The organism is Mesorhizobium sp. AR02 (assembly GCF_024746835.1).
In the GTDB taxonomy this organism is placed as follows: Bacteria; Pseudomonadota; Alphaproteobacteria; order Rhizobiales; family Rhizobiaceae; genus Mesorhizobium.
Genome location: NZ_CP080531.1, coordinates 3,913,015 through 3,967,664 on the forward strand (window position 1 = coordinate 3,913,015; position 54,650 = coordinate 3,967,664).

Genomic DNA, 54,650 nt, shown 5'->3' on the forward strand with positions numbered 1-54,650 from the left:
GCGGCAAGAGGATGCGGCGGAAGGCCTCGAACGGGCTTGCGCCGCAAAGGGCTGCGGCGCGCAGCGTCATCGGGTCGATGGCGCGCAGCGTGCCGACCAGCGGCAGGATCATGAAGGGCAGCATGATGTAGACCATGCCGATGGTGACGCCGGCCAGATTGTTGATGAGCGGCAGCGGCTCATGGATGATGCCCAGGCCCATCAGCGCCCGGTTGATGACGCCGGTGCGCTGCAGCAGCACCATCCACGCATAGGTGCGGGTGAGAAGGTTCGTCCACATCGACAGGATGATGATGCCGAAGACGATCGAGCCCAGGGCTGGCGGCATGATCGCCAGCATCCAGGCAACGGGGAAAGCCACCAGGATGGTGACGGCGGTGACGACCGATGCGACCAGGAAGGTGTTGAGGAACACCCGTACATAGGTGCCGCTGCCGAACAGCGCCGCGTAGTTCTGCAAGCCGGGTTCGGGATCGGTGACGCTACGCAGCAGCAGGGCGACCACCGGCACGATGAAGAACAGGCCAACCAGGAGCAGGGCCGGCAAGGCGCTGCCGCTGCCGGCCGGCAGGCCGGCAGTCGAGCTGCGTCTAAGAGAATTTCCCTGCATCGAGCGGTCCTGTCTCGAAACGGGGCGCGCAAGTCGCGCCCCGTCGATCTGCAACGGTGTTACTTGGTCTGCCAGGCATACCAGCGCGTGGCGATCTCGTCGCGATGCTCGGCCCAGTAGTTCATGTCGAGGTTGATCTGGCCATCGACATGGGCATCAGGCAGGGCCTTGACGGCATCGGCGGGCATCTCGGCCTTAGCCTTGGTGTTGATGGGCGCATAGCCGCTTGCCTCGGCGAATTTCGCCTGGCCGGTCGGGCTGGTGGCGGCAGCGAGGAACTTCATCGCGCTCCCCTTGTTCTTCGCGCCCTTCGGCACGACGAGCACGTCGGCGGCGGTGAGGTTCTGGTTCCAGGCGACGCCGACATCGGTGCCATCCTGCTGGAGGGCGAAGACACGGCCGTTCCACAACTGGCCGAAGGCGGCCTCGCCGGAGGCGATCAACTGCTGCGACTCGGCACCGCCGCCCCACCAGACGATATCGGACTTGATGGTGTCGAGTTTCTTGAAGGCACGGTCGAGATCGAGCGGATAGAGCTTGTCCGCCGGCACGCCGTCAGCCAAAAGCGCGATTTCGATGACGCCCGGCGCCGACCATTTGTAGAAGGTCCGCTTGCCGGGAAATTTCTTGGTGTCGAACATGTCGGCCCAGCCGGCCGGTTCGCCCGGGACGGCGCCCTTGTTCCAGGCCAGCACGAAGGAATAGTAGAAGCTGCCGACGGCATGCTCATTGCTGAAGCGCGGGTCGAGATCGGCCTTGGGCACGACCGCATAGTCGATCGGTTCCAACAGACCGTCCTTGGCAGCCTTGATGGCGAAATCCATCTCCACGTCGACGACATCCCAGGTGACGTTGCCGGCGTCGACCATGGCCTTGAGCTTGCCGTAGTCGGTCGGCCCATCCTGCAGCACCTTGATGCCGGAGCTGGCTTCGAAGGGGGCTGCCCAGGATTTGGTCTGCGCTTCCTGCGTGGTGCCGCCCCAGCTGGTGAACGCCATCTCGTCGGCCTTGGCGGCGGTCGCCGCGAGCAGTCCGGCCAGCAGGCCGGTCAAAATCAGTTTCATGTCATTCTCCTCTGTTGGTCTGTTCTTGTTTTTCTCAGTGCACCTGCGTCCCGCGGTTCTCAGCGCATGACGAAGGGATCGGGGATCGGCTCGTCCGAGGTCTTGATCCAGACGGATTTCGAGCGCGTGTAATCTCTGATGGCGTCGAGCCCGCCTTCGCGGCCGAGGCCTGACAGGCCGTAGCCGCCGAAGGGAACGAGCGGCGATACGGCGCGATAGGTGTTGACCCAGACGACGCCGGCATGGATGTCGCGCGCCATGCGGTGCGCCTTGCCGAGATTGCTGGTGAAGACGCCGGAAGCCAGGCCGAAGGGCGTGTCGTTGGCGAGTGCCAGCGCCTGCGCCTCGGTGTCGAAGGCGAGCACGCTGAGCACCGGTCCGAACAATTCCTCGCGCACGCAAGGCAGGTCGCTGCCGCCGGCGTCGATGATGGTCGGCGCGTAATAGAAGCCGCTGCCGGCTGGTCGTGTTCCGCCGGTGACCAGCATGCCGCCCGCGGCAAGGCTCTCCGCGACGATCTTCTCGATCCAGTCGCGCTGACGCAGCGTGGCGAGCGGACCCATTTCGGTCGCCGGATCCTGCGGATCGCCGATGCGGATCGCTTCGGCCTTGCGTTTCAGGCGAGCGAGGAATTCGTCCTTGACCGAACGCTCGACCAGCAGCCGCGAGCCGGCGACGCAGCTCTGGCCGGTCGCGGCGAAAATGCCGGCGACCACCGCGTTGGCGGCGCTGTCGAGATCGGCGTCGGCAAAGACGACGATCGGGCTTTTGCCGCCGAGTTCGAGCGTGGTGTAGGCAAGGTTCTCCGCGGTGTTCCTGACGATGGCGCGCGCCGTCGACGGACCGCCGGTGAAGGCGACGCGCGAGATCAGTCTGTGGCTGGTCAGGCGCTGGCCGCAATCATGGCCGAAGCCAGTGAGGATGTTGACGACGCCTGAGGGAAAACCGGCCTCCCGGACGAGTTCGGCAAAAGCGAGCAACGGCGCCGGGCCGTCCTCGGAGGCCTTGAGCACGATGGTGCAGCCGGCGGCGAGCGCCGGGCCGAGCTTGACGGCCGACAGGAAGAGCTGCGAGTTCCACGGCACCACCGCGGCTACGACGCCGATCGGTTCGCGGCGGATGGTGACATCGAGATCCGGCTTGTCGATCGGCACGTGTGCGCCTTCGTGCTTGTCGGCGAGCCCGCCATAGTAGCGGTAGTAGTCGCCGACATAGGCGATCTGGGCGCGGGTCTCGCGGATGATCTTGCCGGTGTCGCGTGTCTCGAGTTCGGCCAGGCGCCCGGCATTGGCGGTGACGAGGTCGCCGAGCTTGACCAGCAGCTTTCCACGCGCTGTCGCGGTCATCCTTCGCCATGGGTCTGAGCGCAATGCGCGGTGCGCCGCCTCGACGGCACGGTCGACATCGGCTTCACTCGCCGCCGGCATCCTGCCCCAGGCCGCCCCCGTCGATGGGTCGACGCTGTCGAAAGTGGCGGACGGCTCGTCGAAGCGGCCGTCGATGAAGTTCCTGAAGAGGGCGTCGGTCATGGGCTCGCGATCAGAGGAAGGCCGGCATCACCCGGTCGATGAACAGTTGCAGCGATTTCGTCTTGCGCTCGTGCGAAAGGCCGCTGTCGATCCAGACCGAATACTGGTCGTAGCCGAGCGCTTCATAGGCTTTCAGCCGGGCGATGACATCATCGGCCTCGCCGATCACCAGATTCTGCCTGATCTTGTCCGGCGCGTATTGCGGCATGGCCGCGATCTCGTCCGCCGTCAGCGGCTCCAATATGCCCTGATGCACGGGCTTCTTGTTCTGGAACCAGGCGCCGAACTGACAATAGAAATTTGACAGGTCCTGCGTGAGGCGATCGGCGTCGGCCGCGTCCTCGGCGACGAATGTGTGCATCAAAAGCATGATTTCCGGCCGCGCGATGTCCGGGTGCGCGGCGCAGGCGGCGTTGAAGCGCTGCATCAGGCTCGTCACCTCGTCGTCGCCGGACGCCAGCGGCGTCACCTGGACCTTGCAGCCGTTGGCGACGGCGAAATCGTGCGAGTTCGGGTCGCGCGCCGCCACCCAGATCGGCGGGTAGGGTTTCTGCAACGGCTTGGGCGAGGAGGTGGTGGCGGGGAATTGCCAGAACTCGCCGGAGAGTTCGAAGTCGCCGTCCCAGAGGCCGCGGATCGCCGGTATGATCTCGCGCATGCGTTGGCCGGCACCCCAGGCGTCGAGGCCGGGGAAAACGCGTTGATATTCGTAGCTATAGGCGCCGCGCGCGATGCCGATGTCGAGCCGGCCGCCACTGATGACGTCGGCCATCGCCGCTTCGCCGGCAAGCTTGATCGGGTGCCAGAAGGGCGCAATCACGGTTCCGGTGCCGAGGCGGATACGGCTGGTTTTGGCGGCGAGATAGGCGATGTTGATGAAGGGATTGGGCGAGATGGTGAATTCCATGCCGTGATGCTCGCCGATCCAGGCGGTCTCGAAGCCTGCCTGTTCGGCCATCAGGACCAGCTCTTCGAGCTCGGTCACAAGCTCGGAATGCGGCTTGGCCAGATCCGACCGTTCCATATGCACGAAGAGCGAGAATTTCATCCGTGGTCACCTGTATTGACGGCGGAAGCACCGGCCCTGGCGAGCGGCCGGACCTCGCCTTCGACATCGTTGCCGACGTAGACGCCGAAGGCATCCACCGAGCATTCCCTGATATAGCGCGCGAGCATCGAGCGGATCGCCGGATCGGCGATCTTCAATCCTTCGATCGCGTCGATCTCGATCAGCCGGATGCCGCGATCGCTGGAAGCGGGCACGTCGAACGTGCCGCGATAGTAGACATGTGTGCGTGAAACAGTTCCGGCGTCGTCCCAGACGGCGAACAGGAAGCCGAGCTGAGCCTCGATGGCCTTCGCCGCAAGCAGCCCTCGGAGGCTTTTGCCATCGCCAGCCGAGCCCAATCCGCGGCCGCGCGGCAGTTCGAAACCGTCCGCCGTTTCCAGGAACAGGATCCGGCCGCCATTTTCGAGGATGGCGCCGACATCGGTGCCGGGCTGGGTGGCGGCCAGCGCGTCCTGGCTGAGGCCGGGTGTGATATAGGCGCCGCGGCAATAGCCGAGCGGCTGCGCGGAGTTGTGCTCGAAATCGCGGACGCGGCCGATGAGGATCGAATGATCGCCGGCCTCGACCAGCCGCTCCATGTCGCAGTCGAAGGACGCGACGGAACCGTCCAGCACGGGGCTGCCGGTCCGTCCCGGTCGCCATGCCACCGAGGCGAACTTGTCGGCCGCTTTCGAAGCGAAGATGCCGGACGCTGTCTTCTGACCTTCATTGAGGACGTTGATGGCGAAGCTCTTCGAGGTCGCGAAGACGGGATGGCCTGATGCCTTGTGGGCGATACAGACGAGCACCAGCGGCGGATCGAGCGACACCGAGGTGAAGGAGTTGGCGGTGAAGCCGCGCGGCTCGCCTTCGGGTCCGATCGTGGTGACGATGGTGACGCCGGTGAGGAAGGAGCCAAGCGCACGGCGGAATTCGCCGCTGTCGAACCCGGTATTCGCCTCCGCAGTGCTGTTTCGCTCGATAGCTTCGTCCTCTGCGAGGAAGTCAACGATATGGCGCGTTGTCAGATCGGGCGCCGCGACCGCCATCATGTGTTTCTCGCCCGGCAGCACCGTGCAGCGGCCATACGGCGCCAGGCGTGCCATCGCGGCCGACATTGCCGGCGAAGAGTTCCTGTCGTCGGAGCCGGTCATGAACAGGGCCGGCACGGCGAGCGTCGGCAGGCGGTCGGCATGATCGCCGTCGGCACGAGCGAACAGGCGATAGGTGCGGGCATAGCCTTCCGGGTCGACCCTGCTCAGTGCGGATGCCGTCTTCTGCGCTGCCGCCTCCAGCTCGGCCGGCACCGGATCTCCGAACCAGCGGGCAATGGTCTGTGCCGTGCCGGCCGTATCGCTGCGGCCGTTGAGCGCCACCGCGCGCTGGCGAACGGCTTCGGCCAGTTCAGGTGGACGCCGGAACACGGCATTCAGGGAAACGATGCGGTGGACGCGCTCCGGTGCGCGCAGCGCGAGTTCCTGGGCAACGAGCGCACCCATCGAATGGCCGACGACGGACACCTTGTCGAGGCCGAGATGATCGAGCAGGCGAACGGCCTGGTCGGCGTAGTCGGCCAGTTCCGGGTGCTGCGGCGGCAGCGGCGAAAGGCCATGGCCGAGCATGTCGATGGCGATCACGTCAAAGCGGTCAGCCATGCGCTCGATCTGCGGCTGCCAGATCGCGGCGTTCATGCCGACGCCGTGGATGAACAGCACCGGCGTGCCCGCGCCGGCGCGGATGAAGCCGGTGGCGTCGGGCGCGGTGCCCTGTCGAGCCCATGCGGAAGCGTCAGCCATGCACGTCCCCAAGCTCCTTGAGGTCCTGATAGCGGTCGCCGATGCGGTGATGCGGGCGACCGCCGATCGACGCGCCAAGGGCGACCACCAGCTCGTCCGGCGCCGGCGCATCGCCGATCTGGAAATGCACGGTCAGGTAATGCGAGCGCCGCCCTTCGTCATACTTGTCCATCAGCGGGATCATGATCGGCGTGTTCGGCCCGCCGCGCAGATTGGTGAAGGCAAGATAGGTCTTGGCGCCGACGGCGCGGCGATAATGGTTGCCGAAATGCAGCGTGTGGATCAGCGCCGAGGCATGCTCGATCTCGCCCGACGTACCGCAAATGGCGGCCTTGCCGTAGCCCTCGATCGCCTCGCCGGAACCGGCGACGGCAATGATCTCGCGGGTCAGGATCTCTCCCAGCACCGGCGCGCAGGCGCGGATTTCGGGCGAAAGGTCGTCGGTGAAGCCGCATCCTGCCCAGGGATTGGTCAGCACCGCGGCGACGCCGATCAGGCGCAGCGGTCGGGGTGCGGCCTTGCCGCCTTCGATCAGCGTGTTCTCGGTATAGGTCACGATCTTGCGAATGGCAGGCTGCATGAAATCCTCGGGTCGGCGACGTCGCGGGACCATCCGATCCCTGTATCATCTTATGGTATACCATGCTATGGAGCGCCAAGTACCTTGTCAACCGGGCATGGAATCTGTTTTCGTGGCGGCGCAGGAGGCAAGACATGCCAGACGACACGCTTCGCATCGACCGCAGCGCCAAGACCTTGAGGACGCTGGCGCTGGAGCGCATGCGCGACGCGATCATGGATTTCCACTTCCAGCCTGGCGAAAGGCTGGTCGAGCGGCCGCTTTGCGACCAGCTTGGCGTCAGCCGTTCCGTCGTGCGCGAGGTTCTGCGGCAACTGGAGGCCGAGGGGCTCGTGCAGATGATCCCTGGGCATGGGCCGGCGGTGGCGAGGCCTGACCTCGGCCGCACCGACGAGATCTATGAGTTGAGGGCCCTGCTTGAAGGCATTGCGGCACGCGCCTGCGCCCTGTCGGCCACCGGCGAGCAGCTGGCGACGCTGGAGCGCGCCCTGGCCGACCTGTTCGAGGCGTGGGCGTCGGGGACGCCGCCGGCAGTGATGCGGGCGACGACGAAATTCTACGAGGCGCTGTTCGAGGCCGCCGACAAGCGTGTCGCCTGGGAAATTGTCAGCGGGCTGAATGTCCGCATCAATCAGCTTCGTTCCATGACCATCGTCTCGACCAATAGGCGCGAAGCGGCGATCGCCGAGATGAACGAGATCATGGATGCGATCCGGGCACGCAAGCCGGAAGAGGCGGAAGCCGCGGCGCGGCGCCATGTCGAATCCGCCTGGCAGATCGCCCGCACGGCGCTGCGGCCACCGGTGTGACCGATGGCCGGTCTTCCTAACTTCCGCCGGCCATCGTCGCTCGAAGCCAGGCCGTGATGGCATCGAAGTCGATCGGCTTTGTCGTGTCGACGTCGAAGAGCGGCCCGCGCCGCAGCGGCTCGGCGCGCTTGGCGAGTTCGATCAATTCGGGGATATAGGCCGCACCGGGATGGCCGGCGGGGCGCTGGTCGAGCCGGGCGCCATAGCGCTCGGCAAGCACTTCGCCGGGCGCGTGACACCAGATTTCCACAGTCTGTCCGACACCGGCTTTTCTCAGATGATCCTCCAGAACCTCCCGCGGCTGGAAGCCAAACCAGGCGTCGACGATCACGGTGGTGCCGGCGGGGGCCTCGCCGACCACCGACCAGATCGCCTGATAGGCGGCGCGGCCGAGCGTGCGGTTGAACAGGCGGTCGCCGCCGCCGAGCACTTCGAGAAACGGATTCTTGATCGTGTCGAGCGCGAGCAGCGGCCATCCCATGCGGTCGGCGATGCCGCGTGAGACGGTACTCTTGCCGCTGGCGGGGATGCCGTTGACGAGCACGGCGCGCCCCGCGCGATCCGACAGGGCCAAGGGCGAAACCGGAACCGCCTGCAGCTCCGCCAGTGCCTGGAGGCCAGCGCCGATCACGCCGGCGTCGTCGCCGAGCTGGGCGGGTTCGACGTGGCATTGGTACCAGGGCGCCAACGCCGGCGCGCGGGCGAGGGCTGCATGTGCCGCCCGACCAAGGCCGCCGCCAAGCAGCACCAGATCGGGAGCAAGCACGGCGACGGCGGTGTCGATGGCGGCACGTAACGGTCTCGCCCAGGCGTCCAGTATGGCACGTGCATGGACATCGCCGGCCGCATCGCGGGCAAAGAGCTGATCCACAGAGATGTCGGCGCCGAGACCGGCGCGTGCAATGTGACGGCCAAGTGCCGTGCCCGAACTGGTGGTTTCGACGCAGCCGCGGCGGCCGCAGGCGCAGACCTCGCCATTGACGTCGACGGTGATGTGGCCGAGCTGGCCCGCCGTTGCCGAGCCACGCGTGATCCGCCGATCTTGAGCGACGGCGCCGCCAATGCCGGTGCCGATGGTGAACATGACGATGTTGCCATGGCTACGCCCGGCGCCGAGCGCCATCTCGGCGGCCAGTGCCATGTTGCAGTCATTGTCGATGACAACGGGCTTGCCTGTCATGTCTTCCAGGCGCTGTGCAAGGGCAACCGAGGCGAGGTTGACATAGCCGCCCGACAGCACCGCGCCACGCCGCGCATCGACGCGGCCGGGGACGCCGACGCCGATGGCCTTCACGTCAGGCGTGTCGAGAAGGCGCACCATGTCGGCGATGCGGCCGAGCACGAGCTCCGGGTCGGGCGCGCTTTTTTCGGAAACGCGCTTGAGGATTTCACCGGTGCCGGAAATGCGGGCGGCCCGCAGATTGGTGCCGCCAATGTCGATTCCTATGCTGAGAGGCATGGCGTCCTGCGCGTGATCCAAATTCGACTATCAGGCAGCGGCCTTCTGCCGGTAGTGCCCGATCACGGCCTGAATCTCACGCAATCGCGGCACTGCGATGGTCTTAAGCCTTTCGCGCTGGATGTCACGGTCGAGCGAGATGCAGTCCTTCCACAGCGAGCGGCCGGCGATGACGCCCGAGGCGCCATTCTGCATGGCGATCTCGACCTGGCCAAGGAAGGTCGCGTGGTTGACGCCGGCCGAAAGCACCGCCCACGGCACGTCGCCGGCCATTTTGGTGATGTTGGCGCAGGCTTGCGGCGTACCGGGGTAGGGAAGCTTCAGCACCTTGGCGCCGCACTCCAGCGAAATCCTGGTGCCTTCTTCGACAAGCCATGGCGTCTTGGCCGCATAGTCCTCGGGGCTTTCCCCTTCGAGCTGATAGGTCAGGAACTCGACGACGAGCAGCAGGTCCTCCTGCCCGAAATCGGCGATGCACTGGCGCAGGATGGCGATGTTGTGGTCGTTGGCCTGCGGCTTGTCGGCCCGGAGATACACCATGATCTTGCCGCCGGTACCGCCCAAGGCGCGGACGCGGCGCGCGTCGATGTCGGGAACCAGGCGTGACAGGCGGTAGCCCTCGGGCGAGACGTCGAAACCGGAAGCGTCGAGACCGATGAGCAGTGCCGTATCGCGGTTCAAGACGCCTTCGTCGACAATGCGCGGCACCGCGCAGAGCGGGTCGAGCAGCACGCAGGACGCGGCACTGGCGAGGTAGCGGGTGATGTCAGCCTTGGTGTCGCCGAGCATGTCATTGGTGATCTTGGCCTGCTCGGCCGGATCCGACGCCAGCAAGGTCCGCATGCCGCCGCGCTGGTCGCAGGCGATGGCCACCATGGCTCCATCCTTGCCGCATATCTGCTGATAGCCGCGCAACTCCGCGGTGGTCATCTTGGTCATGGTCTCAATCCGATGTTGGCGCTCTCTTGCCGAGGGCGCGGATCCCGTGAAAACAACAATGTTCAGTTCTGCCCGCCTTGTTGGCAGGGAGATTTTTGCCTCGGTGCCGCGTCATCCGTCCTCGTGAACAGTGCCTCGCCGGCCCTACGGCCTGGGATCGGCCGCAAAGTTGCGAGTTGGCTGGATTTGCGCGATAACTCCCGTCGGCGTATACGTGTGTAACACGTTGCTGAAAGGAATTGCAAGCTGCCTGTTTCCCCCATCCAGGATGCGACCGCATCGCGGACGATGCTGCACACGGTTGCCAAGTTGCATTATGTGGAGGAGATGTCGCAGGTCGACATCGCCCGGCGGCTCGGTGTCTCCACCGCGACGATTTCGCGCCTGCTGCAGCGGGCGCGGGCGGAAGGGATCGTGCGGATCGAGGTTCTCGACCTGGCGACGCCGGAGGATATCACCAGGCAACTGATCGATGGCTTGAAACTGCGGGATGCCGCGGTGGTGGAGACGCCGGCGGCAGGCACGCTGGCGGCGCTCGCGGCACCGCTTGGCGGGCTGCTCAGGCAGGCGCAACTGGTGGCCGGCTCTGTGGTTGCCATCGGCTGGGGCCGCGCCGTGCGCGAAGTGATCCGCGCCGGCCTGCCACGCATGCCCGGTGTGCTGACCGTGGCTGCCACCGGCGGCATGCAGCAGCAGGCGGCGCATTTTCAGGTCAACGAATTCGTGCGGCTTGCCGCTGAGGAGTTCGGCGGCACACCGCATTTCATTCATGCGCCCTATCTGCCCTCCACCGAATTGCGCGAGGTCTTCCTGCGCGACACCGCCATCCGCGATGCTGTCGCCTTGTGGGAGCGGACCGATATCGCGATCGTCGGTATCGGCCTGCCGCATGCCATCAATGCCCCCGAGGCAAGTGCCGCCACGCCGAGCGAGCAGGCACTGGTTCATGCGGCCGGCGACGTGCTTCGCCATTACTTCGATGCCGAGGGCACGCTGATCGCCTGGGAAGGCGAGAGCCGGATGATTGCCATGTCGCCGGCACAGCTGCGCGCCGTGCCGCTGGTCATCGGCCTTGCCGCGTCGCCGGAGAAGGCGACGGCAATCATCGCCGCCGTTCGCGCCGGGCTGATCAACACGCTGGTGACGGATACGAAGACGGCGCAGGCCATCCTCGCGGCGCTCGCGTAGCGATAGAACGGGCAGGACGCTGCCGCGATTGGCGGCTCTGGGGAGGTCCAAGGCGCGGCCACGAAAACCAGTTGTGCCGCCGAATGCCCCGGGCGATAGTTGGCCGGGGCTCCGCGGAGCAGTCGGATGTTGTACGGTGTGAAAGACCCGGCGCTGTCAGCTCGGAAAAACCGAGTTGCAATTTATTTCTGCAAAGTGTTACAAGTTCGAAAGCCCGCCGGCAAGGCGTGGCGCGGGGCACAGTTTGCCGGACCTCGCGGAGGCGGAGGAACGGGGCTGTGGCCAGATGCGCCGGTCGGCTGACCGGCTGACATATCGACTGGAGGGCGCTTGGGAGGAGCTGCCCGCGAAAGGCAAACAGGCGTTCCCGGCCGTCGGCATCTGAAGAGATGACGGCCATTCCAATGTCACTTGCAACGGCAGATCTGCCAATAATGAGGAGGATGTCATGAAGAAGATTGTTGCCGCGCTCGCGGCGCTCGCCGTCAGTGCGACGGTGCTGATCGCGCCCGCACAGGCGCAGGACAAGAAATACACCATTGCGCTCATTCCGGGCCTGACCACCGACGGCTTCTACATCACCATGCGCAAGGGCGCCCAGGCGGCAGCCGACGCGCTTGGCGTGAACCTGGTTTTCCAGGGCGCGCCGGACTTCAACCCAGTCACCCAGGTGCCGGTGCTCGACGCCGTCATTGCCAAGAAGCCGGACGCGATCCTGATCGCGCCGACCGACAAGGTTCAGCTGGTCGAACCGCTGCGCAAGGCCAATGATGCCGGCATCCCGGTCATCACCGTCGACACGTTCATCGGCAGCGGCGTCTACCAGACCGGCGCCGGCGATGCCGATTTCCCGCTGGCCTACATTGCCTCGGACAATGTGCTCGGCGGCGAGATCGCCGCGCGCGCGCTGGCCACCGCCATTGGCGACAAGGGCAAGGTCTATGTGTCGAACGTCAAGCCCGGCATCTCGACCACCGACCAGCGTGAAGAGGGCTTCAAGAAGGAGATGGCCAAGCATACGGGCATCACCGTGCTGGAGACCCAGTTCAATGACGACGACGCCAACAAGGCGGCCTCGCAGCTGCAGGCGGTGTTTGCGCGCAATCCCGACCTGGTCGGCGTGTTCGGCGCCAATCTGTTCTCGGCGCTGGGTGCGGCCAATGGCGTCAAGCAGGCTGGCCAGACCGGCACCGTCAAGGTCGTCGCCTTCGATGCCCCGACCAGCATCGTCGACAACATCAACACCGGCCTGGTCGACGTGGCGATCGCCCAGCATCCCGCCGAGATCGGTTATTACGGCGTCGTCTCGGCCTATGCCCACCTGACCGGCCATTCGATCCCGGTCACGATCGGCACCGGCTTCACGATCATGGACAAGTCCAACATCGCGGACCCGAACATCTCGAAGTATCTCTACTCCGAGTAAGTCCAGACCAGCTTGGCGCCTCCCCGGTCCGCCGGGAGGCGCCTGTGCCGGGTTCTCGCCGGAGGCGGGACCTGTTTGAAGGCAGCCGTGGAGTATCCATGACCTCGACATCACCAGCCCAGCCAGCCGAGAAGCATGTCGCCCCTCAGGCCGATCACGGCGATCCGGCCAGGAGCCTGATCGCACGCATCGCCGAAGGGCGTGCCTGGCTGTTCCTTGCCGGCCTGATCATCTGTTTCGAGGTCTGGTCACGGCTCGCCTTCGGCGCCACCTTCGTGCTCAACCCGTTCAACCTGCAGTCCATCGCCATCTTCGCCGTGGCGCCGCTGCTGCTGGCGACCGGCCAGACCTTCGTCATCATCTCCGGCGGCATCGACCTGTCGCTTGGCTTCATCATGGGCCTTGCCGCCGTCATCGCCGCGCATGCCACCAACCTGGCGGGCGCCGCCATTCCCCTGCCGCTGGCCATGCTGGCGGGCATCCTCGCCTCGGTGATCGTTGCCGGCGTACCCGGCGTCATCAATGGCCTGCTGATCTCGCGCCTCAAGGTGCCGCCCTTCATCGGCACGCTCGGCATGTTCGGCGTCGCGCGCGGCGCCGCCTTCCTGCTTGCCGGCGGCACGACGGTTCCGGTGCAGAATTCCTGGTTCGCGCTGCTCGGCAACGGCAAGTTCTATGGCGTGCCCTATCTGGTGATCATCACCGCGATCTTCGTCATCGTGATGCACTATCTGCTCAGCCAGACCCGGTTCGGCCAGCACAATTATGCCATCGGCGCCAATGTGCAGGCGGCGCGCCGGGCCGGCATCGACATCAGGGGCCACATCCTGCGGCTCTACGTGCTGTCGGCGATGTGCGCCGGCCTTGGCGGCGCGCTCTATGCCGCGCGCTTCACCGCGGGTGCTGCACAGGCCGGCGAGCCCCTGCTGCTCGACAGCGTCGCGGCGGTGGTGATCGGCGGCGCCAGCCTGTTCGGCGGCTCCGGCACCATCTTCGGCACAGTCGCCGGCGCGCTGGTGATCGCGGTCATCCAGTACGGGCTGGTCTTCGTCAATGTCGAACCGTTCTGGCAGTTCATCGCCGTCGGCGTCGTCATCATCATTTCCGTCCTTATCGACCAGGCGCAGCGCCGGTTCAGTGGAGCCCGTCAGGATGAATAGCAGCAACCAGACCACGCCCCTGCTGGAAGTCCGCAACCTGTCCAAGCATTTTGGCGCTGTGCGCGCGCTCAACGACTTCTCCATGGCCGTGCGGCCGGGCGAAGTGGTGGCGCTGGCCGGCGACAATGGGGCCGGCAAGACGACGCTGATCAAGGCGATATCGGGCGTGTTCCAGCCGACGGGCGGCGAAATCCTGCTTCGGGGTCAGCCGGTGACGTTCGCGACGCCGCAGGAGGCGCGCGAGAAGGGCATCGAGACGATCTACCAGGATCTCGCGCTCGCCGACAATCTGTCGATCGGCGCCAACATCTTCCTTGGCCGCGAACCGATGCGCAAGGCATTCGGCTTCCTGCCGGTGCTCGACCGCAAGGCCATGGCCGAGGCGGCCAAGGCGACGATGGGGCGGCTGGACTTCCATGTCAGCCGGCTCGAGGCTCCGGTCAGTAATTTCTCCGGTGGCCAGCGACAGGCGGTCGCCATCGGCCGCGCCGTCTACTGGGATGCGCAGATACTGATCATGGACGAGCCGACCGCCGCCCTTGGCGTGCCCGAACAGCGCAAGGTGATTTCACTGATCCATCAGCTCAAGGCGCAAGGCCGAGGGGTGATCTTCATCTCGCACAATCTGCAGGACATCTTTGCAGTCTCGGACCGCATCGTCGTGCTGCGGCGCGGCGTCCAGGCCGGCGAGCGCAAGATCTCCGAGACCAACCATGACGAAGTCGTCAAGCTGATGGTCGGCGGATAAGGTGAGTTGATATTCAGCCGGTCTGCAAATGCTCCGCCTGACCTGAATCTCAACACACCTTAGATCGTCAATTGCTTAGCCGGCATCGCGATTGGTCAATGCGATGTGGCAACAGCCGGAGCCGTGGCCTGGCGTCCAGGTGATGTTGTCGAAGCGCACGCCCGTCGCCTCGAACAGGCCACGGTCGAAGGCGCCGGCGATGCGGCAGAGCGTGGAGAGTTTTTCGTCGCCAACGCCGGCCTCGACCCAGGCATCCTTCAGCGGGCAGCGCTTCACCTTGAAGGCGATCCGGTCATCGCCCCGTTCGATATCGGTTGGATACATCAGGCCGCCATCCGGGCTGACGGCCAGGAAGGCCTCGCCGATGACGCGCGCATCGTTGGCGCCGAAGCTGGCGAAGGCCGCTGCCGCCACTTCCTTGCCGCGCTGCTCGATGGCGCGGACCATGATCGCCTCGGCTTTTTCGGCGCCCAGCTCTCCGGTCAGTTCGTCGAGGAACAGGCGGTAGAGATCGGCGCGGTTGCGGAACGCGGAATCGAGTTCGCGCGACAGCTTTTCGGCTCTGGCTTCGGGGTCGGTCATGATGCGTCCTGCGTGGTTCTTTTGAGCTTTGGCGCTGATGCCACCAGTGCCTTGCCGATGGCCGATTGCGGCGCGTCGATCACGGCACGGGCGTCGCCGCTCTCGGCAATCCGCCCGGCATCGAGAAGGACGACGCGGTGGGCGATGGCACGGACGACGCCGAGATCATGTGAAATGAAGAGATAGGCGATCCGTTCCTGCCTCTGTAGGTCGAGCAGAAGGTCGAGGATCTGGCCGCGCACCGAGACGTCGAGGGCCGACACCGCCTCGTCCAGCACGATCAGCGACGGTTTGGTTGCGATGGCGCGGGCGATAGCGACGCGCTGCCGTTGGCCGCCGGAGATTTCATGGATGGCGCGCGGCGCAAGCTCGGCCGTCAGGCCGACGCGCTCGAGCAAGGCGGCGATGCGGCGCGGGCGCTCGGCGCTGGAGGCGATGCCATGGATGCGCAAGGGATCGTCGAGCACGCGCGCCACGGTGGCGCGTGGGTTGGAGGCAGCAAGCGGATCCTGGAACACCATTTGCAGGCGGGCGCGACGTGCACGCAAGGCGGCGCCACGCAAGGCTAGGAAGTCATCCCCCTCGAATTCAATGGCGCCGGCGTCCGGCTCGATCAGGCGCAGCACCAGCCGGGCGATCGTCGACTTGCCGCTGCCGGAGGGGCCGGCCAGCGCCAGTGTTTCGCCGGGATCGATATGAAAAGAGACGTCGTCGACGGCGATGACGGTGTTACCGCCGCGACGGTAGCGCTTGGTGAGGTTGGACACTGCGAGCAGGCTCATGCGTGCAGCCCGACCCGGTTCAGCAATGGTTCGGCGTCGAGGCCGATATGGGCGTCGAGCAGGGTGCGGGTGTAGGTTTGCGTTGGGGCGCCGACAATCTGTGCCGTCGTGCCAAGCTCGACCAATTGACCATGGCGGAACACGGCGATGCGCTCGGCAAGCTCGGCCGCCAGCGCGATGTCGTGGCTGATGAACAGCAGCGTCATGCCATCCTCGGCCACCAGCCGCCGGATCAAGCCGACGATCTCGGCCTGCACGATGGTGTCGAGCGCACTGGTCGCCTCATCGGCGATCAGCAATTTCGGCCCGGCCGCGATTGCCGCGGCAATCGCCACGCGCTGCTTCTGGCCGCCGGAGAGCTGATGCGGGAAGGCGCGCAGGGCTGAGTCTGGGTCGGGCAGGCGGACACGTTCGAGCAGGGTTTTGGCTTTTGCATAGGCCTGCGGCCATGCGAGGCCGAGATGCGTATGCGCGACTTCGGCAATCTGTTTGCCGACGGTCATGACGGGATCGAGGCTGGCGGACGGATCCTGGAAGACGAAGCCGATGTCGCGGCCGAGGAGGGGTGTGCGGCCAAGGCTGGGCCATTCAATTCTTCCGCCAACCGCCGAAGATGCCGGCAGCAACCTCGCAATCGCCAGTGCCAGCGTGCTCTTGCCCGAGCCGCTTTCGCCGATAATGGCCAGACGCTCGCCAGCCATGATGTCGAGGCTGATGTTCCTCAACGCCGCCACCTCGCCGCCGTCGCGGCGGTAGGTCACCGTCAGGTCGCGGATCGACGCCAGCACGGTCACGACAGGCCTCTTCGAACCGCTGTCGTTTCGACGATGCCTTCGCCGGCCAGATAGACGCCCAGCACCGTCAGCACCAGCGCTATGCCCGGGACGATCGACAGGAAGGGCGCGGTGCGCAGGACGGCGCGGCCTTCGGCTATCATGCCGCCCCAGGTGACCCTGTTGGGGTCGCCGAGGCCGAGGAAGGACAGCGCCGCTTCGGTGAGGATCGCGGCGGCGACGATCACCGACGACATCGCCAGCACCGGCGGCAAGGCGTTGGGCAGCACTTCGCGAAAGGCGATTTCGAGCGGATGCATGCCGATGGCACGGGCACTGGCGATATAGTCGCGTTCGCGGATGGAGAGGACTTCGGCGCGGGCAATTCGAGCCGGGCCGGTCCAGGTGCCGAGCGCTATTGCCGCAACGACGACGCCGAGCGACGGCCCGACAACGCTGACGAAGGCCAGCGCCAGCAGGAAGCTCGGCACGGTCTGGAAGGCATCGGTGATGCGCATCAGTACCTCGTCGACGAGGCCGCCGGCAAAGCCGGCCAGCGTGCCGACCACCGAGCCGATGGCCAGTGCAGCCGCCGCTGCCGCTAGCCCGACGGCAAGCGAGGTGCGGGCGCCGTGGAACAGTTCGGCCAGCACGTCGCGGCCGAGCCGGTCGGTGCCGAGCGGTAGCGACCAGTCCTGGAAGGGCGGCAGCAGCGCCGGGCCGGCGATGGCTTGTGGGTCGCCGGGAAACAGCAGCGCGGCCGACAGCGCCATCGCGATCAGCGCAGCCAGAAGGATGGCGCCGGCGACCGCCTCGGGCGTGCGCAGGAAACGGCGGAGCGGGCTCATGCGCCGGCCTCGCTGGCGCCAACGCGCGGATCGAGGAAGGCGTAGGCGATGTCGACGAGCAGGTTGATGACGATGACCAGGACGGCGCTGACGAGGATGATGCCGAGCAGCAGCGGCGTGTCGCGCGAAGCCACCGCTTCCTGCGCCAGTCGGCCGAGGCCTGGCACGGAAAAGACGCTCTCGATGACGACGCTGCCGCCCAGCATCTGCGCCGATTGCAGGCCGAGCATGGTGACCAGCGGCAGCAGCGCGTTGCGGGCGACATGGGCGAGCACGATGCGGCGGCGCGAAAGCCCCCTGGCGCGGGCGGCGAGCACAAAATCCTGCCGCCAGGCCTCGGCCATGCCGGCGCGCATCATGCGCAGATAGAGCGCCAGATAGATGAAGCCGAGCGCGGAAACCGGCAGGATGAGATGGATGGCGATGTCGGTTGCGCGGTCGAGACCGGTCTTGTCGGATGCCAGTGTCTCGATGCCGCCGATCGGCAGCCAGCGCAGGTCGACGGCGAAGACGACGATCAGCACCAGGCCAAGCCAGAAACCCGGCACGGCATAAAGCGCCAGCGAGCCGATCGACAGAAAGCGATCGCGGAAACTGCCGGGCTTGGCGCCGGCATAGATGCCGAGCGCGGAACCCAACCCGAAGGACAGCGCGGTGGCGCTGACCATCAACAGCAGCGTGTTGGGCAGGCGCTCGAGGATCACGTCGCGGATCGGTCTGGAGAAGGTCACCGACTGGCCGAGATCCAGATGCAGCAGCGCCCAGAGATAGTTGGCCAGCCGCGTCAGCTCCGACTGGTCGAGGCCCCAGCGATGGCGCAGCAATTCGATCATGCCGGCGTCGCCGCCGGTCGAGACGATGTAGGCGTCGACGGCGTCGCCGGGCGCGGCTTCGAGCAAAAGGAAGGTGCCGATGACGACGATCAGCAGCACGAAGACGCTGCCGACGAGGCGGCGACGGAGGAGGATGAGGGCGCGGGTCATGGAGGCGACATGACGCTGTGCCGATCGAGAGAAGTGCGGTGTCTAGGCACCCCCCTCTGTCCTGCCGGACATCTCCCCCGCAAGGGGGGAGATTGGATGTCACCTCTGCTTTCGCTAACCTTGGAACCCGAATTTGCGCGACGGCGAAACTGCCGATCTCCCCCCTTGCGGGGGAGATGTCCGGCAGGACAGAGGGGGGTGTGACGGAACTCGGCCTTAGGCCATGTCTCACCACCGATTTTTTCGCGAACTTTCATCCGCGCGAATGTGTCACGATTCCAGATAGGTGTCCGCCCAGTTCGACACCGCCCAGCGCGGGTTGTTGGCGATGTTGCCGACCGTGTCGCGGGCAACACTGATGAAACTCCATTCGGCGACATTGATCAGCGGCAGGTCGGCTGCCACTTCCTTCTGGAACTCCTTGTAGAGGTCGGTTCGGGCCGTGGTGTCGAGCGTTTCCGAGGCCTTGGCGATGAGCGCGTCGAGCGCGTCGTTCTTGTAGCCGCCCTGGTTGGAGAATGGCACGCCGTCGGGAATGCCGCTCTGCACCAGGATGGTGGTGGAGATCGCCGGGTCGCCGCGGAACACCGGCGGGCCGACGGCGAGATCGAAGGCGTGGTCGGTGTAGACGGCCTTGATGTGCGCGGCGGAGTCGTTGTTGACCAGCTGCGCGTCGATGCCGATGGCTGCGAGCGCCTGGCGCAGATAGTCGCCGAACTGTTTTGTCTCGTTGAAATAGGGCGCCGGCAGAAGTTTCAGCGCAAAGCGCTTGCCGTCCGGGCCTTTCTTGTAGCCGGCCTCGTCGAGCAGCGCGTTGGCCTTGGCGACATCGAAGGCGTAGGTCGGCACGCCGGCGGTGTAGAATTGCGGATCGTTCTTCGGCACCGGGCCGGTGGCGGTGGCGGCATAGCCGAGGAACACCGTCTTGACGACGAAATCCTTATCGATGGCATGCGCGATCGCCTGCCGCACCTTCACATCGGCGAGTTCCTTGCGGCGATGGTTGATCTCGACGACGAGCTGATAGGTCAGCCCTTCATAGCCTTTGCTGATCACCTTCAGGCCGGGCACCTTGGAGATGCGATCGAGGTCGGCCAGCGGCACGGCGGAAAAAGCGGCGAGCTGGATTTCTTGCGCTTCCAGCGCGCTCGCCGCCGACGTGCGGTCCGGCAAAACCTGATAGATGATCTCATCGAGATAAGGCTCGTCCTTGCCCCAGTAATCGGTGTTCTTCGTCAGCCGGTAATACTGGCCGGCCTTGTACTCGCCGAATTTGAACGGCCCGGTGCCGATGGGCGCGTTGTTGGCCGGGTTGTCCTCGATCTTGCCGACCTCGTAGACGTGCTTCGGCACCACGCTCGACAGCGCCGGCAGCGCGTTGCGGATCAGCTGGAACGGCGTCGGCTTGGCGAATTTGAACACGGCGGTGAGATCATCAGGGGTGTCGACGCTGGCCAGATCCTTGAACACGGTGCGGCCGAGATTCTGCAGCGGCTTCCAGATCTGCAGTGCCGAGAAGGCGACGTCGGCCGAGGTGAACGGCTTGCCGTCATGCCATTTGACGCCGTCACGCAGTTTGAACGTCACTGAGAGCCCATCGGCGGCACCTTCCCAGCTCAATGCCAATCGTGGCGCGAGCCCGTCCTTGCCGTCGAAAGAAGCTTCGGCCAGCGTTTCGACGATCTTGCTGGAGATGAAGAAGACGCCGTTGGAGGCGACGATCGCCGGGTTGAGGTTGCGCGGTTCGGAATCGGCGGCGAGCACCAGCCGCCCGCCCTTCTTCGGCGTCTGCGCCCAGCCCAATGTCGGCATGGCGGTGGAGGCCAGCAGCATTGCCGAGCCGGCAAGCATTTTGCGTCTCGAAATCGTGAAATCTGACATGATCGAACTCCGTCCTCTCCGCGACCCCGATCGGCGCGACAACACCCCTCGAATGCCGGCATCGGCATTCTTGCGGTGGCGATTATGAGCCTTGCCGAGGGTTTCGCCAGAGACGGAATTGGCGCATCCTTGCTTGGCTTTGAAATTTTCGTCCGCTGGACCAGTTTGGAAGAACGGTTCAATTCAACCAATCTGGTAGGACCAGATTTCGCGGATAGGCGACGAATGACGACTTGGTGACCGCCTGGCCGCACCGTTTGCGTATTTCTGGCTAGACCAGAGCGGGCAAAATGGTGCAGATTTGATGCACAGCCTAGGGATTGGGAGCGGAACAAGGTCGATCCCAGGCAATTCAGGGAGAGAGAGATGAACATTGCGCCGGGCAAGAGTGCCGTCAGCAATATCCCGTTTGAGCAGGCGAGAGTCGACCAGCTGATGGAGGAGGCCGGTATCGATGTGTTGCTCGCGACCTCCAAGCACAACACGCAATATCTGCTGGGCGGCTACAAATTCATCTTCTTCGCCGCCATGGACGCGATCGGCCACAGCCGTTACCTGCCGATCGTCGTCTACGAAAAAGGCGGCCCGGATCACGCGGCCTATATCGGCAATCGCATGGAGGGCGGCGAGCACCAGAACCATCCGTTCTGGACGCCGACGCTGCACGCCGCCTGCTGGGGCACGCTCGATGCCGCGAACTTTGCTGTCGAGCATCTGCAGAAGATCGGCAAGGCCGGCGCTCGCATCGGCATCGAGCCCGGCTTCCTGCCGTCGGATGCCTACACGCTGATCCGCAAGGCGCTGCCGGACGCCAAGCTGATCGATGCGACGGCGATGCTGGAAAGCATGCGCGCCATCAAGACCGATGCCGAGCTGGAGAAGCTGCGCACGGCCTCCGAACTGATCACCGATTCCATGCTGGCAACCATTGCCTGGGCGCGCGAAGGCACGACCAAGGCCGAGATGATCGAGCAGATCAGGCGCGAGGAAACCAATCGCGGCGCACATTTCGAATATTGCCTGCTGACGCTGGGCTCCAGTCACAACCGCGCCGCCTCGCCACAGGCATGGAAGAAGGGCGAGGTGCTGTCGATCGATTCCGGCGGCAATTATCACGGCTATATCGGCGACCTCTGCCGGATGGGCATTCTGGGTGAACCGGATGCCGAGCTGGAAGACCTGCTGGCCGAGGTCGAGACGGTGCAGCAGGCGGCATTCTCGAAGGTGAAAGCCGGCACGCTGGGCGGAGACATGATTTCGCATGCGGAAAGCGAGCTGAAGAAATCCAAAGTCGCGCCCTATACGGATTTCTTCGCCCACGGCATGGGCCTGATCACGCACGAAGCGCCATTCCTGATGACCAACCATCCGGTGACTTATGAAGGCACCTATGCGGCAAAGCCGCTGGAAAAGAACATGGTGCTGTCGGTCGAGACGACCATGCTTCATCCGACGCGAGGGTTCATCAAACTGGAGGATACGCTGGCGGTGACTGAGGGCGGCTATGTGATGTTCGGGGATCGGGGCAGGGGGTGGAACAGGGGTGGGACCGCCTAGCCGGTATTGAAGGGTGCTGCCCCCTCACCCGGATTGCCATCCGAATTGCGAAGGGCAATTCGGGGCAATCCGACCTCTCCCCGAGGGGAGAGGAGGACGCCGGCGTCGATGCCAGCCTCTTCTCCCCCACGGGGAGAAGGTGGACGCGAAGCGGCCGGATGAGGGGGCCTCCCTGCAAATGAGGGACGGGAGGAAGATTATTTCCCTGCCGGCACCAACCTGAAATCCGGCAGCTCCCTCAACGCCAGCTCAGGCCCGGCGGGCGAGTAGACAACAAACAGCTGCATCGGCCCATCGCCGGTGTTCAGCGTTGAGTGAAACCGGCTCTCAGGCACGTAGATGGTGCAGCCGGGGCCGACCTTCTCGACCACCGGATTGCCCTTCTCGTCCTCGACCATCTGCTCGCCATGCCCCGAGATGACGAAGATGATTTCCTCCGCGCCTGGATGATTGTGGCGGGTGTGGCCCTTGCCTGACGGCAGGTCGACGACGCCGCCGGAAAAGCGCGTCGCGCCGTTCACTTCCGGAGCCACCGTCAGCGCCAGCCTGCCCCAGTCGAAACCGAAGGCGCTGACGTCCTTCGGGTAGACAAACACCTTGCTCTTGTCGGTCATCTCTCTCATCCCTTCTTTTTCTTCGTGGTCGCTTTGTCGCCGCCCAGTGTGACGGCCTTGAAATCGGCCGTCTGCCTGGCGATCGCCGCTTCCGCCGGCAATCGCTCCATCGAGCTCGCGCCATAGAAGCCATGCAGGCCCTTGGCATGGGAGAGAATGTATCGGGCGTCGTCCGGCATCGAGATCGGACCACCATGGCAAAGCAGGATGACGTCCTTGCGCACCGAGCGTGCGGCGTTGGCGATGGCGTCGATCGCGACAACGCAATCGTCGAGCGACCTGGCCGAGGTGGCACCGATCGAGCCGCCCGTCGTCACGCCCATATGGGCAACGACGATGTCGGCGCCGGCTTTGGTCATGGCGCGGGCTTCGTCGGGATTGAAGACATAGGGCGTGGTCAAGAGATCGAGCTTGTGCGCTTCGGCGATCATGTCGACCTCGAGCCCGAAGCCCATGCCGGTCTCTTCGAAACTCTGCCGCATGGTGCCGTCGAACAGGCCGATGGTGGGGAAATTCTGCACGCCGGAAAAGCCCATCGTTTTCAGCTCGGCCAGGAGCAGCGGCATGATGACGAAGGGGTCGGTGCCGTTGACGCCGGCCAGCACCGGCGTGTGTCTGACCACCGGCAGCACCTCATAGGCCATTTCCTTGACGATCTCGTTGGCATTGCCATACGCAAGCAGGCCGGCGGCCGAGCCGCGCCCAGCCATGCGGTAGCGGCCGGAATTGTAGATGATGATGAGGTCGATGCCGCCGGCCTCCTCGGCCTTGGCCGACAGGCCGGTGCCGGCGCCGCCGCCGACGATCGGCACGCCCTTGTCGATCATTCCCCGGAATTTCTTCAGTATGTCCTTGCGCGGTATTGCGGGCATTTTTCTTGGTCTCACTGTCTGGCGATGTCGAGGAAAGCTGCGGTTGCCGCCTTGGCGAATTGGGGATCGTTGATGTGCAGCGGCAAGCGGGTGACGCGGCGCTTGGCATTCGGCTTGATCGTGCGTTCGATGGCTTCGAACAGGACGGCGTCGGCTTCGGGATCGAAAAAGGCGCCGCCTTCGATGTCGAGTGCCGAGACGCCCTTTTCCGGGATGAGAAAATGTAGCGGCCCTTCGCAATGGGCGAGCCTGGTGCCGATCCATTCGCCGATCGCGCGGCATTCCTGCGCCGTCGTGCGCATCAGCGTGACGTTCGGATTGTGCTCGTAGAACAGCCGGCCGCGATAGCGGTCCGGAATGGTCGAGGGCGCCCAGAAATTCACCATGTCGAGCGCGCCGACCGAACCGACATAGGGCAGCTTGCTACGGGCAATCGCGCCGAAGCGATCCTCCGTTGCCGGCAGCACGCCGCCGAACAGCAGGTCGCAGACCTCGGTCGTGGTGATGTCGATGACACCGGACAGAAGGCCGCTGTCGGCCAGCTTCTCCATGCTGCGGCCGCCAGTGCCGGTGGCGTGGAAGACCATGCAGTCGTAGGTCGAGCGAAGCTGGTCGGCGATGGCCGTCACGCAAGGCGTGGTGACACCGAACATGGTCAGCCCGATCGACGGCTTGCCGTCGGGCGACGGCGCCGGCCTGGCCGCCATGCCCGCTATCGCCTGGGCGGCATTGTGAAGGACAACGCGGGAGAGACGGTTCAGCCCGGCCATGTCGGTCACCGACGGCATCATGTTGATGTCGGAGACATCGACATAAGGAGCGGTGTCGCCGGAGGCGAGCGTCGAGACCATGATTTTCGGCAGCCCAAGCGGCAGCGCGCGCATGGCCGATGTGATGATCGATGTGCCACCGCCGCCGCCAATGCCGATCACGGCGGCAATGTCGTTTCGCGATTGGACGAAACGGGTGAAGGCGACGCCCATGGCGGCAACCGCGGCGCCACGGTCCTCGCCGCCGAGCACGGCTGTGCTGCCGTCCGGGTGATGGCCGGCAATTTCCTTCGCGGTGATGTCGACGGGGATGGTTGCGTCGCGCGTGCCGACGTCGACACGGGAAACGGCGGCGCCGGTAGCGGCAATCGCATCGGCCAGGAAGGCGAGTTCCTCGCCCTTGGTGTCCGCTGTGCCCACGACATAAATGCGCTTCATGGGCGGTTCCCAGGTCATTGCAAATTTTTGAGACGCGCGTATCATATTGACATGGATGTCTCACGTCAACGATCCACTGCAAGCAGCGACGCCGAGCGGGGAAGCGGCGAGGCCGCCGAGCGCGGACCCCGGGCGCGCACGAAAAGGCTGATGCTGGAGACGGCGACATGGCTGATGCAGGCGGGCGTTACGCCGTCGGTCAGCGAGGTAGCCGAGGCGGCCGAGGTTTCCCGCGCCACTGCCTATCGCTATTTCCCGAGCCAGGCGGCATTGGTGCAGGCCGTCGTTGACGAGGGGCTGGGGCCAATCCTGACCTGGCAGTCGACCTCTCTCGATGCCGAACGCCGAGTCGCTGAATTGTTCGACACGGCCATGCCGCGCATCGAGGCTTTTGAAGCGACGTTCAAGGCGGCGCTGAAGCTGTCGCTCGATCAATGGGCACGACGCCAGGCCGGCACGCTGGGCGGCGAGCCGGCCTTCACGCGCGGTCATCGCGTCGATTTGCTGCAGGAGGCGATCGCGCCGCTCAAGGGCCACTTGCCGCCGCGCGACTTCAAGCGCCTGGCGCAGGCGCTGTCGCTGATCTTCGGCGTCGAGGTGCTGATCGTTCTCAAGGATATCTGGGGCCTGGACAGCCGCGGGACGAGGTCTGTCGCGCAATGGGCGGCGGGGGTGCTGGTGCGGGCCGCGATGGCCGACTCGGCGATCGGTGGAGAGATGCCGCCAAGTGCGGGATGACATTATCTGGTTCGACCAGATAGTTGAGCCAGATGCTGATCTTAATGGCGATACGGAGCCGGAAACAAGGCCGTTGCATATCAAGGAGTAGGAAAAACAAGATAAAACAGACAGATGCTGCGCCGAATGGCTTATCGTGCCGCCCTTGATCGCTCAAGAAAGAACTTGACGTCTATCTAGAATTGGTAATACCAGATTAGGAGCGATAAAGCGGATCGAAAGTGAGGGCTGCGATCCATTTTCCGGCAGGGCGAGGAGGCCCTAAGCCGGAGAAATGCCATCACCGGAGGAACTACCAGGGCCGACCACGCTGCCGGCTCGCATGACAAGGGTAGAATGCGCACCAGGGAGGAACATTATGCGCAAGATAATGACCAGCGTGCTTGCTGGTATCGGCCTGACGCTTGCCTACGGAACATCCGTCCACGCGCAGGACAAGGAACTCACCATTTTCTGGGCGGAATGGGATCCTGCGAACTATCTGCAGGAGCTCGTCAACGACTATACGGCCGAGACCGGTGTGAAGGTCACGGTGCAGACCACGCCATGGCCCGATTTCCAGACCAAGGCCTTCACCGAGTTCAACGCGCATGGCGACGCTTACGATCTGGTCGTCGGTGACTCACAATGGCTGGGCGCCGGTTCGACGCAGGGCCACTATGTCGATCTGACCGACTTCTTCAACCAGCACAAGCTCACCGACGTGATGGCGCCCGCGACCATCAAGTATTATGCCGAATACCCTGGCGGTTCCGGCAAATACTGGGCGATCCCGCTGGAAGGGGATGCGATCGGCTGGTCCTATCGCAAGGACTGGTTCGAGGACCCAAAGGAGAAGGAAGCCTTCAAGGCGAAGTACGGTTACGACCTCGATGTGCCGAAAACCTATGCGCAGTTGCGCGACATCGCCGAGTTCTTCCACCGTCCGGACCAGAAGCGGTACGGCGTCGCCATCTACACCGATAATTCCTATGACGCGATGGCGATGGGCGTCGAAAGCGCCATCTTCAGCTACGGCGGCGATCTCGGCGACTATGCAAGTTACAAGGTCGACGGCATCACCAATTCGAAACAGGCCGCCGCCGGCCTCGAAATGTACAAGGATCTCTACAAGTTCACGCCTCCCGGCTGGGGAAAGACCTTCTTCGTGGAGGACAACCAGGCAATCACCGGCGGTCTCGCCGCGATGAGCATGAACTTCTTCGCCTTCTTCCCGCCGCTGGTGAACAAGGCCACCAACCCCTACGCCGACGTGACGGGTTTCTTCGCCAACCCGGCCGGCCCGGACGGAAAGCGCTTCGCCGCTCTCGGCGGCCAGGGAGTTTCGGTCGTCTCGTATTCGAAGAACAAAGACGAGGCGATGAAGTTCCTTGAGTGGTTCATCAAGGACGAGACCCAGAAGAAGTGGGCCGAGCTCGGCGGCTACACCTGTAGCCAGGCCGTGCTGAAGTCGGAAGCCTTTCAGAAGGCCACGCCTTACAACAAGGCGTTCTACGACACGATGTTCATGGTCAAGGACTTCTGGGCGACGCCTGAATACGCCGAAGTGCTCGATCAGCTGAACCAGAACATCTATCCGTTCGTGGTCGGCGGAAAGGGCACCGCCCAGGAAGCGCTCGACAAGACCGCCGCCGACTGGAAGGCGACGTTCACCAAGTACAATCGTTACAAGTAAGCATCACAGCCAGAATGCCGGAGGAGGATTTCCCCCTCCGGCATTCCTGTTTTCAGGGAGACGCTCGTTGGCTTCGGTAGCCCTCACCCATCTCGATCCTGCCTCAAGGGCCGCCGCGCGCGGCTGGTCGGATCTGACCATCCGCAACATGTTCATCATCCCGACGCTGGCGTTCCTGATCGTCTTCAACATCTTTCCGCTGATCTATTCGCTGGGCTATTCCTTCACGAACTTTGCAGCAAACCGGAGCGAACCCTGGCAGTTCGTCGGCTTGCAGAACTACCGTGAGCTGCTCAGCGACGATCATATCTGGTCGAATTTCGTCATCACGGCGAAATACGTCATCGTCTCCGTGGCCGGCCAGATGATCGTCGGCTTCGGCCTCGCCCTTCTGCTCAACCGCAGCTTTCCGATGAAGGGCTTGATCACCACGCTTTTGCTGCTGCCGATGATGATGTCGGCGGCCGTTGTCGGCTTGTTCTGGCAGCTGCTCTACAGTCCGTCCTGGGGCCCGATCAACTATGTCTTCGGCCTTGGCGACTTTGCGTGGCTCTCCAATCCCGACAGCGCTCTTTACGCCGTCGCGATCACCGACATCTGGATGTGGTCGCCGTTCGTCATGCTGCTCTCGCTTGCCGGCCTCTCTGCCGTGCCGCAGCATCTCTACGAGGCCGCCGCGATCGACCGCGCAGGTTGGTGGTACACCTTCACCCGCATCACGTTGCCGCTGGTCTCGCCGATCCTTTTGATCGCGCTGATCTTCCGTACTATGGAAGCCTTCAAGACCTTTGACATCGCCTACACGATGACGACCCAGCCGACCGCCGAGCTCATTGCGATCCGGCTCTACAAGCAGGCCTTCCAGCAGTGGGACACCGGCAAGTCCTGCGCGCTGGCCTATATCGTGCTGATCATGGTGCTGGCCATCACCAACCTCTACGTCAAGTACCTCAACAAGGTGAAGGAGCGTTGAGATGGCTGCAGTTCGTACAAGCAGCGAAATCGCGCTCAACCGCGTCGCCATCGTCTCGGTGCTGATCGCGACGCTGATCTTCCTGGCGCCGATCTACTGGATCGCCTCGACGGCGTTCAAGCCGAAGGAACTGGCGATCACCGTGCCGCCCACCGTGCTGTTCCAGCCGGAGGTCACGCCGTTCATTCGTCTGTTCACCAAGCGCGTACAGATGCAGAAGGCCGTCGACCCGCAAGTCTACGAGGCCGCGCCTTGGTGGGAGAAGCGCATCTATGATGGCGGCGAGCGGGTGCTGAAGGTCGGCAAGGACGTGCAGCTTTCGCAGTATCCCAACCGGTTTATGAACAGCCTGATCGTGGCGATCATCAGCACGGTACTCGCCGTCGGTATGGGAACCTTCACAGCCTACGGCTTCTCGCGTTTCAAGATCGCCGGCGAGGCGGACCTGCTGTTCTTCATCCTATCGACGCGCATGCTGCCGCCGGTGGTCGTGGCGATCCCGATGTTCCTGATGTACCGGCTGGTCGGCCTCAACGATTCGCATATCGGGCTGATCATTCTCTACGTCGCCTTCAACCTCTCCTTCTCGGTCTGGCTGATGAAGGGCTTCATGGACGAGATCCCGAAGGAATATGAGGAGGCGGCGCTGGTCGACGGCTACACGCGTATGCAGGCCTTCTTCAAGATCGTGCTGCCGGAGGCTGCGACCGGCATCGCCGCCACCGCCGTCTTCTGCTTCATCACCGCCTGGAACGAGTATGCCTTCGCGCTGATCATGACCAACCGGCGTGCGCAAACCGCGCCGCCCTTCATCCCCAGCCAGATCGGTTCCGGTCTACCGGACTGGACCACGATCGCGGCGGGCACCTTCCTGTTCCTGTTGCCGGTCGCGATCTTCACCTTCCTGCTGCGCAACCACCTGCTTCGCGGCGTGACCTTCGGAGCGATCCGCAAATGAGCTTTCGCGCGGTCAATGAGAAGTACCTTTTGCCGGCTTCACAGATACTCATGGTGCTGGGCATCGTCGCGCTCTGCCAACCGTGGAGCCTTGGCCTGCATTCCTATGGCGTGACGATCATCCTGATCGGGCTGATCGGCTTCAACATCACCTCCAAAATTGCGCCGGAGCGCGCGGAGGAAACCGGCGCCACGACGCATGGGGGGGCCCGGCAGTGACGCAGATCGAACTTCGCGGCATCGAGAAATTCTTCGGCGCCGTCCAGGTCATCCACAATCTGAACCTTGCTATCGCCGACAACGAGTTCATCGTGCTGCTCGGCCAGTCCGGCTGCGGCAAGACGACGACGCTGCGCGCGATAGCGGGGCTCGAGACGATCGACCAGGGCGACATCCTGATCGATGGCAAGCCGGTGCAGCACCTCAAGGCCGCCGACCGCGACATCGCAATGGTGTTCCAGTCGTTCTCGCTCTACCCACACATGACGGTGTTCGAGAACATCGCCTTTCCGTTGCGCGCAACGCGCATGGGCAGCGACGAGGTCGACAAGTCGGTTCGCGAGGTCGCCCGGGTCCTGCGCATCACCGACCTGCTCGGCAAGAAGCCGTCGGCGCTCTCCGGCGGCGACATGCAGCGCGTAGCGATCGGCCGCGCGCTGGTGCGGCGGCCGAAGGCGATGCTGATGGACGAGCCGATCGGTGCGCTCGATGCCAAGCTGCGCGAGGAGATGCGGGCCGAGATCAAGCGGCTGCACATCAAGCAGGGTTCGACCACGATCTACGTCACCCACGATCAGATCGAGGCAATGAGTCTCGCCGACCGCATCGTCATCATGCATGAGGGCTTCATCCAGCAGGTCGGCACGCCGGACGAGGTCTATTCGCACCCCGCCAATTTGTTCGTGGCCCAATTCGTCGGCAGTCCGGTGATGAACGTCGCCGACGCGAGCGTTGCCGAAGCGGCCAGCGCCGCCACTGTCACGATCGGCGATGCGCCGGCGGGTTTCGAGTTCCCGCGTGAGCTCTTGTCCAAGCTCAACGGCCACGCCGCCAATGGCGGGCTGACGCTGGGTATCCGGCCCGAGGGCGTGCTCGTCCGGCGCGATGCCGCGCCCGGCTACATGCCGGTCGAGGCGCATATCATCGAGCCACTCGGCTCCTTCGACGTTGTCGACCTCAAGGTCGGCTCCAAGATGCTGCGCGCCCGCACCAAGGCCGGCTATGTCGCCGGTCCCGGCGAGAAGGTCCATGTCCGCATCGATCCAGAGCAGGCACATTTCTTCGATACGGCAAGCGGCAAGTCATTGGGGGTGAGGCTGTAATGGCCCATATCGAACTGAAGAACATCACCAAGAAGTTCGGTGGCCACACCGCGCTGACAAGCCTCAACCTCGACATCGCCGATGGCGAGTTCTTCGTGCTGCTCGGCGAGACGGGGGCCGGCAAGACGACGACGCTGCGGTTGATCGCCGGTCTCGAAAAACCCAGCGAAGGGCAAGTCCTGATCGACGGCGTTGACGTTGCCGACTGGGGTGCGGCCGAGCGCGATGTGGCGCTGGTGCTGCAGCAATATTCACTCTATCCGCGCTACACGGTGCGGGAGAACCTTGAGTTCCCGCTGAAGCCGAAGATCCGCCGGCTGCCCGATGCCGAGATCAAGGATCGCGTCGATCGCGCCGCTCGTACACTACGGATCGAGCATCTGCTCGACCGCAAGACCGACCGGCTGTCGGGCGGCGAGATGCAGCGTGTCTCCATCGGCCGCGCCATCGTGCGCAAGCCGCGCGTGTTCCTGATGGACGAGCCGCTGTCGGCGCTCGACGCCAAGCTGCGCGAGGCGCTGCGCACGGAACTCAAGAACCTGCAGATACAGCTCGGCGCCACCTTCCTGTTCGTCACCCACGACCAGATCGAGGCAATGTCGATGGGCGACAAGGTCGGCGTCTTGAACCACGGCCGCATCGTTCAGACCGGCACGCCGCACGAGATCTACAACAATCCGCGCGACACCTATGTGGCGAGCTTCGTCGGCTCACCGCCGATGAACCTCATCGACGGCAGGCTGGTGAACGGCCGCGCTGTGATGGCGCCGTTGAATTTCGAACTGCCCTTTTCAGGGGGAGCCAGGACGAGCGGGGCGACCGAGGGGCGCCCGCTCGTCTTCGGCATCCGTCCGGAGGATGTCTACCTGGAAAGCGGTGCGCCTGTGGAGGCGCGCGTCCATGATGTCGAGAACCATGGCGTCGAAAAGATCCTGACGTTGCGGGTCGGCGAGACGACACTGCGCGCCACGGTGCCGGCCAGGACCGATGTCGCCATCGAGCAGCCGGTGCGCTTTGCCTGGAACCCGGACAAGGTGGTGCTGTTCGACAAGGGCAGCGGTGTCAGCTTGCGGCACGCAGGGTAAGAATGCCTCAGTTGGGTTCGGAGGGCGCCGAGGCCGGCTCTTGAAGATGCTGTAACGGACCGGGTGCTCGACAAGCCGGCGGCAATGCGCCAAGCTCTGCCTGCTTCAATGGTCAGCCAGTCCGACGAGGGATAGCGCATGGTCAGTGCAGTCACGCCCCAGCAGGCGGCCGACCGCCTCGCGATCCGGAACCTGATAGACGCCTATGCCCATTGCGCCGATCGACGGGATGCCAAGGGACAAATGGCGCTCTTCACCGATGACACGGCGTTTCATGTGTTCATGGACAGTCGGTCCGCCGAGCCCAGCTATGTCCTCCACGGCCGCGACGCTCTTGCGCCTGTTTTCGCCGACCTGAACCAGTATCAGGCGACCACGCATTTCAATGGTCAGAGCACGGTTCACCTCGACGGCGACCGGGCAAGCGGCGAGAGTTATTGCATCGCGCATCACCTGACGGTGAAGGGGGAGAAACGAACGCTGATGCTGGCCTCGATCCGCTATCTCGACCAATTCGTGAAGCTGGACGACACCTGGTTCTTTGCGGAACGCAAGTTAATGGTCGACTGGACCGAGACACGCGCCTCGCAGCCTTAAGCCGCACCAATCGACGCATTACCGGCCGGGCGATTATTTCTGGAGGTAGGTCTCGTAGGGCGTGTCGTTGATCAGCAGGATCACGCACTCCGTGTCGGACAGGCAAGCGTCGTCATGCATCTCGTTGGCCTTCTGGGTCCAGTAGGACCCCGGAGGCAACTCCACCTTGGTTGCTTCGCCGCCATCCATCTGCCAGTGCGCCCATAGACCCTGGATCACCACGGCGCGATAGTCAGCGGTATGCGCGTGAACAGGTGCGCGCCAGTTGCCTGGAACTTTCAGCAATGTTCCCGCCGGGCCCTTGGCCCTTTCTCCCCACAGTGGTCCTAGGCGCTGCGGCTGGTCCGGTGCTTCGGCAACATAGGGAATCTTGTTGGCCGGCAGGTAGCTGTCCTCAAGGGCAAAGGCGCGCCCGGAGACAACGAGCATGGCGGCGAGCGCCAGGACCTTCAGATGACTTGGCATAGCTTTTCTCCTTGAGACGACGTGCCGCCGGCCCCTCATTGCTTGGCACCGGCAAGCTATTGCATGCAGTCGGCCCGGCAATGACATTGTGTCCGGAAGACTTGGCAATTCATCCAGATCCGGAAATCTACCCGGTGTGGCCTCAGTGTTCTTCGGAGTTGGCGGTGCGCAAATGACTGGGCGCCGTGCCGACGATCCGCTTGAATGCCCGGCTGAACGATGCTTCGGACTCGTAGCCTAGCCTGGCGGCCACCACGGATACCCGCATCCGATCTTCGATCAGCCATTGCCCGTGCCTGGTGCATGCGCAGCCGGGCGACATATCTCGCCGGTGTTTCGCCGACGATTGATGTGAACCGTTCGGCGAAGGCCGAACGTGAGGCACCCATTTCGCGGGCGAGTGCGTCGACGGTCCAGTTCCGGTCGGGCTGGCGATGAATGGCCACCAGCACACGGCCGACGTCCCGATCCCTGATCGCCGCGGTCCAGCCGGTGGTGCCGCTGCCACCGTTCTCTACCCATGAACGGATGATGCTTGCGGCCAACACGTCGGCCAGCCGCGCCAGCATGCCGCCCGAGCCGGCGCGATTGCCGGTCACCTCGCTGGCCATGGCTTCCAGAAGGTGCGGAATGCCCGGCTCGCCCGTCATCAATTCCCGGGCGCGCATCATATCCGGCATCATGGCGAGCACGGGATGCGATCCACCCAGATTGAAGCGCATGCTGCCGCAAAACAGCAGGGTCTTCGCGCCATGGCCGCCGTTCGAGACGGCATAGACGTTGTCCTGCAAAGGCTCGACGCTGTAGCTTTCGAGCGGCACGGCATGGACGCCCGGTGCGCTGGCAAGGATGTGTTCGGCGCCGCGCGGCAACAGCAGCGCATCGCCGGCTGTCAACTCCAACCATTGCCTGGATGGCGAAAACAGCCAGCATCCGTGGCGGCCGATGAAGTGGAACCGCGCCGCCTCCTGGGCTGGAAAGAACACGGCCCAGGGCTCGCCAAGTTCGCAGCGGCCGTAGTCGACGCCATCAAGCCGCAATCCACGCAGCATGTCGGTCAGCGGACCGCCCGAAGCCGGCAAGGCACCCTCGGATGACGTGAAATCCATGTCGGTTTACTAGCGTGGAATCACCCGTCAGTCACGGCCAAGATGCGTTACCCGGCCTGGCGGATATCGGCCTGTTCCTCGGCGCGCAGATGGCTGGGCGCCGAGCCGATGACGCGCTTGAAGGCGCGGCTGAAAGCAGCGTCCGATTCATAACCGAGGCGGGCGGCAACGACGGAGATTTTCATCCGGTCGCGGACCAGCCATTGCCGCGCCTGATGCATCCTGACCTGGGTGACATATTTTGCCGGCGTTTCGCCGACGATGGTGGCGAAGCGCTCGGCAAAGCCCGAGCGTGAGGCACCCATCATTCGGGCCAGCGATTCGACCGTCCAGTCATGGTCCGGCTCGAGATGGATGGCGGCCAGCACGCGGCCGATGTCGCGGTCCCGGACCGCCGCGATCCAGCCGGAGGAGTCGCCGCAGCCACGTTCGACCCATGAGCGGATGACGGTGGCGGCAAGCACGTCGGCCAGCCGCGCCAGAATGCCGCCGGAGCCGACGCGCTCCATCGTCACTTCGCGCGCCATGGCCTCCAGCAGATGCGGAAGGCCCGGCTCATAGGCTTCCAGCTCATGCGAGCGCATTACGTCCGGCATCATGCCAAGCAGAGGGTGCAGGCCATCAATATTGAAATACATGGCGGCGCAGAACAGCAGCGTTCCCGGCTGGCAATTCTTGTCGCACATTTCCGCGTTCGACGTGCAATAGACGTCCTTGCAGACCTCCTCGAGTTCATAGCCATGGATCGGCCAGGCCTGCGCCCCGGGTTCGCTGGCGAGCACATGGGCCTCGCCGCGCGGCAACAACACCGCATCGCCGGCATTGAGCTCAACCCATTCGCCGGACGGCTGCTTCAGCCAGCAGCCCTTGCGGCCGATGAAATGAAACCGCGCCCCGGGCTGAGCCGGGAACTGGATGCCCCACGGCTCCTTCATCTCGCAACGGCCGTACTCGACACCATCCAGACGCAACCCGCGCAATATGTCTGTCAGCGGGTCGCCGGTGATCGGAATTTTGGACGAATGGCTAGACATAATGGCGTTTCTAGCATGGAAACTCCAAGGCGTCACTCCCTATGTTGCAGTGCAGCCAAATGCTGCGCCGCAACCAAACCGAGACCGACCTCATAGCCAAGCCGTGACGGCAAGGCATGGAAACGGGTGGAAGCCCCGGTCGGTCATTGCCTATGTGGCGCTGCAAACAGATCGGAGACTGACCATGGCCGAACCCGCGACAGGCGTCATCGACGCCACACTTCTGAACCCCGCAGACACCGATGAACGAACCGAACCGACATGGGGTGCCGTTGTCTCACTGGCGCTTGGGGTGTTCGGACTGGTCACCGCCGAATTCCTGCCCGCCAGCCTGCTGACGCCGATGGCGCGCGATCTCGGCGTCACGGAAGGCGTGGCGGGACAAGCGGTGACGGCAACCGCGATCGTCGCCGCGATAGCCGCACCGACCATGGCGATCATCACCAGGCGCATGGACCGCAGGCTGGTGATGTGGATGCTGACGTCGTTCCTCATCCTGTCCAACCTTCTCGCCACCTTTGCTTCGTCGCTGCCCATGCTTCTGCTGGCCCGCGTCGTGCTCGGCGTGGCGCTGGGCGGCTTCTGGGCGATGTCGGCGGCCATGGCGCTGCGGCTGGTGCCGATGCGGCTGATGCCGCGCGCCATGTCGATTATCCTGACCGGGGTTTCGCTTGCCACGGTCACTGCTGCTCCTGTTGGCGCCTATGTCGGCGACATCTGGGGCTGGCGCACGGCCTTCATGATCGCGACAGTCGTCGCTGCGCTGGCATTGCTGATGCAGGTAGCGGCCATTCCAAAGCTGCCGCCGGTCGGTGTCGCGAGCTTCCGCACCTTGCTCGACGTGCTGGAGCGGCCGTCGATCCGGGTGGCCCTGCTGGTCGTGCTGCTGGTCGCTTCCGGGCACTTTGCCGGCTTCACCTATGTACGCCCGTTCCTCGAAAAGGTGCCGGTGCTGCACATCGAGACGATCTCGCTGGTGTTGCTGGCCTATGGCATAGGTGGGTTCTTCGGCAATATCGCCGGCGGCATCCTGGCTGAGCGCAACCTCAAGGCCGCGGTCGCGCTGGCGCCGCTGCTGATTGCCCTGGCCGCCGCCTCGATGTTGATCTTCGGCGCTTCACCGACCATCGCCGCGGCTGCCGTCGCCGCCTGGGGCTTTGCCTTCGGCGCGGTGCCGGTCGGGCTACAGAGCTGGCTGGTGCGGGCTGCGCCCGACCAGGCTGAAAGCGCCGGCGGCTTGATGGTGGCGACCTTCCAGGTGGCGATTGCGCTGGGCGCCGTCTTCGGCGGCCTGCTGGTCGACCATGCTGGCGTGGCCAGCGCCTTCGCCTATTGCGGCGCGGCGACGCTGCTGGCGTCCTTCGTTGTGTTCCTGCGCGGCCCGAAGCAGGCCGAATAATCTCTCATCTCTGACCTATCCAGCGGCCCGAGAACCATCATGGTTTTCCGGCCGCTGCCGTGATGGCGACAACGAACGCATGGCAGGCAGATGCGGCGGCATGCCGTTGGCTTCAGACCGAGCGCCCGTCGAAGTCGAAGATCGACAGAGTGGAAGGGTCGAGATCGGCGACGCAGTTGAGGTTGATATAGGCGCTGCGTTCGCCGCCTTCGCGGACATCCTCGGCGAAAGGGTGGATGCCGCAGGTGCGGCAGAAGCGGTGCGCCATGGTGTGGTTGCCGAATGTATAGGTGCCCAGGTCATCGCCCCAGGCCAGGAGGGTGAGGCTCTCATGCGGAATGGCGCATAACAGCGCGCCCTTGCGCGAGCATATCGAACAATTGCACCTGATGGCGCCGGTCAGTTCCGCCTTGAACTGGAAGGCGACCTTGCCGCAGTGGCAGCTGCCTTTGTACAGCATCAGTATCTTCCTATCGCTGGCAGGTGCAAAGGCACGCTGGCCGGGTTATCCCTTCCGCAAGCCCAATCGGCCGCTTGCCTTAAAGACGTTGCATCCTGGCGGAGTCCGACATCGACATGCAATCCATCAGCGACCGTCTCGAAATCATCCTGTCACGTCTTGCCAATCGTGCAGCCGACGAAAAGGTCTTCACCAAGCTCTATGTCGAGGCCGCGCGGGCTGCAGCCGACGCCAGCGACGCCCGCGGCCGAGCCGGCGTGACGCTCGGACCACTCGACGGCACCATTGTCTCGATCAAGGATCTGTTCGATGTCGCCGGCGAGGCGACCACGGCCGGCTCGCTGATGCGAAAGACCGCCACGCCCGCTGTGCGCGATGCCACCATCGTCAGCCGGCTGCGGCAGGCCGGTGCGGTCATTATCGGCAAGACCAACATGACCGAATTCGCCTTCACGGCGATCGGCGACAACATGCACTACGGCACGCCAGGCAATTCGATCGATGCCAGCCGCATTCCGGGTGGTTCGTCCTCAGGCGCCGGCGTTTCCGTCGGCGAGGGGACGAGCGACATCTCGATCGGTTCCGACACCGGCGGGTCGATCCGCATTCCGGCGGCGCTCAATGGTGTCGTTGGCTTCAAGCCGACGGCGCGGCGCGTGCCGCTTTCTGGCGCCTTTCCGCTGTCGGGCACGCTGGACTCGATCGGGCCGCTAGCCCGAACCGTCGCGCAATGTGCCGCCGCTGACGCGGTGATGGCCGGCGAGATGCCGAGCGAACTGGCGGCCATTCCGCTCGCCGGGCTTCGGATCGGTATCCCGCGCGGCGTTCTTTTCGAGGACACGGAAAGCAAGGTTGCCGCGGCGTTCGAGCATTGCCTTCGCAAGATCGAACAGGCCGGCGCGCGCATTGCGGATTTGTCGATCGACGACATGATCGCGGAGCTGCGCGCGGCCACCAAGCGGGGCTCGATCGCTGCGATGGAAGGAGCCGAGATCCATGCTGACTGGCTGGCGACGGGTGCGGCGGTGCCAGTCGACCCGCATGTCAGCGGGCCTTTGTCGCGGGCGGCCATGCTGCCGACGCCGGTCTATATCAGGGTCCTGCGCCGCCGCAGCGCGCTGGCCGCCGCCATGGATGAGCGGCTGACATCGGTCGATGTGCTGGCCCTGCCGACCACGCCGGTGACGGCGCCGACCATCGCTTCCCTGGCCGAGGATGGCGAACTGCGCGACCACGTCGAAGGCTTGCTGTTGCGCAACACCCAGGTCGCCAACCAGTTCGACCTCTGTGCGATCTCGCTGCCCATGCCCGGCATGGCGCTGCCGGCCGGACTGATGCTGGTCGCTCGCAACGGCCATGACCGGCACTTGCTGCGGATAGCTGCTGAAGTGGAGAGGCTGCTGGCCGGCTGATTGGCAATTGGCCGATCAGTGCGCCGAACAGTGCTTGCGTTCGCTGTCCTTGGCGGTGCGCACGATGCGGGTCGCGACCAGCCAGGGCAGGCTGTAATCCTTGCCGGTGATGGTCTGGGCGCGTTGCTCGATCGAGCCTCTGACGACGATCTTGCCGCTGTAAAGCACGTCGGACTGATCCACTATCGCCTTGTCGGCCTGCGGCAAGCCGCTGGTGTCGATCGACACACCTTTGATGATCATGCCGGTGGCAAGGTCGAGCGCGCTGTTCGATGGGCAGGGCGCCTTGAAGCAGCGCAGCCCATTGTCGCAGTAGACATAGCTGCTCTCGGCTGCGGCGAATGCCGGCATGGTGCAGATGGATGAGGCTGCGGCAACCAGCAATTCAAGGCGAAGAGCGGACATGGCAGCACCGTCGCGGAGAATTGGGGCGAAACCGCGATTGCTATATGTCGAGCGGAAACCGCTGCCGGTAATGATCGACCACTTCCGGATTGCGCAGATTGACCGGCAGCTTGCCTGCCAGCACCAGCAGAGCTTCGCCCGCCGCGCCGACGCCCATGCGCATCATCGATTCCTCGGTAATGCCGGCCATATGCGGGGTGATGATGACGTTGTCGAAGCCGAAATAGGGATGATTGGACGGCAGCGGCTGCGTCGAAAACACGTCGAGTGCTGCACCGCCGATGCGGCCTTCCCGCAAGGCCTCGATCAGGGCGTCGTCATCGACCACCGGCCCGCGCGACACGTTGATCAAAAGCGCATTGGGTTTCATGCGGGCGATGCGCTCGCGGCTGATCAGGCCGCGCGTCTCCGGCGTCAGCGGGCAGCAGAGCACGATAATATCGCTCTGCTCGACCAGCGCGTCGATCGACAGGAAGCCAACCTTCTCCGGCGCCGGCTGCATGCTGCGCGTCGTTGCCACCACTTTCAGGTCGAAGCCGTGCGCGGCGATATGGCCGACGGCCTGTCCGACGGCGCCGAGGCCGACGATGCCGATGGTCTTGCCGGCAAGCTCGATGTTGGAATTGGCATGCTCGCGGCCGGCGAGCCAGCCCTTGGCGCGCAGGTCGCGGTCGACCCTGCGGAATTGCCGCAGCAGCGCAAGTGCCGTGAACATGACATGTTCTGCCACCGAGCGTGCATTGACCGCCGGCACATTGGCCACCAGCACGCCGGCCGCGGCCGCCGCTTCCATCGGGATCATGTCGAGCCCGGCGCCATGGCGGATGGCAGCGCGCAGCTTCCATGCACCCTCGAACAGCGCCGGCGGCAGTGGTGCGCGCACGATGACGATGTCGGCGTCCTTGGCCTCCCTGGCCAAGGTGGCGGGATCGAGCGCCGATGCGATCACAAGCTGGCCTGCACCGGCAAGCCTGGACGAGGCACGCGGGTGCAACGGATGGGTCGACAGGATCTTTGGCACGGTCTGGGCCACGATCAGGCCTTTTCGAGTGCAGCGCTCGTGGGCGCAACCGCCTTGCCGCCCTCGATCAGGCCCTTCCAGTAGCTCTCCGCGCCTTGCAGATGGGCGCTCATCAGCGCCTGGGCGAGATTGCCGTCGCGGCGCAACAGCGCCTCGTAGATCTGCACGTGCTCGGCATGCGAGCGCACGCTGCGTTCGGGATCGTTGAAGTAGATCGGCAGGCGCTGTTCGCCCATCAGATAATAGACGCTGCAGATGTTGTGGAAGACGCTGTTCTTGGTGGCGCGCACGATCTCGAGGTGGAACTCGCGGTCCTCCTTGGCCAGACCTTCGCCGGCGGCGATGCGTTCCTCGGAAGCCTTGAGGATTTCGCGCAGCCGCTCGAAATTCTCCTCGGTGGCGCGCGAGCAGGCAAGCTCGGCGGCCTTGATCTCGTGGATCTTGCGCAACTCGACCGTCTCGTAAATCTGCAAGGGATCAAGCGGCAGGCCGGCGCGCGCGAACAGCGCCAGCGCCTCGACGCTCGCCTGCTTGGTGTCGATGTAGATGCCGGACTTGGCGCGGCGTTCGACGATGCGCATGGCTTCCAGGATGGCCAGCGCCTCGCGGATCTGGCCGCGGCTGACGCCGAAATGCTCCGCCAGCTCACGCTCCGACGGCGTGCGGCCGGTCTCGCTGTCCGAGTGGGAGAACAGATAGGCGGCGAGTTCCGCGAGAAGGTTCTTTTCTTTCATCGTCAACTGCGTTGCGCGTGCGCCTCCAGGAATCGCTCCGAAATGGTGAATCCCAATCCGGGCTTTTCCGGGATCGCTATCATACCGTCCTTGGCTTCGACAGTCTCTTCGATCAGATCGTGGATCATCGGGTTGGCGCCGAGCGAATATTCGACGGTGAAACTCGACGGCGAGGCGGCGCAGACATGCAGCCCGGCGAAGAAGCAGGGCGCACCGGCCCACAGATGCGGCGCAAAGCGCAGATTGAAAGCGCTGGCGATGGTGCCGATCTTCATCGCTTCGCTGATGCCGCCGCAGAAAGCAGGATCGGGCTGGAAGATATCGGCCGCTTTCAGCACCGCGAGGTCGCGGAAGGCATAGCGCGTCGCCTCGCTTTCGCCGGTGGCAATCGGAACAGCACCCGATGCGCGCACTTCCGCCATGCCGGGCTTGTCGTCGGCGATCACAGGCTCCTCGAACCAGGCGAGATCGAGGTCGTTGACGAGATGGATGAAGCGCTTGGCTTCCGCCACCGTATAGGTGCCGTGGGCGTCGACCATCAGCTCGACATCGGGGCCGAGCGCCTGGCGCGCGGCGCGCACACGGGCGGCGGAAATGTGCGCGGCACCATCCATGGCGCCAACCCGCATCTTCAGCGCCTTGAAGCCGCCCCGGGCGATGTAGGATTTCAATTGCTCGCCGATTGCATCGGCGGATGCCCAGCCGCCGGAGGCATAGGCCTGCATGCGGTCGAGCTTGCGGCCGCCGAGCAGCCGCCAGACCGGAACCCCTAGTGATTTGCCGAGAATATCCCAGAGCGCGATGTCGACGGCGCTGATGGCGGCGACGCTCATGCCGCGCCGCGCCAGTTGCGGCATGGCGTGGCCGGCGCGCGCGGCACTGTCGTGGCGCACGCCGTTGTAGAGCATCTCCCAGATGATGCCGATATCGGCCGGATCGCGGCCGATCAGCTGCGGGCCGACCTCATGGTTCAGCATGTGGACCAGCGCGCCGTAGCTGCCGGCGCTGCCGGCGGCGTTCTTGCCTTCGCCCCAGCCGACCAGCCCGTCATTGGTTTCGATGCGCAGGATGGCGGCGTCGAAGGTCGTCACCTGGCCGAAGTCGCTGCGATGCTGCTTCGCGGCTTCGATCGGGATGCGGACCCACCAGGCTTGGATGGTCTTGATGCGCATGTCTTTCCCCAGCCCTGCCGCCGGTCAGGGCGGAAGGGCAAATTTCCCAGAAGCAGTCGACTACTTGATCAGCGGCAGCAGCGTTTCGGCGGTGATGCGCATCTGGTCGGTGTAGAATTTTTCGGTCAGCACGCTGGAGCCGTGGTCCTGGATGAACTTCAACTGCTCGGGCGAGATATCGACCGGGTGGCGCTCGACCATTTCGGGGTAGGGTGCCGCCGGCGTGCGGTCGACCGGGGCGACGAACTCGTTGGTCAGTGCGCCGTCGTAGCCGACTTCCTTCAAGGTGGCGACGATCCTGGGCCAGTCGATCTGGCCAAGGCCGGCGGCGAAGCGGTTGTTGTCGGCGACATGGAAGTCGAACAGGCGCTTGCCGACCTGACGGATGGCGTCATGGACGTTAAATTCCTCCATGTGGATGTGGTAGGCGTCGAGGCAGACACCGCATTCGGGGCTGACCGCGTCTGCCAGCGCCAGCGCCTGGGCGCCGCGATTGAACAGGTAGGTCTCGAACCGGTTCAGCGGCTCGACGGCGATCTTGACGCCGACCTTCTTGGCATGGGTGAAGCATTCGCGGGTCGCGTCGACCACCCACTTCCATTCTTCTTCCTCGGTACCGTCGGGCACCACCTTGCCGACGGTCGCCGGAACCAGGGTGATGATTTCGCCATCGAGCTCGCTGACCATGGTCAGCACGTCCTTGACATACTGCACCGAGCGCTCGCGCTGTCCCTGGTTCTTGGCGGCAAGGTTGCGCTCGCCCAGCATCAAGGTCACCGCACCCCAGCAGCGGATGCCATGCTCCTTCAGCAGCGCCCGCGTCTCCTTGGTCTTGTACTGCTCGGGCTCGCCGGAAATCTCGATCGACTCATAGCCGAATTTCTTGATGCGCTTGAGCGTCGTCTCCAAAGGCTCCGCGCGCATCCAGTTGTGCGTCGAAAGATGCATGGTTTGTCCTTCCCAAATTCGTCCGTATGGTTTGCCTGCGACATGCATCGCCGAAAGGCGACGCAAGGGTTCCTCCCCAAGGCATCCCCAGCCTTTTTCCTGCAAACTGGTTCGACCAATTGGGCCTGAAGTGAGGTCTACAGCAAATTCTAGGGAACGGCAAGAAGCGGGGCAGCGCAACTTTTTGTGCGAATTACTCCGTTGATTGTATTGTGATATATGTCGATACTTCTGGTGTGCCGAGGGCTTTGCCGGTGCATTGTCCGGCTTGACCAAATTTCGCTATTTGGTAATACCAGAATGGCAGTGCCTGCAAAGCGCCCGATGCGAAAAGACCAAAATGGCTGGCCCTGCTTCCAATCGGCGCTATGCTTGGTCGCGACACAATGAGGGAGGATGCCGATGCCGACGACAATGAAGGGCCCTGGACTGTTTCTGGCGCAGTTCGCGGGTGACGCAGCGCCATTCAATTCGCTGGCTTCGATCACCAAATGGGCCGCCGGTCTCGGCTATAAGGGCGTGCAGATCCCGACCTGGGATGCGCGCCTGTTCGACCTCAAGAAGGCGGCGTCTTCTAAGGCCTATTGCGACGAGGTGAAGGGCATCTGTGCCGATGCCGGCGTCGAAATCACGGAATTGTCGACGCATCTGCAGGGGCAGTTGGTGGCAGTGCACCCTGCCTATGACGCCCAGATGGATGGCTTCGCGCCGGCCTCGGTCCACAACAATCCGAAGGCGCGGCAGAAATGGGCGGTCGAGCAGATGAAGTTCGGCGCCAAGGCATCGCGCAATCTCGGGCTCAATGCATCGGTGACCTTCTCCGGTGCGCTGGCCTTCCCCTACCTCTACCCCTGGCCGCAGCGGCCGGCCGGTCTGATCGAGGAGGCCTTCGCCGAGCTCGGCAAGCGCTGGAAGCCGATCCTCGATGTCTATGAGGACAATGGCGTCGATGTCGGCTACGAGATCCATCCCGGCGAGGACGTGTTCGACGGCGCCACCTTCGAAATGTTCCTCGACGCGGTCGGCGGCCACAAGCGCTGCAACATCAACTACGATCCGTCGCACTTCCTGCTGCAGCAGCTCGACTATCTCGAATTCATCGACATCTATCACGAGCGTATCAAGGCCTTCCACGTCAAGGACGCCGAGTTCAACCCGACCGGCCGGCAGGGCGTCTATTCCGGCTATCAGAGCTGGACCAACCGCGCCGGCCGTTTCCGCTCGCTTGGCGACGGGCAGGTGGATTTCGGCAGCATCTTCTCCAAGCTGACGCAGTACAATTACGATTCCTGGGCGGTGCTGGAATGGGAGTGCTGCCTGAAGCATCCCGAAGACGGTGCTGCCGAAGGCGCCCCCTTCATCCAGCACCACATCATCCGGGTGACGGAAAAGGCATTCGACGACTTTGCCGGCGGCGCCACCGACAAGAAGGTGCTGCGCGCGATGATGGGTATCTAGCGCTACTTTCCCTCCCCCACGAGGGGAGGGTGGCCCGAAGGGCCGGGTGGGGTCGGTTCAGGCCGAGCTCCGCCTCTACGACCCCACCCGATCCGCTGCGCGGATCGATCTCCCCTCAAGGGGAGGTAAGCAACAGCCAGGAGAAAAAACATGGTCGGCGCATCGAAGTCGGAAACGGGAGGCGGCCCGATCCGCTATGGCATGGTCGGTGGCGGGCAAGGCGCCTTCATCGGCGCAGTGCATCGCATCGCGGCGCGCATGGACAATGAGTTCGTGCTGGTGGCCGGTGCGCTGTCGGCGAATCCCGAGCGTGCCAAGGCGTCGGCCGCCGAACTCGGGCTTGATCCCGATCGCAGCTACGCGTCCTACGCCGAGATGGCCAAGGCCGAGGCCAAGCGCCCCGACGGTATCGAGGCGGTGGCGATCGTCACGCCCAACAATGTGCATGTGCCGGCGGCCAAGGCTTTTCTCGAGGCCGGTATCCATGTGATCTGCGATAAGCCGCTGGCAACGACGCTGGCCGAGGCGAAAAAACTCGCGGCGATCGTCGAGAAGACCGGCAAGGTGTTCGTGCTCACCCACAACTATACCGCCTATCCGATGGTGCGTCAGGCGCGCGAGATGGTGGCCAAGGGCGTGCTCGGCGATATCCGCATCGTGCAGTCGGAATACCCGCAGGACTGGCTGACCGAGGATCTCGCCGCCACCGGCCAGAAGCAGGCATCGTGGCGCGGCGATCCGAAACAGGCGGGCGCCGGCGGTGCGCTGGGCGACATCGGCACCCATGCCTACAATCTCGCTCGCTTCGTCTCGGGGCTGGAGCTCGACTCGCTGTCGGCCGATCTCGATGCCTTCGTGCCGGGCCGGCTGCTCGACGACAATGTCAACGTCATGCTGCGCTTCAAGCCAGCCGGCAAGACGCACCCGGCCAAAGGCATGATCTGGGCAAGCCAGGTGGCGCCCGGGCACGAGAACGGGCTGAAGCTGCGCATCTATGGCTCGAAGGGTGGGCTGGAATGGGTGCAGGCCGACCCGAACTATCTCTGGTACACGCCATTCGGCCAGCCCAAGCAATTGATCACCCGCAACGGCGCCGGCGCGCTGCCGGTGGCGGGCCGCGTCAGCCGCGTGCCGCCGGGCCACCCGGAGGGCTATCTCGAAGGTTTCGCCAACATCTACCAGGAAGCGGCGCGGGCGATCCGCGCGGCGGGCAAGAAGGGTGGCAAGCCGGCAAAGGATGTGGTCTTCCCGACCATCCAGGATGGCGTCGAAGGCATGGCCTTCATCGAGGCCTGCGTGAAATCGTCGAAGAAGAATGGAGCCTGGACGAAGCTTTAGAATAACGATCCGGGGGGATCCAAGGGGAGGGATGTCGATGAAAATCGGCATGTGCATGTTCTTGTGGACAACCAGCGTCTCGAAGAAGCACGAGCCGCTGCTGCGCGACATCAAGGCGACGGGCTTCGATGGCGTCGAGATACCGGTCTTTGCCGGCACGCCGGACGACTATAAAAAGCTAGGCGACCTGCTCGATCGCATCGGGCTGGAGCGTACCGCGGTCTCGGCGATGGGTGATCCCTCAATGAACCTGATCTCGCCGGATGCCACGACCCGGAAGGCTGGTGTCGATTACATGAAATGGGCGATCGATTGCAGCTCAGCCCTCGGCGCGAGCACGCTGAGCGGCCCGCTGCATTCGACGCTTGGCGCCTTTTCCGGCAGCGGGCCGACACCCGCCGAGAAGAACCGTTCGGTCGCCTCGCAGCGCGCCATCGGCGACCATGCCGGCAAGCGGAACGTCACCATCGGGCTGGAGGCGCTCAACCGTTTCGAATGTTATCTGCTGAACACGATGGCCGACCTGTCGGAGCACATCGACACCATCGACCGGCCGCACATCAAGGCGATGTACGACACCTTTCATGCCAATATCGAGGAGGCCGACCCGATCGGCGCCTACACAAAGCATCGCAGGAATGTCGTGCACATCCACATATCGGAGAATGATCGCGGCGTGCCGGGGCGCGGCAACATCCCGTGGGCGGAGACGTTCGCGGCGATCCGCAAGAGCGGCTATGATGACTGGCTGACGATCGAGGCGTTCGGGCGTTCGCTGAAGGATCTGGCGGCGGCGACCAAGGTGTGGCGCGATTTTTCCGAAACGCCGGAAGCGGTTTATCGGGACGGGTACAAGCATATCAGGAACGGGTGGAAGAAGGCGGCTTAGGCGCCTGATCGGTCGATAGTGACGCAAAGGAGACCTGCGTCGGCGACCCTTGGCGCGAGGCGAGACGATGATTGCGCCTTGTCCATTTTCTATTTGCGTTCGTGGCGATTGCCAAGTGGTTCCCCCACTCCGTCTCGGCTTCGCCGAGCTTCCTCTCCCCCCTCCGGAGGGAGAGGAAAGGGAGCCCAGTGGCTCGGGAGTGGAAGAAAGCCTCGACCTAGGAGGACGGGCGTCGGCTCGGACAGCCTGGCGCCTTTCCTCTACCCCGTCGATCGGGGGAGAGGTGTCGAGCGCAGCTCGACGGAGTGGGGGTCGACCCTTGGCGCGGCACTATACGATGCCCGCGCTTATGCGTCACAAGGTTAACCCTGCTCGGCCTGGATCCTGTTGTAGTCGTGGATGGTGCGGCTGAGCCTCCGGCGCAGGAAGTTGGAGATGTTGTCGAAGATGAAGACGACCAGCAGGATCAACAGCACCATGTAGAAGACGTTGGCCCAGTTGGAGTTGGTGCGCATCGCTTCCCACAATTTCAGGCCGATGCCGCCGGCGCCGACGGCGCCGATGATGGTGGCGCCACGGGTGTTGGATTCCCATTGGTAGAGCGTCTGGCTGATGAAGACCGGAATGACTTCGGGCATCACACCGTAGCGCTGCACCAGGAGGCCGTTGGCGCCGGTCGACAGCACCCCTTCGCGCGGCTTGTCGTCGATGTTCTCCAGCGCCTCGGAATAGGTTTTGCCGAGCGTGCCGATCTCGGTGAAGAAGATCGCCGCGCTGCCGGCCAGCGGGCCGGGGCCGAAGGCGCGGGTGAAGAACAGCGCCCAGATCAGCATGTCGACCGAGCGCATGAAGTCGAAGAAGCGCTTCAGGACCTGGCTGAGCACGCCGCTCGGCGTGATGTTGCGGGCGGCGAAGAAGGCAAGCGGGAAGGCGACGATGCCGCCGAGCAGCGTGCCGAGGAACGCCATGACGATGGTCTGCAAAAGCTTTGTCCAGACGTCGCCGTGCTGCCATTGCGCATTGTTCCAGATATTGTCGCCGGCCAGAGCGAGGTTCGAGGTGCCAGGCTTCAGTTCGGGACCGGACACGATCAGCGAGACCACTTCTCCCGCTGATTTGCCGAAGAAGGGCGAGCGCGTGTCGAAGACAAAATTCGCCCAGCCGAGGAAGCGCTTGCGCACCTTGACGCGGTCGACGGTGACGCGCACCTCGCCGACGAAGCCCATCTTGGCGACCACCTCGTCGTCATGCGCGGTGATCCAGTCCGGCACCGGACCTGCGATTACCGGCTTGCCGCTGGTCAGCGCAACCGGCACCGTCTCACCGTTGGCCACGATCGTCGCCTGCGCCTTGTCGAAGGTGACGGATTTTGCAGGCCCGTCGATCAGTACGGTGAAGGTGCCGTCCGGGTTCTTGATCACCCAGTCGGGGTTCGGGTTGTCGCCAAGCGCGGAGAAGCGCGGGTATTTGGGCGTGATCTCAGGCTGGTCGAGGCGGAATTCCGGCTGCAGATCGTAGCTGATCCATTGCGTCAGGAACAGCGGCAGACGCTCCCAGTGCGATTCCCGCAGCACTTGCGGCAAGCTGAAGAACCATAGGACATAGATGAGATACGTCAGGATGCCGACGAACAGGAAGAGCGGCGCGAAGCGCTTGTACAGCGGCCGCCGGAACACTTGCGGATAGCGCTCCTCGATCGACAGCATCTCCTCGGTGGTCATGGTCGCCATGGTTCACGCTCCCATCATAAAGGCTTGTTCGCCGACCAGCTTGCGGCGCAGCCAGGCGGAAAACTGGTCGATGATGAAGATGGTGGTGAACAAGAGCAGCACCAGCGCCAGCGTCTTGGCGCCGAAGCCGCGCGAGATGGAGAGCTTCAATTCCTCGCCGATGCCGCCACCGCCGACGGCGCCGATGATGGTCGAGATGCGGACATTGATCTCGACGCGCAGCAGTGTGTAGGACATGAAATTGGGCAGCACCTGCGGCAGGCCGGCAAAGCGCACCCGCTCGAACCAGTTGGCGCCGACCGCGCGCAGGCCCTCCTCGGCGCGCATGTCGATGTTCTCGTTGATCTCGTAGAACAGCTTGCCAAGAGCGCCGATCGAATGCAGGCCGATGGCGATGATGGCAGCGATCGGGCCGATCGAGACAATAGCCGCGAACAGGCCGGCAATGACGATCTCCGGAAAGGCGCGCAGCAGCTCCATGAAGCGCTTGACGATCAGCCGCAGCAGCGGATGGGGCGTCAGGTTGCGCGCCGCGATGAACGAGAACGGCACCGCGAAGATGAAGCCGATGAAGGTCGAGACCAAGGCGACATTGACCGTGGTGATCATCAGCTCGAAATATTCGGGGATGTAGAACCCGCCCCAGACATAGATGCGGCCGAGCGGGAAGTTGAATTCCTGCGTGCCGGTGTCATGCGGCGAGGCGATGTCGAACAGCGCCCGCCAGACATCGTTCCAGTCCTTGGGGACGAGCCAGCTCAGGAAATCCAGAATATGCGGCAACCGGTCGAAGAAGTGGCCGGCATTGGCCTCGTCGGCGAACCACATGCTGGCGAACATCGCGACGAGCAGCAGGCCGACGCCCAGCACTGTATAGAACCGGCGCAGCGACGTCTGGCGTCGCCAGGCATCGGCCATCTGGTGGGTGGCGCCAGAAGAGGCTGTCAAAGAAGGGGCTGTCACGGAAAGGGTCATGATCGGAGATGCAAAAAGGGCGGTGTTTTTGAACACCGCCCTTTCCGATTTCGCCGTTAGCCGCCGATGGCTGCTTTACGGGCTTCGACGATGACGCTGTAGAAGTCCGGTTTCACTGGAACGTAGCCAGTGAAATCGCCGCCTTCGACACCTTCGAAGCAGGCCTTGTCCTTCTTCGGCAGCTGCGTGAAGAAGTTGGCAAGCTTGGCGGTCATGTCGTCGCCGAGCGCGGTGCGCACGACCAGCGGGCCGTTCGGGATCAGGCCCGAACGCCAGACTTCGACGAAGTCGTTGGGGTCGACGGCGCCCTTGGCGACTTCCTTGTGGAAGGTGCCGGAGGTGTAGCCGTTCTTGAAGTCGCCGATGCCGGAGGAATCGTCCACCGCGACATCGACCTTGCCGTCGCGCACGGCCAGGATGTTGTTCTCGTGGCCGCCATTGAACTGCGTCGAGGCGAAGAAGGCCTCATTCGACGCGCCGGTGGTCTTCGGAATCTGCGTCAGCGGGATCAGGTAGCCCGAGGTCGAATCCGGATCGGCATAGCCGAGCTTCTTGCCCTTGGCCGACTTGATGTCGGTGATGCCGGAGGATTTCAGCGCCAGGCCGATCGAATAATAGCCGGTCGCGCCGTCGGTCTGCTGGGTGGTGAGGATCGGGGTGACCGCCTTCGGGTCCTTGATGTAGACGCTGGCATAGCCGGAGGCGCCGAGTTCGGCGAAGTCGAGCGTGCCGCCGAGCAGGCCCTGGATGACGCCGTCATAGTCGGCGGCGGGGAACAGCGAGACCTTTTCGAAGCCGAATTCGGCCTTCAAATGGTCGGCCAGGCACTGGTAGTTGCGCAGCCGGTCGGTTTCGTTTTCGCCGCCGAGGATGCCGACGCGGAATTCCTTCAGATCGGCGGCGTGGGCCATGCTGGTCGCCATGGCGAGCACCGAAACGGCGCTGAAAACCATCTTCCTGAACATTTGATGTCTCTCCTGTAAGTTCCGGCCCCGCGCCGGCAGCGTTCTTGATCTTGACAAGTGCCCTTGACGCGGGCTGGCGATCCCAACCGCTCTCAGTAACCGGGGAATGCGGGCTCGAGCGGTCCGGCGGATGCGGCGATCTTTTGCTTGAAGGCAACGCTGGTCGAGGTAATGGCCTCGGAGATTTCGCTGCCGTTGGCGTCGGCGCCATAGACGAGACGCACGGCCTCACGGTTGAGCTCTTCAGGCGGACCATCGAAGACGACCTTGCCGGCGGCCATGCCGATGATGCGGTTGCAATAGGTGCGCGCGGTATCGAGCGTGTGCAGATTGGTGACGACGGTGATGCCTTCGCGCAGATTGATGTCCTGCAGCGAATCCATCACAACCTTGGCGTTGAGCGGGTCGAGCGAGGCGATCGGCTCGTCGGCGAGGATCACCTTGGGCTGCTGCATCAGGGCGCGGGCGATGGCGACGCGCTGCTGCTGCCCACCAGACAAGGTACCGGCGGGCTGAAGCGCGGTGCGGGCGATGTCGAGCCGCTCAAGGGCGGTGACTGCCTCGGCGCATTCGGCGCGCGAGAACATGCCGAGAAGGTTGGACAGGGTCGAACGGTGGTTCAACTTGCCAAGCAGCACGTTGGTCAGCACGTCGAGGCGCGGCACCAGGTTGAACTGCTGGAAGATCATGGCGCAGTCGCGCTGCCAGCGCCGCAGCGGCGAGCCGCGCAGCTGGGAGACCTCGGCGCCGTCAAAAAAAATCGACCCCTGGCTGGGGTCGACAAGACGGTTGATCATACGAAGAAGGGTCGATTTGCCGGCGCCCGAACGGCCAATGACGCCGACCATCTGACCCTGCGGGATCGAGATGCTGACGTCGCTGACGGCGGTGTCCTTGCCAAATCGTCGGCTGACGCCGCGGATTTCGAGTGTGGCAGAGCTTGCTGACATGGGGCTGGGCTCCAGTCCGGGCCTTATTGATCGTCAGGCTCTCGCCTAACGCAGCCACATGAACCTGCCGTGTCGCCAGCATGTCAGTTTTGTTACGCTCCACAGGCGCGACAGCTGAAGCGCGTCGCGCTGAAACGAATTCATGCGACGCGCTTCAGGTCTTTGTCTTTATGCATGTCGTTCTTCCAAAACCGAGGTCAGTTTCGGGCGACATGCATTGGCGCCTGGCGGGCAATCAGCCGAGCACCAGCAATTCCTCGAAATGCTTCATGTCGCGGAAGGCGCAGAAGGTGGGGGCCCTGATCTCGATCACCGGCGCCTGCCGTGCGAAAAGTGCCAGGCCATCATCGAACAGCGCCTGCCATGCTGCCGCCCGCTCGTCCGCCAGACGCTGGATCTGGTAAGCGAAGGTGATGTGGAAGACATAAGCGTCGTGATCGGGGTGCCGATAGCCGAACGGCACCGCCAGCGCATCGCGCCATTGGCGCATGATGCGCACATCCTCATCGGTCGCACCGGCAACGGTGAGGCCGGTCGGCACGATTTCGACCACCTTGATGTTGAAGGGGCCGAAGCCCTCGAACCCTTTTAAGCGTTCCAGATAGAGCCGGGTCATCGCATCGATACTGGTGTCGAGCGGCACGTCCTGCGGCCAGTAGGGCAAGCGGCGGCGGTACTCGATGATGCCCTGGAACAGCGTCATGTGCAGGCTGGAGACCGGCGTGAAGGCCAGCCGGTCGGCATCGGGCATCGCCAGCATCTTGTCGCGCACCGTAAGCACCACGGCCTCTGAAGGCGAACCGCTGACGAGATGGCTGACGACGGTGTTGCCGGGCTCGGTCAGGAAATTGCCCGAGCTGTCGTAGCGTGTGCCGAGATGCGCTGGTGGTGTGGGATTGGAGCCGGCGAAGAATCCGGCGAGCGAGGGTCTGACGATGTCGAGCATAGCGATCTCCTTGGGGGAGATGGCGTCCTGTCCGAGTCATGTGTCAGGGATATGAAACAGGACCGGACGCGAAGGGTCTTCAAAGGCAAGGATTTGCTACAGGCTCACGATCAACTTCAAGGAGCTTATCCATATCGGCAATGATTTGCCGACGGTCGACCGACTTGATTGCATTGTACATTTGCATACTCTCGCTGTCCGGCTGGCATGAGACACTGCTGCGATGCGCCTCGCTCGCCCGGACTTGGCGTTGCTGCTCTTCGAGCGCTGCCTGCGTGGTATCTGAATTCCGCACGATAAACGCTTTAATGCGATCGATCTGAGATTGAAGGAAGACGAGAAAGTCGCGATCCTGTTGCGGAGAGCAGGCCTCGCCGACCGCTTCAATTTCGGTATAAATCATCCAAGCGCACAAGACAGCGCCGCGAGGATCAGTCTTTGGCACCTCGGCCGTGATGGCATGCTGAGGCAGGAGCGCCGCTAACCCAAATAGGCAAGGCCCAATCCACCGTTTGAGCATACCCGACCTCCACGACTCTCAAGCTCGGTAAAAGTACACCCAATAAAGGGCTAAATACGGCCTCAAGGCTGATCGCTATTCGCCGCCGCGGGCGAACGCAAATTGTCAGCCGCCATGCTTCTCGAGGAAAGCCTCAGCCGACAGCTCGCGAAAGTCGTCAAGCGACGCGCGCAGCCTGGCGTGGTCCCAGTCCCACCAGGCAAGCGCCTGGTAGCGCTCGGCGGTGCGGCGGTCGAAGCGTTCGCGGATCGGCTTTGCCGGCACGCCGGCGACGATGGTGTAGGGCGCGACATCCTTCGAGACGACGGCTCCGGCCCCAACCGCTGCGCCGTCGCCGACGGTGACGCCGGGCAGGACGGTCGAGCCGTGGCCGAGCCAGGTGTCGTGGCCGATGTTGACGCGCTTGGCGCGGCGCTGGGCGAAGAATTCGCTCTCGTGCTCGGCATCGTCCCAATAGTCCGAGGCGCGGTAGGTGAAGTGGTGCAGCGTCGGGCGCCAGGTCGGGTGGTTGGTGGCGTTGAGGCGCACGCTTGCCGCGATGTTGGCAAACTTGCCGATCGTCGCGCACCAGACGGCGCAATCCTGCATCATGTAGGAATAGTCGCCGAGCTCGCTTTCCGAAACCCGGCTGCGGTCGGCGATCTCGGTCCAGCGGCCAAGCGTCGAGTTCTGGACCTCTGCCGTCGGGTGAACCAGCGGTGTCTCCGACAATTTCCTGGTCATGCGGCGAGTTTTCCCGGAGCGAAAGCGGTGACGTCAATGATGCGGTCGGCAACCGCCTCGCGCACGTCGTGGTCGTGGAAGATGCCGAGCAGGGCGACTCCGGCCGCCTTCTTGGCGGCGATGAGTTCGATCACCACGTCACGATTTTTGGCGTCGAGTGAGGCGGTCGGCTCGTCGAGCAGCAGGATCGGATGCTCGGTGATGAAGCCGCGCGCGATGTTGACGCGCTGCTGCTCACCGCCGGAGAAGGTCGCCGGGGGCAGGGTCCAGAGTTTTTCCGGCAAATTGAGCTGCGCCAGCAGGGCGCGCGCCTTGCCGCGAGCAACCTCGCGCTCTTCGCCGCGCTCGACCAGCGGCTCGGCGACGACATCGAGCGCCGAGACGCGCGGCACTGTGCGCAGGAACTGGCTGACATAGCCGATCGTTTGCCGGCGTATGGCAAGCACGGTGCGGGGGCTGGCATGGGCGAGATCGATCAGTCCGTCCTCATGCTTGACGATGATCTGGCCCTCGTCGACGGCATAGTTGCCGTAGAGCATTTTCAGGATCGAGCTCTTGCCGGCACCGGACGGGCCGCCGAGCACGGTGCACTCGCCGGCCTTGATCGAGAACGAGACACCGGCGACGACAGGCAATTTGATGCCATCGCGCAGATGCATGGTGAAGCTCTTGGCGACGTCGGAAACAACGAGAGGCGTCGGCATCAGAAGGTCCTCCAATCGTCATTCGTCTGCGGGCCAGCACCCCCCTCTGCCTTGCCAGGCATCTCCCCCGCAAGGGGGGAGATCGGCAGCTTTTTCGTTGCGACTGTTCTGCAACGTTGGAGAGTGGCGAAACCGGTAATGACAGCCAATCTCCCCCCTTGCGGGGGAGATGGCCGGCAGGCCAGAGGGGGGTGTACAAGTGCCATCGTCAAACCTGCAGAATCGAGGAAACGAGAAGCTGCGTGTAAGGCGCGCGCGGATCGTCGAGCACGCGGTCGGTGAGGCCGCTTTCGACGACGCGGCCGTCCTTCATCACCATCATGCGCTGCGACAGCAGGCGCGCCACCGCGAGGTCGTGGGTGACGACGATGGCGGCAAGGCCGAGATCGGTGACCAGTCCGCGCAACAGGTCGAGCAGGCGCGCCTGCACCGAGACGTCGAGGCCGCCGGTCGGCTCGTCCATGAACACCAGCCGCGGGCCGGTGACGAGGTTGCGGGCGATCTGCAGGCGCTGGCGCATGCCGCCGGAAAAGGCGCGCGGCTCGTCGTCGATGCGGTCTTCCTCGATCTCGACGCGCGACAGCCAGTCGACCGCCGTGGCGCGGATCTTGCCATAGTGCCGGTCGCCGACCGCCATCAGCCGTTCACCGACATTGGCGCCTGCCGACACCGTCATGCGCAGGCCATCGGCCGGGTTCTGATGGACAAAGCCCCAGTCGGTGCGCATCAGGAAGCGGCGCTCGGCCTCGCTCATGCGGTAGAGTTCACGGAACTGGCCGTCGCGCATGCGGTAGCTGGCGGTGCCGGAGGAGGGTAAGAGCCGCGTCGACAGGCAGTTGAGCAGCGTCGTCTTGCCGGAACCGGATTCGCCGACGACAGCCAGGACCTCGCCCGGCCACAGGTCGAACGAGACGTTGTCGCAGCCGACGCGCGAGCCATAGAATTTGGAGAGCGCCGAGACGCGCAGCAGCGGTTCGTCGGTCATTGTGCCGGCTCCATGTTTCCTGGGGCAGCTTCGGGAGCAAGGTGGCCGCGATGGCCGTCGGCGCGCCGCTTCTCGCAGTGGTCGGTGTCGGAGCAGACGAACATGTGGCCGCCATGGTCGTCGAGGATGACCTCGTCGAGATAGACGTTCTCGGCGGCGCACAGCGCGCATGGTTGGTCGAAGGTCTGCACTTCGAACGGATGGTCCTCGAAGTCGAGGCTGACGACCTCGGTGAAGGGCGGCACCGCATAGATGCGCTTTTCGCGACCGGCGCCGAACAACTGCAGGGCCGGCGAGCGGTGCATCTTGGGATTGTCGAATTTCGGCGTCGGCGAGGGGTCCATCACATAGCGGCCCTCGACCTTGACCGGGTAGGCATAGGTGGTGGCGATGCGGCCGTGCTTGGCGATGTCCTCATAGAGCTTCACATGCATGAGGCCGTATTCCTCCAGCGCGTGCATTTTCCGCGTTTCGGTCTCGCGTGGCTCGAGGAAGCGCAGCGGCT

At 64.1% G+C, this 54,650-nt stretch carries 55 protein-coding genes and 1 pseudogene (2 of these 56 only partly in view); 19 read left to right on the plus strand and 37 right to left on the minus strand.

Annotation, left to right across the window (positions count from 1 at the left end; all coding sequences use genetic code 11):
* The 6 genes in view from DBIPINDM_RS23080 to DBIPINDM_RS23110 are tightly spaced (at most 59 nt apart) and all read right to left on the minus strand, a layout consistent with a single transcriptional unit that may run on beyond the window.
* A protein-coding gene (locus tag DBIPINDM_RS23080; protein WP_258581385.1) for an ABC transporter permease crosses the window boundary here: on the minus strand, positions 1–610 show its 5' portion. 251 nt of this gene lie to the left of the window's left edge; the window shows 610 of its 861 coding nt (coding positions 1–610); it begins with the start codon at positions 608–610; its stop codon lies off the left edge, out of view.
* 59 nt (positions 611–669) lie between these two features.
* Complete coding sequence (locus DBIPINDM_RS23085) at positions 670–1,674, minus strand: ABC transporter substrate-binding protein (RefSeq protein ID WP_258581386.1); 1,005 nt, start codon at positions 1,672–1,674, stop codon at positions 670–672.
* A gap of 59 nt (positions 1,675–1,733) precedes the next feature.
* Positions 1,734–3,203: an aldehyde dehydrogenase gene (locus DBIPINDM_RS23090; RefSeq protein WP_258581387.1), complete on the minus strand. Its 1,470-nt coding sequence runs from the start codon at positions 3,201–3,203 to the stop codon at positions 1,734–1,736.
* A gap of 10 nt (positions 3,204–3,213) precedes the next feature.
* A complete protein-coding gene (locus DBIPINDM_RS23095) occupies positions 3,214–4,251 on the minus strand; it encodes an LLM class flavin-dependent oxidoreductase (RefSeq protein WP_258581388.1) in 1,038 nt (345 codons plus the stop codon).
* The gene (locus DBIPINDM_RS43345; RefSeq protein ID WP_318036895.1) at positions 4,248–6,047 is read right to left on the minus strand and encodes an alpha/beta fold hydrolase; all 1,800 of its coding nucleotides are present in this window, start codon (positions 6,045–6,047) and stop codon (positions 4,248–4,250) included. Before DBIPINDM_RS43345 ends, DBIPINDM_RS23095 begins: the two co-directional genes overlap by 4 nt.
* Positions 6,040–6,627: an amino acid synthesis family protein gene (locus tag DBIPINDM_RS23110; protein WP_258581389.1), complete on the minus strand. Its 588-nt coding sequence runs from the start codon at positions 6,625–6,627 to the stop codon at positions 6,040–6,042. The genes DBIPINDM_RS43345 and DBIPINDM_RS23110 overlap by 8 nt, the downstream gene beginning before the upstream one ends.
* A 134-nt stretch (positions 6,628–6,761) precedes the next feature.
* Here DBIPINDM_RS23110 and DBIPINDM_RS23115 point away from each other — a divergent pair, with 134 nt between their 5' ends.
* Positions 6,762–7,436 (plus strand): GntR family transcriptional regulator, encoded by a 675-nt coding sequence (locus DBIPINDM_RS23115; RefSeq protein ID WP_258581390.1) that lies wholly within the window; start codon positions 6,762–6,764, stop codon positions 7,434–7,436.
* Positions 7,437–7,452: 16 nt separating this feature from the next.
* On the opposite strand, the gene DBIPINDM_RS23120 is transcribed toward DBIPINDM_RS23115, so the two are convergent.
* Both DBIPINDM_RS23120 and DBIPINDM_RS23125 read right to left on the minus strand, forming a co-directional pair.
* Positions 7,453–8,895, minus strand: a complete 1,443-nt coding sequence (locus tag DBIPINDM_RS23120) for an ROK family protein (RefSeq protein ID WP_258581391.1) — start codon at positions 8,893–8,895, stop codon at positions 7,453–7,455.
* A 30-nt stretch (positions 8,896–8,925) separates the two neighbouring features.
* Positions 8,926–9,834 carry a tagatose-bisphosphate aldolase gene (locus DBIPINDM_RS23125; protein WP_258581392.1) on the minus strand — a complete coding sequence of 303 codons (909 nt, stop codon included), beginning with the start codon at positions 9,832–9,834 and terminating at the stop codon, positions 8,926–8,928.
* A gap of 288 nt (positions 9,835–10,122) precedes the next feature.
* On the opposite strand from DBIPINDM_RS23125, the gene DBIPINDM_RS23130 reads away from it, so the two are divergent.
* The 4 genes from DBIPINDM_RS23130 (at position 10,123) to DBIPINDM_RS23145 (ending at position 14,356) form a co-directional block, all read left to right on the plus strand.
* A complete protein-coding gene (locus tag DBIPINDM_RS23130; RefSeq protein WP_258581393.1) occupies positions 10,123–11,022 on the plus strand; it encodes a sugar-binding transcriptional regulator in 900 nt (299 codons plus the stop codon).
* 448 nt (positions 11,023–11,470) lie between these two features.
* Complete coding sequence (locus DBIPINDM_RS23135; protein WP_258581394.1) at positions 11,471–12,448, plus strand: ABC transporter substrate-binding protein; 978 nt, start codon at positions 11,471–11,473, stop codon at positions 12,446–12,448.
* A 98-nt stretch (positions 12,449–12,546) separates the two neighbouring features.
* A complete protein-coding gene (locus DBIPINDM_RS23140; RefSeq protein WP_258581395.1) occupies positions 12,547–13,608 on the plus strand; it encodes an ABC transporter permease subunit in 1,062 nt (353 codons plus the stop codon).
* A complete protein-coding gene (locus tag DBIPINDM_RS23145; RefSeq protein ID WP_027043364.1) occupies positions 13,601–14,356 on the plus strand; it encodes an ATP-binding cassette domain-containing protein in 756 nt (251 codons plus the stop codon). The genes DBIPINDM_RS23140 and DBIPINDM_RS23145 overlap by 8 nt, the downstream gene beginning before the upstream one ends.
* Before the next feature lie 75 nt (positions 14,357–14,431).
* On the opposite strand, the gene DBIPINDM_RS23150 is transcribed toward DBIPINDM_RS23145, so the two are convergent.
* The 6 genes from DBIPINDM_RS23150 to DBIPINDM_RS23175 all read right to left on the minus strand — a co-directional run bounded on the left by DBIPINDM_RS23150 (position 14,432) and on the right by DBIPINDM_RS23175 (position 20,205).
* Complete coding sequence (locus DBIPINDM_RS23150; protein WP_258581396.1) at positions 14,432–14,938, minus strand: L-2-amino-thiazoline-4-carboxylic acid hydrolase; 507 nt, start codon at positions 14,936–14,938, stop codon at positions 14,432–14,434.
* Positions 14,935–15,720: an ABC transporter ATP-binding protein gene (locus tag DBIPINDM_RS23155; RefSeq protein ID WP_258581397.1), complete on the minus strand. Its 786-nt coding sequence runs from the start codon at positions 15,718–15,720 to the stop codon at positions 14,935–14,937. The genes DBIPINDM_RS23150 and DBIPINDM_RS23155 overlap by 4 nt, the downstream gene beginning before the upstream one ends.
* Complete coding sequence (locus tag DBIPINDM_RS23160) at positions 15,717–16,514, minus strand: ABC transporter ATP-binding protein (protein WP_258581398.1); 798 nt, start codon at positions 16,512–16,514, stop codon at positions 15,717–15,719. The genes DBIPINDM_RS23155 and DBIPINDM_RS23160 overlap by 4 nt, the downstream gene beginning before the upstream one ends.
* Entirely contained in the window at positions 16,511–17,341 is an 831-nt protein-coding gene (locus tag DBIPINDM_RS23165) for an ABC transporter permease (protein ID WP_258581399.1), read from the minus strand. The genes DBIPINDM_RS23160 and DBIPINDM_RS23165 overlap by 4 nt, the downstream gene beginning before the upstream one ends.
* Positions 17,338–18,324, minus strand: coding sequence for an ABC transporter permease (locus DBIPINDM_RS23170; protein ID WP_258581400.1), 987 nt, complete (start codon positions 18,322–18,324; stop codon positions 17,338–17,340). The genes DBIPINDM_RS23165 and DBIPINDM_RS23170 overlap by 4 nt, the downstream gene beginning before the upstream one ends.
* Positions 18,325–18,594: 270 nt before the next feature.
* Entirely contained in the window at positions 18,595–20,205 is a 1,611-nt protein-coding gene (locus DBIPINDM_RS23175; RefSeq protein ID WP_258581401.1) for an ABC transporter substrate-binding protein, read from the minus strand.
* A 366-nt stretch (positions 20,206–20,571) separates the two neighbouring features.
* Here DBIPINDM_RS23175 and DBIPINDM_RS23180 point away from each other — a divergent pair, with 366 nt between their 5' ends.
* Positions 20,572–21,762, plus strand: a complete 1,191-nt coding sequence (locus DBIPINDM_RS23180; protein ID WP_258581402.1) for a M24 family metallopeptidase — start codon at positions 20,572–20,574, stop codon at positions 21,760–21,762.
* Between the two features lie 197 nt (positions 21,763–21,959).
* On the opposite strand, the gene DBIPINDM_RS23185 is transcribed toward DBIPINDM_RS23180, so the two are convergent.
* From DBIPINDM_RS23185 to DBIPINDM_RS23195, 3 genes are read right to left on the minus strand one after another with little or no spacing between them, the layout of a single operon-like run.
* Positions 21,960–22,376, minus strand: coding sequence for a cupin domain-containing protein (locus tag DBIPINDM_RS23185; protein WP_258581403.1), 417 nt, complete (start codon positions 22,374–22,376; stop codon positions 21,960–21,962).
* Between the two features lie 5 nt (positions 22,377–22,381).
* Positions 22,382–23,248, minus strand: coding sequence for a phosphoenolpyruvate hydrolase family protein (locus DBIPINDM_RS23190; RefSeq protein ID WP_258581404.1), 867 nt, complete (start codon positions 23,246–23,248; stop codon positions 22,382–22,384).
* An 11-nt stretch (positions 23,249–23,259) separates the two neighbouring features.
* Positions 23,260–24,456, minus strand: a complete 1,197-nt coding sequence (locus DBIPINDM_RS23195; RefSeq protein ID WP_258581405.1) for a Tm-1-like ATP-binding domain-containing protein — start codon at positions 24,454–24,456, stop codon at positions 23,260–23,262.
* A 51-nt stretch (positions 24,457–24,507) separates the two neighbouring features.
* Between DBIPINDM_RS23195 and DBIPINDM_RS23200 the strand changes: the two genes are divergently transcribed.
* The 7 genes from DBIPINDM_RS23200 to DBIPINDM_RS23230 all read left to right on the plus strand — a co-directional run bounded on the left by DBIPINDM_RS23200 (position 24,508) and on the right by DBIPINDM_RS23230 (position 31,206).
* Entirely contained in the window at positions 24,508–25,194 is a 687-nt protein-coding gene (locus tag DBIPINDM_RS23200; RefSeq protein WP_258581406.1) for a TetR/AcrR family transcriptional regulator, read from the plus strand.
* A gap of 358 nt (positions 25,195–25,552) precedes the next feature.
* Complete coding sequence (locus tag DBIPINDM_RS23205) at positions 25,553–26,869, plus strand: ABC transporter substrate-binding protein (RefSeq protein ID WP_258581407.1); 1,317 nt, start codon at positions 25,553–25,555, stop codon at positions 26,867–26,869.
* 67 nt (positions 26,870–26,936) lie between these two features.
* A complete protein-coding gene (locus DBIPINDM_RS23210) occupies positions 26,937–27,842 on the plus strand; it encodes a carbohydrate ABC transporter permease (protein WP_041003710.1) in 906 nt (301 codons plus the stop codon).
* A gap of 1 nt (position 27,843) precedes the next feature.
* The gene (locus DBIPINDM_RS23215) at positions 27,844–28,800 is read left to right on the plus strand and encodes a carbohydrate ABC transporter permease (protein ID WP_183463291.1); all 957 of its coding nucleotides are present in this window, start codon (positions 27,844–27,846) and stop codon (positions 28,798–28,800) included.
* Positions 28,797–29,018: a hypothetical protein gene (locus DBIPINDM_RS23220; RefSeq protein ID WP_258581408.1), complete on the plus strand. Its 222-nt coding sequence runs from the start codon at positions 28,797–28,799 to the stop codon at positions 29,016–29,018. Before DBIPINDM_RS23215 ends, DBIPINDM_RS23220 begins: the two co-directional genes overlap by 4 nt.
* The gene (locus DBIPINDM_RS23225; protein ID WP_258581409.1) at positions 29,015–30,121 is read left to right on the plus strand and encodes an ABC transporter ATP-binding protein; all 1,107 of its coding nucleotides are present in this window, start codon (positions 29,015–29,017) and stop codon (positions 30,119–30,121) included. The genes DBIPINDM_RS23220 and DBIPINDM_RS23225 overlap by 4 nt, the downstream gene beginning before the upstream one ends.
* Entirely contained in the window at positions 30,121–31,206 is a 1,086-nt protein-coding gene (locus DBIPINDM_RS23230; protein WP_258581410.1) for an ABC transporter ATP-binding protein, read from the plus strand. Before DBIPINDM_RS23225 ends, DBIPINDM_RS23230 begins: the two co-directional genes overlap by 1 nt.
* 105 nt (positions 31,207–31,311) lie before the next feature.
* Here the strand turns inward: DBIPINDM_RS23230 and DBIPINDM_RS23235 are convergent, their stop codons facing one another.
* Positions 31,312–31,449, minus strand: a complete 138-nt coding sequence (locus DBIPINDM_RS23235; RefSeq protein WP_258589481.1) for a hypothetical protein — start codon at positions 31,447–31,449, stop codon at positions 31,312–31,314.
* On the opposite strand from DBIPINDM_RS23235, the gene DBIPINDM_RS23240 reads away from it, so the two are divergent.
* Positions 31,402–31,803, plus strand: a complete 402-nt coding sequence (locus tag DBIPINDM_RS23240; RefSeq protein WP_258589325.1) for a nuclear transport factor 2 family protein — start codon at positions 31,402–31,404, stop codon at positions 31,801–31,803. The two genes, DBIPINDM_RS23235 and DBIPINDM_RS23240, sit on opposite strands and share 48 nt — an antisense overlap.
* A gap of 33 nt (positions 31,804–31,836) precedes the next feature.
* Here DBIPINDM_RS23240 and DBIPINDM_RS23245 read toward each other — a convergent pair whose 3' ends face one another.
* From DBIPINDM_RS23245 to DBIPINDM_RS23255, 3 genes and pseudogenes are all read right to left on the minus strand, one after another.
* Positions 31,837–32,268 (minus strand): DUF4437 domain-containing protein, encoded by a 432-nt coding sequence (locus tag DBIPINDM_RS23245; RefSeq protein ID WP_258581411.1) that lies wholly within the window; start codon positions 32,266–32,268, stop codon positions 31,837–31,839.
* 142 nt (positions 32,269–32,410) lie between these two features.
* Positions 32,411–33,377, minus strand: a pseudogene (locus tag DBIPINDM_RS23250) (AraC family transcriptional regulator).
* A 47-nt stretch (positions 33,378–33,424) separates the two neighbouring features.
* The gene (locus DBIPINDM_RS23255) at positions 33,425–34,411 is read right to left on the minus strand and encodes an AraC family transcriptional regulator (protein ID WP_258581412.1); all 987 of its coding nucleotides are present in this window, start codon (positions 34,409–34,411) and stop codon (positions 33,425–33,427) included.
* A 184-nt stretch (positions 34,412–34,595) separates the two neighbouring features.
* Between DBIPINDM_RS23255 and DBIPINDM_RS23260 the strand changes: the two genes are divergently transcribed.
* Positions 34,596–35,810 (plus strand): MFS transporter, encoded by a 1,215-nt coding sequence (locus DBIPINDM_RS23260; RefSeq protein ID WP_258581413.1) that lies wholly within the window; start codon positions 34,596–34,598, stop codon positions 35,808–35,810.
* Between the two features lie 112 nt (positions 35,811–35,922).
* On the opposite strand, the gene DBIPINDM_RS23265 is transcribed toward DBIPINDM_RS23260, so the two are convergent.
* Positions 35,923–36,270, minus strand: coding sequence for a GFA family protein (locus DBIPINDM_RS23265; RefSeq protein ID WP_258581414.1), 348 nt, complete (start codon positions 36,268–36,270; stop codon positions 35,923–35,925).
* 116 nt (positions 36,271–36,386) lie between these two features.
* On the opposite strand from DBIPINDM_RS23265, the gene DBIPINDM_RS23270 reads away from it, so the two are divergent.
* Positions 36,387–37,682 carry an amidase gene (locus tag DBIPINDM_RS23270; RefSeq protein WP_258581415.1) on the plus strand — a complete coding sequence of 432 codons (1,296 nt, stop codon included), beginning with the start codon at positions 36,387–36,389 and terminating at the stop codon, positions 37,680–37,682.
* 15 nt (positions 37,683–37,697) lie between these two features.
* On the opposite strand, the gene DBIPINDM_RS23275 is transcribed toward DBIPINDM_RS23270, so the two are convergent.
* From DBIPINDM_RS23275 to DBIPINDM_RS23295, 5 genes are read right to left on the minus strand one after another with little or no spacing between them, the layout of a single operon-like run.
* Positions 37,698–38,087, minus strand: coding sequence for a hypothetical protein (locus tag DBIPINDM_RS23275; RefSeq protein WP_258581416.1), 390 nt, complete (start codon positions 38,085–38,087; stop codon positions 37,698–37,700).
* A gap of 40 nt (positions 38,088–38,127) precedes the next feature.
* Positions 38,128–39,120 (minus strand): hydroxyacid dehydrogenase, encoded by a 993-nt coding sequence (locus DBIPINDM_RS23280; RefSeq protein WP_416361703.1) that lies wholly within the window; start codon positions 39,118–39,120, stop codon positions 38,128–38,130.
* A 2-nt stretch (positions 39,121–39,122) separates the two neighbouring features.
* Positions 39,123–39,842 carry a FadR/GntR family transcriptional regulator gene (locus DBIPINDM_RS23285; RefSeq protein ID WP_258581417.1) on the minus strand — a complete coding sequence of 240 codons (720 nt, stop codon included), beginning with the start codon at positions 39,840–39,842 and terminating at the stop codon, positions 39,123–39,125.
* A 2-nt stretch (positions 39,843–39,844) separates the two neighbouring features.
* Positions 39,845–41,014 carry a mandelate racemase/muconate lactonizing enzyme family protein gene (locus DBIPINDM_RS23290; RefSeq protein WP_258581418.1) on the minus strand — a complete coding sequence of 390 codons (1,170 nt, stop codon included), beginning with the start codon at positions 41,012–41,014 and terminating at the stop codon, positions 39,845–39,847.
* A gap of 60 nt (positions 41,015–41,074) precedes the next feature.
* Entirely contained in the window at positions 41,075–41,962 is an 888-nt protein-coding gene (locus DBIPINDM_RS23295; protein ID WP_172223926.1) for a sugar phosphate isomerase/epimerase family protein, read from the minus strand.
* 402 nt (positions 41,963–42,364) lie between these two features.
* On the opposite strand from DBIPINDM_RS23295, the gene DBIPINDM_RS23300 reads away from it, so the two are divergent.
* From DBIPINDM_RS23300 to DBIPINDM_RS23310, 3 genes are all read left to right on the plus strand, one after another.
* Complete coding sequence (locus tag DBIPINDM_RS23300; RefSeq protein WP_258581419.1) at positions 42,365–43,420, plus strand: sugar phosphate isomerase/epimerase family protein; 1,056 nt, start codon at positions 42,365–42,367, stop codon at positions 43,418–43,420.
* Between the two features lie 150 nt (positions 43,421–43,570).
* Positions 43,571–44,758, plus strand: coding sequence for a Gfo/Idh/MocA family protein (locus DBIPINDM_RS23305; protein WP_258581420.1), 1,188 nt, complete (start codon positions 43,571–43,573; stop codon positions 44,756–44,758).
* 37 nt (positions 44,759–44,795) lie between these two features.
* Positions 44,796–45,647, plus strand: a complete 852-nt coding sequence (locus DBIPINDM_RS23310) for a sugar phosphate isomerase/epimerase family protein (RefSeq protein ID WP_258581421.1) — start codon at positions 44,796–44,798, stop codon at positions 45,645–45,647.
* A gap of 362 nt (positions 45,648–46,009) precedes the next feature.
* Here the strand turns inward: DBIPINDM_RS23310 and phnE (DBIPINDM_RS23315) are convergent, their stop codons facing one another.
* The 10 genes from phnE (DBIPINDM_RS23315) to DBIPINDM_RS23360 all read right to left on the minus strand — a co-directional run.
* Positions 46,010–47,377, minus strand: coding sequence for a phosphonate ABC transporter, permease protein PhnE (gene phnE / locus DBIPINDM_RS23315; protein ID WP_258581422.1), 1,368 nt, complete (start codon positions 47,375–47,377; stop codon positions 46,010–46,012).
* Positions 47,378–47,380: 3 nt separating this feature from the next.
* Entirely contained in the window at positions 47,381–48,352 is a 972-nt protein-coding gene (gene phnE / locus DBIPINDM_RS23320; RefSeq protein WP_258581423.1) for a phosphonate ABC transporter, permease protein PhnE, read from the minus strand.
* Between the two features lie 56 nt (positions 48,353–48,408).
* Positions 48,409–49,317: a phosphonate ABC transporter substrate-binding protein gene (phnD, locus tag DBIPINDM_RS23325; protein WP_095199588.1), complete on the minus strand. Its 909-nt coding sequence runs from the start codon at positions 49,315–49,317 to the stop codon at positions 48,409–48,411.
* Positions 49,318–49,409: 92 nt separating this feature from the next.
* The gene (phnC, locus tag DBIPINDM_RS23330; RefSeq protein ID WP_258581424.1) at positions 49,410–50,267 is read right to left on the minus strand and encodes a phosphonate ABC transporter ATP-binding protein; all 858 of its coding nucleotides are present in this window, start codon (positions 50,265–50,267) and stop codon (positions 49,410–49,412) included.
* A 235-nt stretch (positions 50,268–50,502) separates the two neighbouring features.
* Positions 50,503–51,213 carry a DUF1868 domain-containing protein gene (locus DBIPINDM_RS23335; RefSeq protein ID WP_258581425.1) on the minus strand — a complete coding sequence of 237 codons (711 nt, stop codon included), beginning with the start codon at positions 51,211–51,213 and terminating at the stop codon, positions 50,503–50,505.
* 79 nt (positions 51,214–51,292) lie between these two features.
* Positions 51,293–51,616 carry a hypothetical protein gene (locus DBIPINDM_RS23340; RefSeq protein ID WP_258581426.1) on the minus strand — a complete coding sequence of 108 codons (324 nt, stop codon included), beginning with the start codon at positions 51,614–51,616 and terminating at the stop codon, positions 51,293–51,295.
* Positions 51,617–51,838: 222 nt separating this feature from the next.
* Positions 51,839–52,456 carry a DapH/DapD/GlmU-related protein gene (locus DBIPINDM_RS23345; protein WP_258581427.1) on the minus strand — a complete coding sequence of 206 codons (618 nt, stop codon included), beginning with the start codon at positions 52,454–52,456 and terminating at the stop codon, positions 51,839–51,841.
* The gene (gene phnL, locus DBIPINDM_RS23350; protein WP_258581428.1) at positions 52,453–53,160 is read right to left on the minus strand and encodes a phosphonate C-P lyase system protein PhnL; all 708 of its coding nucleotides are present in this window, start codon (positions 53,158–53,160) and stop codon (positions 52,453–52,455) included. Before phnL ends, DBIPINDM_RS23345 begins: the two co-directional genes overlap by 4 nt.
* 208 nt (positions 53,161–53,368) lie before the next feature.
* Positions 53,369–54,145 (minus strand): phosphonate C-P lyase system protein PhnK, encoded by a 777-nt coding sequence (gene phnK / locus DBIPINDM_RS23355; protein WP_015315654.1) that lies wholly within the window; start codon positions 54,143–54,145, stop codon positions 53,369–53,371.
* On the minus strand, positions 54,142–54,650 hold the 3' portion of the coding sequence (locus DBIPINDM_RS23360) for an alpha-D-ribose 1-methylphosphonate 5-phosphate C-P-lyase PhnJ (protein ID WP_258581430.1). It continues 385 nt past the right edge of the window; the window shows 509 of its 894 coding nt (coding positions 386–894); its start codon lies off the right edge, out of view; the stop codon is at positions 54,142–54,144. Before DBIPINDM_RS23360 ends, phnK begins: the two co-directional genes overlap by 4 nt.

Coding starts and splice junctions, on each gene's coding strand:
- DBIPINDM_RS23085 (WP_258581386.1), bottom strand. CDS start 1,674: ATGAAACTGATTTTGACCGGCCTGCTGGCCGGACTGCTCGCGGCGACC.
- DBIPINDM_RS23090 (WP_258581387.1), bottom strand. CDS start 3,203: ATGACCGACGCCCTCTTCAGGAACTTCATCGACGGCCGCTTCGACGAG.
- DBIPINDM_RS23095 (WP_258581388.1), bottom strand. CDS start 4,251: ATGAAATTCTCGCTCTTCGTGCATATGGAACGGTCGGATCTGGCCAAG.
- DBIPINDM_RS43345 (WP_318036895.1), bottom strand. CDS start 6,047: ATGGCTGACGCTTCCGCATGGGCTCGACAGGGCACCGCGCCCGACGCC.
- DBIPINDM_RS23110 (WP_258581389.1), bottom strand. CDS start 6,627: ATGCAGCCTGCCATTCGCAAGATCGTGACCTATACCGAGAACACGCTG.
- DBIPINDM_RS23115 (WP_258581390.1), top strand. CDS start 6,762: ATGCCAGACGACACGCTTCGCATCGACCGCAGCGCCAAGACCTTGAGG.
- DBIPINDM_RS23120 (WP_258581391.1), bottom strand. CDS start 8,895: ATGCCTCTCAGCATAGGAATCGACATTGGCGGCACCAATCTGCGGGCC.
- DBIPINDM_RS23125 (WP_258581392.1), bottom strand. CDS start 9,834: ATGACCAAGATGACCACCGCGGAGTTGCGCGGCTATCAGCAGATATGC.
- DBIPINDM_RS23130 (WP_258581393.1), top strand. CDS start 10,123: ATGCTGCACACGGTTGCCAAGTTGCATTATGTGGAGGAGATGTCGCAG.
- DBIPINDM_RS23135 (WP_258581394.1), top strand. CDS start 11,471: ATGAAGAAGATTGTTGCCGCGCTCGCGGCGCTCGCCGTCAGTGCGACG.
- DBIPINDM_RS23140 (WP_258581395.1), top strand. CDS start 12,547: ATGACCTCGACATCACCAGCCCAGCCAGCCGAGAAGCATGTCGCCCCT.
- DBIPINDM_RS23145 (WP_027043364.1), top strand. CDS start 13,601: ATGAATAGCAGCAACCAGACCACGCCCCTGCTGGAAGTCCGCAACCTG.
- DBIPINDM_RS23150 (WP_258581396.1), bottom strand. CDS start 14,938: ATGACCGACCCCGAAGCCAGAGCCGAAAAGCTGTCGCGCGAACTCGAT.
- DBIPINDM_RS23155 (WP_258581397.1), bottom strand. CDS start 15,720: ATGAGCCTGCTCGCAGTGTCCAACCTCACCAAGCGCTACCGTCGCGGC.
- DBIPINDM_RS23165 (WP_258581399.1), bottom strand. CDS start 17,341: ATGAGCCCGCTCCGCCGTTTCCTGCGCACGCCCGAGGCGGTCGCCGGC.
- DBIPINDM_RS23170 (WP_258581400.1), bottom strand. CDS start 18,324: ATGACCCGCGCCCTCATCCTCCTCCGTCGCCGCCTCGTCGGCAGCGTC.
- DBIPINDM_RS23175 (WP_258581401.1), bottom strand. CDS start 20,205: ATGTCAGATTTCACGATTTCGAGACGCAAAATGCTTGCCGGCTCGGCA.
- DBIPINDM_RS23180 (WP_258581402.1), top strand. CDS start 20,572: ATGAACATTGCGCCGGGCAAGAGTGCCGTCAGCAATATCCCGTTTGAG.
- DBIPINDM_RS23185 (WP_258581403.1), bottom strand. CDS start 22,376: ATGACCGACAAGAGCAAGGTGTTTGTCTACCCGAAGGACGTCAGCGCC.
- DBIPINDM_RS23190 (WP_258581404.1), bottom strand. CDS start 23,248: ATGCCCGCAATACCGCGCAAGGACATACTGAAGAAATTCCGGGGAATG.
- DBIPINDM_RS23195 (WP_258581405.1), bottom strand. CDS start 24,456: ATGAAGCGCATTTATGTCGTGGGCACAGCGGACACCAAGGGCGAGGAA.
- DBIPINDM_RS23200 (WP_258581406.1), top strand. CDS start 24,508: ATGGATGTCTCACGTCAACGATCCACTGCAAGCAGCGACGCCGAGCGG.
- DBIPINDM_RS23205 (WP_258581407.1), top strand. CDS start 25,553: ATGCGCAAGATAATGACCAGCGTGCTTGCTGGTATCGGCCTGACGCTT.
- DBIPINDM_RS23215 (WP_183463291.1), top strand. CDS start 27,844: ATGGCTGCAGTTCGTACAAGCAGCGAAATCGCGCTCAACCGCGTCGCC.
- DBIPINDM_RS23220 (WP_258581408.1), top strand. CDS start 28,797: ATGAGCTTTCGCGCGGTCAATGAGAAGTACCTTTTGCCGGCTTCACAG.
- DBIPINDM_RS23230 (WP_258581410.1), top strand. CDS start 30,121: ATGGCCCATATCGAACTGAAGAACATCACCAAGAAGTTCGGTGGCCAC.
- DBIPINDM_RS23245 (WP_258581411.1), bottom strand. CDS start 32,268: ATGCCAAGTCATCTGAAGGTCCTGGCGCTCGCCGCCATGCTCGTTGTC.
- DBIPINDM_RS23255 (WP_258581412.1), bottom strand. CDS start 34,411: ATGTCTAGCCATTCGTCCAAAATTCCGATCACCGGCGACCCGCTGACA.
- DBIPINDM_RS23260 (WP_258581413.1), top strand. CDS start 34,596: ATGGCCGAACCCGCGACAGGCGTCATCGACGCCACACTTCTGAACCCC.
- DBIPINDM_RS23265 (WP_258581414.1), bottom strand. CDS start 36,270: ATGCTGTACAAAGGCAGCTGCCACTGCGGCAAGGTCGCCTTCCAGTTC.
- DBIPINDM_RS23270 (WP_258581415.1), top strand. CDS start 36,387: ATGCAATCCATCAGCGACCGTCTCGAAATCATCCTGTCACGTCTTGCC.
- DBIPINDM_RS23275 (WP_258581416.1), bottom strand. CDS start 38,087: ATGTCCGCTCTTCGCCTTGAATTGCTGGTTGCCGCAGCCTCATCCATC.
- DBIPINDM_RS23285 (WP_258581417.1), bottom strand. CDS start 39,842: ATGAAAGAAAAGAACCTTCTCGCGGAACTCGCCGCCTATCTGTTCTCC.
- DBIPINDM_RS23290 (WP_258581418.1), bottom strand. CDS start 41,014: ATGCGCATCAAGACCATCCAAGCCTGGTGGGTCCGCATCCCGATCGAA.
- DBIPINDM_RS23295 (WP_172223926.1), bottom strand. CDS start 41,962: ATGCATCTTTCGACGCACAACTGGATGCGCGCGGAGCCTTTGGAGACG.
- DBIPINDM_RS23300 (WP_258581419.1), top strand. CDS start 42,365: ATGCCGACGACAATGAAGGGCCCTGGACTGTTTCTGGCGCAGTTCGCG.
- DBIPINDM_RS23305 (WP_258581420.1), top strand. CDS start 43,571: ATGGTCGGCGCATCGAAGTCGGAAACGGGAGGCGGCCCGATCCGCTAT.
- DBIPINDM_RS23310 (WP_258581421.1), top strand. CDS start 44,796: ATGAAAATCGGCATGTGCATGTTCTTGTGGACAACCAGCGTCTCGAAG.
- phnE (WP_258581422.1), bottom strand. CDS start 47,377: ATGGCGACCATGACCACCGAGGAGATGCTGTCGATCGAGGAGCGCTAT.
- phnE (WP_258581423.1), bottom strand. CDS start 48,352: ATGACCCTTTCCGTGACAGCCCCTTCTTTGACAGCCTCTTCTGGCGCC.
- phnD (WP_095199588.1), bottom strand. CDS start 49,317: ATGTTCAGGAAGATGGTTTTCAGCGCCGTTTCGGTGCTCGCCATGGCG.
- phnC (WP_258581424.1), bottom strand. CDS start 50,267: ATGTCAGCAAGCTCTGCCACACTCGAAATCCGCGGCGTCAGCCGACGA.
- DBIPINDM_RS23335 (WP_258581425.1), bottom strand. CDS start 51,213: ATGCTCGACATCGTCAGACCCTCGCTCGCCGGATTCTTCGCCGGCTCC.
- DBIPINDM_RS23340 (WP_258581426.1), bottom strand. CDS start 51,616: ATGATTTATACCGAAATTGAAGCGGTCGGCGAGGCCTGCTCTCCGCAA.
- DBIPINDM_RS23345 (WP_258581427.1), bottom strand. CDS start 52,456: ATGACCAGGAAATTGTCGGAGACACCGCTGGTTCACCCGACGGCAGAG.
- phnL (WP_258581428.1), bottom strand. CDS start 53,160: ATGCCGACGCCTCTCGTTGTTTCCGACGTCGCCAAGAGCTTCACCATG.
- phnK (WP_015315654.1), bottom strand. CDS start 54,145: ATGACCGACGAACCGCTGCTGCGCGTCTCGGCGCTCTCCAAATTCTAT.